Source organism: Stieleria sedimenti (assembly GCF_025060895.1).
In the GTDB taxonomy this organism is placed as follows: Bacteria; Planctomycetota; Planctomycetia; order Pirellulales; family Pirellulaceae; genus Stieleria; species Stieleria sedimenti.
The window spans coordinates 1-42124 of record NZ_JANZKV010000187.1 but is presented as its reverse complement, the minus strand read 5'-3'; the positions used below and the strand labels follow the sequence as shown (position 1 = coordinate 42124).

General features: G+C 59.3%; 34 protein-coding genes. 13 read left to right on the top strand and 21 right to left on the bottom strand.

Annotated elements, in window-relative coordinates; genetic code table 11:
* Positions 1 to 146: 146 nt before the first annotated feature.
* Positions 147 to 2792, bottom strand: coding sequence for a VWA domain-containing protein (locus NZK35_RS23725; RefSeq protein WP_259635008.1), 2646 nt, complete (start codon positions 2790 to 2792; stop codon positions 147 to 149).
* A gap of 75 nt (positions 2793 to 2867) precedes the next feature.
* Entirely contained in the window at positions 2868 to 3476 is a 609-nt protein-coding gene (locus tag NZK35_RS23720) for an RNA polymerase sigma factor (protein WP_259635007.1), read from the bottom strand.
* Positions 3477 to 3731: 255 nt separating this feature from the next.
* Between NZK35_RS23720 and NZK35_RS23715 the strand changes: the two genes are divergently transcribed.
* Positions 3732 to 4892 (top strand): DegT/DnrJ/EryC1/StrS family aminotransferase, encoded by a 1161-nt coding sequence (locus tag NZK35_RS23715; protein WP_259635006.1) that lies wholly within the window; start codon positions 3732 to 3734, stop codon positions 4890 to 4892.
* Positions 4893 to 5185: 293 nt separating this feature from the next.
* Here NZK35_RS23715 and cdd read toward each other — a convergent pair whose 3' ends face one another.
* Positions 5186 to 5599, bottom strand: coding sequence for a cytidine deaminase (cdd, locus tag NZK35_RS23710; RefSeq protein WP_259635005.1), 414 nt, complete (start codon positions 5597 to 5599; stop codon positions 5186 to 5188).
* Positions 5600 to 5625: 26 nt separating this feature from the next.
* Positions 5626 to 6933 carry a thymidine phosphorylase gene (locus NZK35_RS23705; protein WP_259635004.1) on the bottom strand — a complete coding sequence of 436 codons (1308 nt, stop codon included), beginning with the start codon at positions 6931 to 6933 and terminating at the stop codon, positions 5626 to 5628.
* A gap of 73 nt (positions 6934 to 7006) precedes the next feature.
* Here NZK35_RS23705 and NZK35_RS23700 point away from each other — a divergent pair, with 73 nt between their 5' ends.
* A complete protein-coding gene (locus NZK35_RS23700; RefSeq protein WP_259635003.1) occupies positions 7007 to 8299 on the top strand; it encodes a S1C family serine protease in 1293 nt (430 codons plus the stop codon).
* Between the two features lie 164 nt (positions 8300 to 8463).
* Positions 8464 to 10539, top strand: coding sequence for a carboxy terminal-processing peptidase (locus NZK35_RS23695; protein ID WP_259635002.1), 2076 nt, complete (start codon positions 8464 to 8466; stop codon positions 10537 to 10539).
* Between the two features lie 701 nt (positions 10540 to 11240).
* Here NZK35_RS23695 and NZK35_RS23690 read toward each other — a convergent pair.
* Positions 11241 to 12155 (bottom strand): N-acetylglucosamine-6-phosphate deacetylase, encoded by a 915-nt coding sequence (locus NZK35_RS23690; RefSeq protein ID WP_259635001.1) that lies wholly within the window; start codon positions 12153 to 12155, stop codon positions 11241 to 11243.
* Positions 12152 to 12916, bottom strand: coding sequence for a glucosamine-6-phosphate deaminase (locus NZK35_RS23685; RefSeq protein ID WP_323379659.1), 765 nt, complete (start codon positions 12914 to 12916; stop codon positions 12152 to 12154). The genes NZK35_RS23690 and NZK35_RS23685 overlap by 4 nt, the downstream gene beginning before the upstream one ends.
* A gap of 162 nt (positions 12917 to 13078) precedes the next feature.
* Here NZK35_RS23685 and NZK35_RS23680 point away from each other — a divergent pair, with 162 nt between their 5' ends.
* Positions 13079 to 14248, top strand: a complete 1170-nt coding sequence (locus NZK35_RS23680; protein ID WP_259635000.1) for a hypothetical protein — start codon at positions 13079 to 13081, stop codon at positions 14246 to 14248.
* A gap of 58 nt (positions 14249 to 14306) precedes the next feature.
* On the opposite strand, the gene NZK35_RS23675 is transcribed toward NZK35_RS23680, so the two are convergent.
* Positions 14307 to 15320 carry an NAD-dependent epimerase/dehydratase family protein gene (locus tag NZK35_RS23675; protein ID WP_259634999.1) on the bottom strand — a complete coding sequence of 338 codons (1014 nt, stop codon included), beginning with the start codon at positions 15318 to 15320 and terminating at the stop codon, positions 14307 to 14309.
* 151 nt (positions 15321 to 15471) lie between these two features.
* Between NZK35_RS23675 and NZK35_RS23670 the strand changes: the two genes are divergently transcribed.
* Positions 15472 to 15720: a hypothetical protein gene (locus tag NZK35_RS23670; RefSeq protein ID WP_259634998.1), complete on the top strand. Its 249-nt coding sequence runs from the start codon at positions 15472 to 15474 to the stop codon at positions 15718 to 15720.
* A gap of 254 nt (positions 15721 to 15974) precedes the next feature.
* Here the strand turns inward: NZK35_RS23670 and NZK35_RS23665 are convergent, their stop codons facing one another.
* A complete protein-coding gene (locus tag NZK35_RS23665; protein WP_259634997.1) occupies positions 15975 to 17270 on the bottom strand; it encodes a coiled-coil domain-containing protein in 1296 nt (431 codons plus the stop codon).
* Positions 17271 to 17457: 187 nt separating this feature from the next.
* Between NZK35_RS23665 and NZK35_RS23660 the strand changes: the two genes are divergently transcribed.
* The 6 genes from NZK35_RS23660 to NZK35_RS23635 all read left to right on the top strand — a co-directional run bounded on the left by NZK35_RS23660 (position 17458) and on the right by NZK35_RS23635 (position 26058).
* Positions 17458 to 17715 (top strand): hypothetical protein, encoded by a 258-nt coding sequence (locus tag NZK35_RS23660; protein WP_259634996.1) that lies wholly within the window; start codon positions 17458 to 17460, stop codon positions 17713 to 17715.
* A gap of 289 nt (positions 17716 to 18004) precedes the next feature.
* Positions 18005 to 18817 carry a PP2C family protein-serine/threonine phosphatase gene (locus NZK35_RS23655; RefSeq protein ID WP_259634995.1) on the top strand — a complete coding sequence of 271 codons (813 nt, stop codon included), beginning with the start codon at positions 18005 to 18007 and terminating at the stop codon, positions 18815 to 18817.
* A 61-nt stretch (positions 18818 to 18878) separates the two neighbouring features.
* Positions 18879 to 20093 (top strand): Rid family hydrolase, encoded by a 1215-nt coding sequence (locus NZK35_RS23650; RefSeq protein WP_259634994.1) that lies wholly within the window; start codon positions 18879 to 18881, stop codon positions 20091 to 20093.
* 111 nt (positions 20094 to 20204) lie between these two features.
* Positions 20205 to 22019, top strand: coding sequence for a DUF1553 domain-containing protein (locus tag NZK35_RS23645; RefSeq protein WP_259634993.1), 1815 nt, complete (start codon positions 20205 to 20207; stop codon positions 22017 to 22019).
* 134 nt (positions 22020 to 22153) lie between these two features.
* Positions 22154 to 23563, top strand: a complete 1410-nt coding sequence (locus tag NZK35_RS23640) for a DUF1501 domain-containing protein (RefSeq protein ID WP_259634992.1) — start codon at positions 22154 to 22156, stop codon at positions 23561 to 23563.
* Positions 23564 to 23757: 194 nt separating this feature from the next.
* Complete coding sequence (locus tag NZK35_RS23635; RefSeq protein ID WP_259634991.1) at positions 23758 to 26058, top strand: peptidase; 2301 nt, start codon at positions 23758 to 23760, stop codon at positions 26056 to 26058.
* Here NZK35_RS23635 and NZK35_RS23630 read toward each other — a convergent pair.
* The 13 genes from NZK35_RS23630 to NZK35_RS23570 all read right to left on the bottom strand — a co-directional run bounded on the left by NZK35_RS23630 (position 25949) and on the right by NZK35_RS23570 (position 39179).
* The gene (locus NZK35_RS23630; protein WP_259634990.1) at positions 25949 to 26920 is read right to left on the bottom strand and encodes an ankyrin repeat domain-containing protein; all 972 of its coding nucleotides are present in this window, start codon (positions 26918 to 26920) and stop codon (positions 25949 to 25951) included. The genes NZK35_RS23635 and NZK35_RS23630 overlap by 110 nt on opposite strands.
* A 49-nt stretch (positions 26921 to 26969) precedes the next feature.
* Positions 26970 to 27365 (bottom strand): hypothetical protein, encoded by a 396-nt coding sequence (locus tag NZK35_RS23625; RefSeq protein ID WP_259634989.1) that lies wholly within the window; start codon positions 27363 to 27365, stop codon positions 26970 to 26972.
* Positions 27366 to 27444: 79 nt separating this feature from the next.
* Positions 27445 to 27810, bottom strand: coding sequence for a response regulator transcription factor (locus NZK35_RS23620; RefSeq protein ID WP_259634988.1), 366 nt, complete (start codon positions 27808 to 27810; stop codon positions 27445 to 27447).
* A 1-nt stretch (position 27811) separates the two neighbouring features.
* Entirely contained in the window at positions 27812 to 30151 is a 2340-nt protein-coding gene (locus NZK35_RS23615; RefSeq protein WP_259634987.1) for a PAS domain S-box protein, read from the bottom strand.
* Positions 30148 to 31143, bottom strand: a complete 996-nt coding sequence (locus NZK35_RS23610; protein ID WP_259634986.1) for an ABC transporter substrate-binding protein — start codon at positions 31141 to 31143, stop codon at positions 30148 to 30150. The genes NZK35_RS23615 and NZK35_RS23610 overlap by 4 nt, the downstream gene beginning before the upstream one ends.
* A 202-nt stretch (positions 31144 to 31345) precedes the next feature.
* Entirely contained in the window at positions 31346 to 32458 is a 1113-nt protein-coding gene (locus NZK35_RS23605; RefSeq protein ID WP_259634985.1) for a cytochrome-c peroxidase, read from the bottom strand.
* A 93-nt stretch (positions 32459 to 32551) separates the two neighbouring features.
* The gene (locus NZK35_RS23600) at positions 32552 to 33328 is read right to left on the bottom strand and encodes a protein-L-isoaspartate(D-aspartate) O-methyltransferase (protein WP_259634984.1); all 777 of its coding nucleotides are present in this window, start codon (positions 33326 to 33328) and stop codon (positions 32552 to 32554) included.
* 3 nt (positions 33329 to 33331) lie between these two features.
* On the bottom strand, positions 33332 to 33589 hold the full coding sequence (locus NZK35_RS23595; protein WP_259634983.1) for a hypothetical protein: 258 nt from the start codon (positions 33587 to 33589) through the stop codon (positions 33332 to 33334).
* Positions 33590 to 33736: 147 nt separating this feature from the next.
* Positions 33737 to 34174, bottom strand: coding sequence for a Dps family protein (locus NZK35_RS23590; protein WP_259634982.1), 438 nt, complete (start codon positions 34172 to 34174; stop codon positions 33737 to 33739).
* A gap of 183 nt (positions 34175 to 34357) precedes the next feature.
* The gene (locus tag NZK35_RS23585) at positions 34358 to 35185 is read right to left on the bottom strand and encodes a nitrilase-related carbon-nitrogen hydrolase (RefSeq protein ID WP_259634981.1); all 828 of its coding nucleotides are present in this window, start codon (positions 35183 to 35185) and stop codon (positions 34358 to 34360) included.
* Positions 35182 to 36348 carry a pyridoxal phosphate-dependent aminotransferase gene (locus NZK35_RS23580; RefSeq protein WP_259634980.1) on the bottom strand — a complete coding sequence of 389 codons (1167 nt, stop codon included), beginning with the start codon at positions 36346 to 36348 and terminating at the stop codon, positions 35182 to 35184. Before NZK35_RS23580 ends, NZK35_RS23585 begins: the two co-directional genes overlap by 4 nt.
* Positions 36349 to 36371: 23 nt before the next feature.
* Positions 36372 to 38168 (bottom strand): translation elongation factor 4, encoded by a 1797-nt coding sequence (gene lepA / locus NZK35_RS23575; protein WP_259634979.1) that lies wholly within the window; start codon positions 38166 to 38168, stop codon positions 36372 to 36374.
* Positions 38169 to 38543: 375 nt separating this feature from the next.
* Positions 38544 to 39179 carry a class I SAM-dependent methyltransferase gene (locus NZK35_RS23570; protein ID WP_259634978.1) on the bottom strand — a complete coding sequence of 212 codons (636 nt, stop codon included), beginning with the start codon at positions 39177 to 39179 and terminating at the stop codon, positions 38544 to 38546.
* A 412-nt stretch (positions 39180 to 39591) separates the two neighbouring features.
* On the opposite strand from NZK35_RS23570, the gene NZK35_RS23565 reads away from it, so the two are divergent.
* Together NZK35_RS23565 and NZK35_RS23560 are read left to right on the top strand one after the other, a co-directional pair.
* Complete coding sequence (locus NZK35_RS23565; protein ID WP_259634977.1) at positions 39592 to 40911, top strand: sugar transferase; 1320 nt, start codon at positions 39592 to 39594, stop codon at positions 40909 to 40911.
* A 47-nt stretch (positions 40912 to 40958) separates the two neighbouring features.
* Entirely contained in the window at positions 40959 to 41948 is a 990-nt protein-coding gene (locus NZK35_RS23560; protein ID WP_259634976.1) for a polysaccharide deacetylase family protein, read from the top strand.
* Positions 41949 to 42124 lie beyond the last annotated feature (176 nt).

The window sequence follows — 42124 nt, the reverse complement described above, 5'->3', positions numbered from 1 at the left end:
GTATTGGGCTAAAGCCGCCCACGGTCGCTGCGTCGCAGCGACCGGGAATCGCCTCAAGGCGAAACACCAACGGTTGCTGAATCCCTGGTTACTGACGCCGAAACGAGTTGGCAGTCGGCTCAAATCTCAAGTCTGAAATCTCACCGCTACTCACTCTTGAGACGCAGGGCCGCGGTCACCAATTGGACGAACTCGCTTCGCAGTTGAAACTCATCGGGGCCGACGTTGGCCTGTGCGACTTCGAGGACGTTGCGGAGTGTCCAATCGCCGGCGAACTCACTGTGTCGAAGCTGCATGCCGAAGGCGGCCACTGAGGCGGCGAATCGGAAATCCGAATCCGCCTTGGCAAAGGCTTGTTCGTTGTCTTTGACGCTCCGTTCGATCAACGTGCTGGTGTCGCCGTCGGGTTGTTTGTAACGCAGCTTGACCGTCATGGCCTCGTTCGACGAAGCGGCTTCGGTCAATTCGGGCGAACTCTGATACTTCAGCGGATCGACTTGTGGCGCGGCGTCCTCTTGTTCGCCAGCCAGCACCAATTCGTACAACGCCGTGACTTGGTGACCGGCTCCGATTTCACCGGCGTCTTTGCTGTCGTCATTAAACTCTTCTTTCGCCAACACGCGATTTTCGTAGCCGATCAATCGGTACTTGGAAACGACGCGACGATTGAACTCGATTTGGATTTTGACGTCTTTGGCAATCGTCACCAGCGTCGCATCGGTTTGACGGACCAGCACCTTGTGGGCTTCGTTGACGGTGTCGATGAAGGCATAGTTTCCGTTTCCTTCGCCGCTGATTTGTTCCATCATGGCGTCGTTGTGGTTACCCATTCCGAATCCCAAGGCCGTCAAGAAGATTCCTCCGGACGCTTCTTCTTTGATCAGCCGCACCAACTGGTCGGTTCCGCTCAGGCCGACATTGAAGTCGCCGTCGGTGCACAGGATCACGCGATTGACGCCGTCCTTGATGAAGTGATCACGCGCGGTCGCATAGGCCAATTGGATACCGGCACCACCGTTGGTGCTGCCACCGGCGGAGAGTTGCGAAAGCGCCTTGATGATTTTCTTTCGTTTCCCGGCGGGCGTGCTGTCGAGCACCATGCCGGCCGAACCGGCGTAGACAACGATCGCCACCCGGTCTTCTTTGCCGAGTTGCTTGGTCAGCATTTTCATGCCCTCGAGGACCAGCGGCAATTTATTCGGCTGATTCATTGATCCGCTGGTGTCCAACAGGAACACCAGATTGCACGGTGGGCGTGAATCAGGCGTCAGGCGTTTGCCCTGGATCGCGATCCGCGCCAAGCGATGATCGTTGTTCCAAGGACAACTGGCGATCGTCACGTCGGTCGCGAAGGGATGCTCCGAATCAGGCTTGGGCGATTCGTATTGGTAGTCAAAGTAATTGACCAGTTCTTCGATCCGAACGGCGTCCGGTCGCGGCAGTCGGCCTTCGACCAGCGTGCGTCGCAGCTTGCTGTAGCTGGCGGTGTCGACGTCGATCGAAAATGTACTCAGCGGATGCTCGCGGACTTGCTTGAATTCATTTTCGACGATCGGATCAAAGCGATCTCCGTCGGTGTGGGGCAATGCGGCGTCGCGTTTGGCCAATGACAGAGCGTCGAGTTTCGCTTCAGGCTGTTTGACGGCAAAATCTCCAACGATTCGGCGGTCATGGACGGCTTCCGCTTCCTTTTCAACGAGCCATAGCACGCCTCCTTGGGCCGACGTTGCGACACGTTGAGCTCGTCCTCCGTCAATCGACTTCGACAGGATCGGAGCCGCGAACGACGGAGCCATCGGGGCAGCGGTCGGAGCAGGAATGCCCGAGGGATGCGTCGGATCGCCCGGTGCCGACATCCCGAACGGATGCGGCTCACCGGCGGGTGCGGGTTGATTAGCGGGTGCGGGTTGATCGGCGGAGGCGGGTGCAGCAGCCAAGGCGGGTGTCGGGGCTGGTTCGGGTGTCGGGGCTGGTTCAGCGGCGCGAGCGGGCGCACTCCTGAGAGATCGTCTCGACATGGCGTCGAGGGACTTGCCCCGTTCCGCGTTCGCTCCCTCGGCCGGCAGAAGACTCAAATCCGCAACAGGCTTCGTCTCCGCTTGGGGGTCTGCAGGGACGATCGCCGATTGCTCAAGCGATTTCACCTCGGCAGCGTTTACCTCGGCAGTGTTCGCGTCGGCGCCAGATGGTTCCGCTTGGAGCTGCAGGCTCACCGACTCGCGGATCATCGATTCTCGGATCATCGACTCGCCGACAGCGGACTGCTCCAAGCGTTCGCCTTCTCCCACCGTAGCGATCGCAGCCGACTCGTCCAGCACTTCGTCGTACGCCGCATCCAACTCGGGCTCGGGACCGGGACCGGGCGCGCTGAGTTGGTGCTGCGCGACATGTGATTGTTTCAGCAATGGGACGATACCGATCAGCAGCAACACCGATGCGGCGGCGGCCAACAGCAGAGCGACCCATCGTTTGGTCGATCTTGAGGTTTCCATCAGACTCGGCTCGATCCTTGTCTCGGCGTCGCGACGGCTTGCCGACGCCGCCAAGATCTGTTCGCGTCGCTCACCGTCGAGTGTCTTGGGTGGTTCCTCGGCGAACAACGTCTGCAACCGTTCGGTGACTCGGCCGGCTTGATCGACGGCCGCGCGGAGCGGGTCGTTTGCGGCCATCGATTGTTCGAATGCTGCGGCGTCCTGTGGGGAGAGTTCTCCCATCACGTAGGCCGTGATTCGGGCGTCATCCCAAACCGACGTGTCGTCGGTTGCATTCTGGGGGCGATTGGAATCAGACATGGTATTTGCCTCTCGGCGTATGGGCTGGAATGGATCGGCTGAAATAAATCGGCAGCGAATGAATGGGAGACCGATTCAGGTGGTGGCGACGGCATCTTTGAGGGCGCGGACGGCGGCGTGCAGGTGAAAGCCGACGTTGCTGACGGTCAGCCCGGTGACCTCGGCGATTTCGCGGTAGCTCAATCCGGCTTGCATCCGCAAACGAAGCACTTCCTGCTGCCGACCGGACAATCGTTCGACCAGCACCGCCAATCGGTTTTCCGTCGCGTGGGTCTGTTCGGCGGCCAGGGCCGCGGTCGCGGCGTCGGGGTGGGGGTCCTGCACCGTGATCTCGGCGGCATCGATCGGGTGCGCATGTCGGGTACGTTGCATGTCAATCACTCGGCTGCGGCAAACGGCAAATAGCCAGGGCTGGACTCGGGAGACGATCTTTCCGCGCTCCTCGCGACAGAGCCGTAAAAAGGTTTCTTGCACCGCGTCCTGGGCGGCCTGCCAATCGCCGTTGAGCATCCGGCGGGCATATGCAAGCAATTGCCCCTCGTAGCGACTGATCAGCTGCGACAATTCATCCGGGGACCAGGCTTGCCGCTGCTGGGGCGGCAAATCCGCGGTCGGATCGGCGCCGGCGTTCGGCCCGGACTCGGGTTCGTCGGCCAACATTTCGGCTGCGGAGTGGTCTGGCATGGTGTTCAGGGTCGAATCGTGGACGCGGTACAGACGACAACACGAACGGGCGTCGACCTTGTTAGGGAAACGGTTCGATTTTCCTGCCGTTTTTGTGAAGCTGTTTTCTATTGACCTGATCGATTGTCCGCGGTTATCACCCAACGCGGAGTTCCCCGCTCAAAAATCATCGCGATCGGTGTGGTCCGACCGGCAAACGGGACTCTCCGCCACTCGCGAATTCCGCATAACAATACGAACAAGGAAGGTTCGATCATGGCTGGCCCAAACACCACTGTCCCGTTGCTGGACGTGAACCGCGACAACAAGCCCCATCGCGACGAATTCGTCGAAGCCCTCGCCGCGGTCGTCGACAGCGGTCGATTTCTGTTCGGCCCCGACGTCGCAGAACTGGAAAACGAGATCGCCCAGTACAGCCAAGTCGAACATGCCGTCGGATGTGCCTCCGGCAGCGACGCGCTGTTGCTTTCGTTGATGGCGTTGGACATCAAAGCCGGCGATGAAGTCATTGTGCCCAGTTTCACCTTTTTTGCGTCGGTCAGCTGCATCACGCGGTTGGGCGCGACACCGGTGTTCGTCGACATCTGTCCGGATACGTTCAACATCGACCCGCAGTGCGTTGCCGAGGCGATCACGGGAAACACCAAGGCGATCATCCCGGTGCACCTGTTCGGCCAGTGTGCCCAAATCGATCGGATCTGCCAGATCGCCAACGACCACGACATCCCCGTCGTTGAAGACGCCGCACAAGCGATCGGCGCGGCGTACCACTCACGCCCCGCGGGCAGTTGGGGACTGGTGGGATGCTTTAGTTTTTACCCGACCAAAAATCTTGGCGCGATGGGTGACGCAGGCATGCTGACCAGCGGCGATGCGGTGATGGCCGATCGCTTGCGTTTGTTGGCCGGCCACGGCATGCGTCCCCGTTACTACCATCAAGCGGTCGGGATCAACAGCCGGATCGATACGTTTCAGGCCGCCGTGTTGCGGGTCAAATTACGACACCTCGGGGATGCCATCACGTCGCGCAGCAAGATCGCGTCAGGTTACATGGATCTGTTGACGAACCGCGGTCTTGTCGGTCCCGATCAAATCGTCTTGCCGACGGTCGATCCCCATGCGTTCCACGTCTGGAATCAATTCGGAATCCGCGTCGGCGGTGGACGGCGTGATGCCTTGCGTGCCTACTTGGCCGAGCGCGGCGTGGGCAGCGAAATCTATTACCCGGTTCCGATGCACAAGCAGCAGTGCTTTGAGTACTTGAACGTGGACGGCAGCACGCTGCCGGAAACCGAGCGTGCCAGCGCGGAAATTTTGAACCTGCCGATCTTCCCGTCGTTGACCGAAGCCGAACAGCAGCAAGTCGTCGACTGTATCGGCGGATACTACCAGGCCGGCGCCAAAGCGGCCGCGTAGCGGTTGATGTCGAACGAGAAGGCCGTTGGCGGTGCAGGTGCTAGCGGAACGGCGCAAGCCGTCCGGTCGCGTTTCAAAAAACACCGTGAAGGACCGGAGGGCTCGCGCCCTACCGCTAACATCTAGCTGCCGGATTTAGCGGAACGGCGCGAGCCGTCCGGTGAAGCTGGAATACACCGTCAAGGACCGGAGGGCTCGCGCCCTACCGCTAATAAGCAGCACCGCGTTGGGTGCCAAAGTCGGCGAATCGCCACCTCCGGCGACTCGCTTGCCTCTCTCCGGGATACCGGCCGCTACGTCACCGGCAAGTTCGACGCGTCAAACGCGTCGGGCAACAACTGTGAAAGCCGACGAATCTGCCGCGCCCCGGTTAGCACATCGGTCATGATGACTTGCATGTCGCTGGCGAATTCGGAGAGGAATTGTCGGCAGGCCCCGCACGGGCTGACACCACCCACGCTGGCGATTGCGATCGCTTGAAACGCGCGGTGACCTTGGGACACCGCCGTTGCCGTCGCCACCCGCTCGGCACAGATCGATAACGAATAGCTGGCGTTTTCGACGTTGCAACCGCTGACGACGGCTTCACCGGGAATCCAGAGCGCCGCCCCGACATAGAAGTGACTGTGGGGCGCGTACGCTTGATCCCGCGCCTCCACAGCCGCACGCACCAACTGGTCGATCTCTCGGGTTTTCAACTCAATCATTTGGGCAGTGCAACGCGTGGAAGAAGCTAGAAGAAAAGGGGGCGTGCTGAGACGGATTCGGCGGTGATCTCCACGGCTCGGCGGAGGCTTCTAAGATACTCGTTTTGCCGGCTGGTGTGGCAGTGTAAATCCAGAACAGGTTGACCGCGCTCGACGCGGTCTCCGATTCGCACGTGCATGCGGATCCCGACGGCCGGGTCGATGCGATCGCCCAGCTTGCGGCGTCCGCCGCCGAGTGAAACGATGGTCGATCCGATCTCGTGGCAATCGATGTAACGGACATAGCCGTCCTGCTCGGCCTGCAGGGGCCGGCCGGGGGCGATGTTCAAATCCCCCGCCAAGCGACCGCCCTGGGCGGCGACCATCGCCTCAAAGCGTTCCATCGCGGACCCGTCGTCCAGGGCCCGGTTGAGCCGCTGCGTCGCATCGTCGAGATCCGTGGCGACGCCGACGCTGGTCAGCAAGAGAGCGCACAGCCGGACGGTCAATTCGCGGACGCCTTGGAGCGCGGGGTCCGACGGTGGCCCGGCCAGAATTCCCACCGCTTCGTTGACTTCGATCGCGTTACCGATCGCCTTACCCAGCGGCTGGTCCATGTCCGAGATCAGCGCCTGTGTCGGCAGTCCCGCCGCTTGCCCGACCTGTTCGATCGAACAAGCCAGCGCGCGGGCGTTATCGAGCGACTTCATGAACGCCGCGCCGCCGACTTTGACATCCATCACCAAAGCGTCCAAGTTGGCGGCCAGCTTTTTGCTGAGAATGCTGGCGGTGATCAACGGAATCGATTCGACGGTCCCGGTCACATCACGCAGAGCGTACAGTCGGCGGTCGGCCGGTGCGATGCGTTCGCTGGCACTGATGATGAACGCACCGACCTGGCGGAGCACCGCACCGGAGGCTTGTTCGGACAAATCGGTGCGGAAACCGGGAATCGCTTCCAACTTGTCGAGCGTGCCGCCGGTCAGTCCCAGTCCGCGTCCGCTGACCATCGGCACGTGGACGCCACAGGCGGCCAACAACGGGGCCAGGATCAGGGAGACCTTATCCCCCAGTCCCCCCGTGCTGTGTTTGTCCACCCGCGGCGTCTGGCCCGACACCTCACGTGGCAGCAGGTCGCCGCTTTCCAGCATCGCCCGGGTCAAGGTCGCCGTCTCACGCTCGGTCATCCCGTTCAAGCAGACCGCCATGGTGAACGCCGACATTTGATAGTCGGCGACACTGCCGTCGCAGAATCCATCGATCAGGAACCGGATCTCGTCATCTTGGAGCGCGTTTCCGTCGCGCTTCTTGGCAAGCAGGTTAGCCGTCAGCATGCGGATGACCGTGGTATGCAAGGTCGTTATAGTGGATTGCGTCAACAAAGATCGTGCCACGTGTTCCCCTTTCTGTCGACCTCCAGGAAAAGTGATGTTGTGCTCCCGTTCCTTGATTGCATTGGTTTTCTCCGTCATCACCACGATGATGGTCACCCAGTGTCTGGCGGCCCAAACGGAATCGAATATCACCGCCCCCGAAGGCGACCAAGCGGCTTCGGAAACGCCGGACCGGGAACCGCTCCAACCCGCAGCGTCGGTCGAGACCCCGAGTGGCGAGCCGCCGAAAACCGAGTCGGGTGGTGCCGAGTCGGGTGGTGCGGCCGAGGCCAGCCCCGAAGTGCTTGCGGCGCTCCAAGCGGGCCCCCGCGCGCTGTCCCTGGCGTTTCGCATGGCCGCCAAACGTGCGACGCCGTCGGTCGTCGTGTTGTATGCCTACGGCCAGAACGGGGATCCGGGTGAATCGAGTGAAACCGAAGCCCCGGAAGACGAATTGCCGCTGTTGGAACGCGCGGAGATCCCGACGCCGCCGCCGGCCGAAGAGAAGCTGACCGGGTTGGGATCCGGGGTGATTGTTTCGGCCGACGGGCTGATCATCACCAACAACCACGTGATCACCGGTGCGACGCGGGTCGTCGTGCAATTGCCCGATGAAACCCGCGTGGACGCGAAAGTGGTCCGCGGCGACCCGGACAGCGACGTGGCGATGGTCCGCGTGGAATTTCCCGAACCACTCGATCCGATCTCGGTCGGCGACAGCGACAAGCTGGAGATCGGCGATTGGGTGCTGGCGATCGGCAGCCCTTTCAAATTGGAAGCGACGGTCAGTGCGGGGATCATCAGCGGCAAAAACCGTCGTTTGGATCGGATACGACGCAGCAGCATGCTGCAGACCGATGCCGCGATCAATCCCGGAAATTCCGGCGGTGCGCTGATCGATCTGGATGGCAAAGTGGTCGGAATCAGCACCGCGATCGCCACGCGGAGCGGGTTTTACCAGGGCGTGGGGTTCGCGATCCCGATCAACCAGGCCCGCTGGATCGCCGACGAACTCGACCGCCACGGCAAAGTTCGCCGTGCCGCGATCGGTACCACCCTGGTGGAACTGAAGCCGCGAATCGCAAAACAATTTAATTTGGAGCCGTATTCTGGTATCCTGGTTTATCAGATCATCAACGGATCGGTCGCCGAACAGGCGGGCATCGAGCCCCAGGACGTGATCGTGGAATTCGCCGGCGAACAGGTGCGGGATTCCATTGGGCTTCAGGAGGCGATTGAACGCAAACCGATCGGTTCAAAACAGCCAATCGTCGTCCGGCGCAAGGGAAAACGCGTCGAATTGACCGTCGAACTGGCGACGGTCGACGATCCGACCGGTCAAGAATGAGAAACCAACATTGTCTGCGTTTCGCCTCTTTCCTACCATTCCACAACGGCCCAACTTGCGCGGGCCTATGATAGAGCGGGTTCCACCAGGAAATCTCGCCTCTTTCGACTCCCGAAACATCCCACCCGAATATCCGGACCAATCATATGGATCGCCGTTTCACAATGCGTACGATCGTCACCGCCGCGGTTCTCGTTTGTTTGGCACAGGCCGGTTCCTCGCAGAGGATCCTGGCCCAGCCTGCCGTCCCCGAGCTTCCGGGTGTCGAGAATGCCACTGCCACGGCGCCTCCCCAAGCGACGGCCCAGGATCGACGGATTGCGAAGCTGATTGCGTCCCTGATTCCCAAATTCCACATCTCGTCGGCTGAACTGGATGACACCATCAGCCAGCGGGCGCTTGATCTGTATCTCGATCGATTCGATCCACTGAAGCTGTACTTCTACCAGTCCGACATCGATGAGTTCGCCCGATTTCGCAACCAGATCGATGATATGGTCAAACAGGGTGACCTGAGCCTGGCCTACACGATCTTCAACCGATTCACACAACGCGTCGACGAACGCGTCGCGATGGCACTGGAAATGCTTGATTCGGAATTCGACTTCACCGAAGACGAGTACATCATCGTCGACGCCGACGCGGCCAGTTACGCCAAAACGCCCGAAGAAGCGAACCAGCGTTGGCGCCGGCAAATCAAGTACGCCCTGCTCGATCTGCGTGACGACGACACCGTCGGCGACGAGGCACGCGATCTACTCCGCCGCCGCTACCTGCGTTACGCCCGGCGATTCAAGTCCTACAGCAACGATGATCTGCTGGAAGCGTATTTGACGTCGGTCACCAGCGCCTTCGACCCCCACTCGACCTACATGTCGCCCTCGACGCTGGACGATTTCAACATCTCGATGGGATTGAAGCTGCAAGGGATCGGTGCCGCCCTGCGGGAAAAAGACGGCAACACCGTTGTCATGCAAATCATTCCCGGCGGTGCGGCCGATCAAGACGAACGGCTCCAGCCCGATGATGTGATCGTTTCGGTCGGCCAGGGCGATGAAGGCCCGATGGTGGACATCGTTGAAATGCCCCTAAAAGACGTCGTCAGCCTGATTCGCGGCAATGCCGGAACCGTCGTCCGCCTGGGCGTCAAAGTCGGCGGCAAGGGCAAGGTCGAAACCTATCAAATCACCCGCGCCAAAGTCGAACTGGAGGAGTCCGCCGCACGTGGCAAGATTCTCGATCACACGATGCCCGATGGCAGCGTTCGCAAGATCGGCTTCATCAACCTGCCCAGCTTCTACATGGACATGCAAGCGGCACGCGAGAACCGAACCGATTTCCGCAGCAGCACACGCGACGTCCGAAACATCCTGATGGAATTCAAAAGCAAGGGTGTCGAAGGCGTCGTGATCGACCTGAGCCGCAACGGTGGCGGGTCGTTGACCGAAGCGATCAATCTGACCGGACTGTTCATCAACCGTGGACCTGTCGTCCAGGTCAAAGATTCACGCGGACAAATCCAACAGTACAACGACGAAGAAGTCGGCACGGTTTGGAGCGGACCGTTGGTCGTGCTGACCAGCAAGTTCAGCGCCAGCGCCAGCGAGATCTTCGCCGGTGCGATCAAGGATTACAATCGAGGCATCATCGTCGGTGACCCCGCCACTCATGGCAAAGGGACGGTACAAACGCTGATGGACCTCGGCGAACGTCTGTTCCTGACCCAACGCCAAAACTACGGGGCGTTGAAAGTCACCCTGCAACAGTTCTATCTGCCCGACGGAGAAAGCACGCAACGCGGCGGCGTCGCGGCCGATATCGTATTGCCCAGTTTGACACAGAAAATGGATGTTGCCGAAGGCGACCTCAAGTACGCTCTCAAAGAAGACCGCATCAACGGTGCGCGTCACGATATCTATAACCTGGTTCCGAACGACCTGCTCACCGAACTGCGACAAAACTCCGAGCAACGCGTCAAAGCCGACAAGGAATTCGTCGATCTGATGCGACGCATCGAACTGTTCGTCAAGCAGAAGGAAGAGCAAACCGTTCCGCTGGAAGAAACCGCGTTCATGCAGCGACGCGATGAGCTCGACGCCCAGAAGGAAGAGGAAAAGGAAGAAATCGAACAGGAGACAGACAAACAGGTCTTCCGAGATACCTTCTACAACCGCGAAGTGATCAACATCGCCGGTGACTACATCGAAGGCCTCCGCCGAGAAAAGCTGGTCCGCAACTGAGAGCGGTCTAAGCTGCCATGCCAGCATGCTGCGTGAGCAAGTGGCGTGTGATCGCTGTGCCTCGTTCCAAGGCTCCGCCGTGGAACGCGTTGGTTGTGTGGCTCTCGCCAAACGCGGTTTGCGGTTTGAAGGTGTTAGCGGAACGGCGCGAGCCGTCCGGTCGCGTTTCAAAGACACCGTGAAAGACCGAAGGGCTCGCGCCCTACCGCTAACAACACATTGCGGTTTGAAGGTGTTAGCGGAACGGCGCGAGCCGTCCGGTCGCGTTTCAAAGACACCGTGAAAGACCGGTGGGCTCGCGCCCTACCGCTAACAACGCATTGCGGTTTGAAGGTGTTAGCGGAACGGCGCGAGCCGTCCGGTCGCGCTTCAAAAACACCGTGAAAGACCGGAGGGCTCGCGCCCTACCGCTAACAACGCATTGCGGTTTAAAGGTGTTAGCGGAACGGCGCGAGCCGTCCGGTCGCGTTTCAAAGACACCGTGAAAGACCGGAGGGCTCGCACCCTACCGCTAACAAGGCATTGCGGTTTAAAGGTGTTAGCGGAACGGCGCGAGCCGTCCGGTCGCGCTTCAAAAACACCGTGAAAGACCGAAGGGCTCGCGCCCTACCGCTAACAAATCGTTCACGGCGTAGGGCGGAGCCTGGGAACAAGCGGGAGATCAACACGGGCCGCTCGCTAACGCTTCCCGCTGGCATCGATCACGCCCCCTCCAACACCTGCATTGGATTGATCCGAGTCCAGCGATCGATCCGTTCGGCATCGATTCCCAAACGGCTGGCGAGCATCTCGGCCATCTGCGGCATCGTGGTCGCGCAGCCGGCAAAATGCTGATGGCCTTCGGCCCAAGCGGCCAAGTGCTGGTCGACTTCGACCATCTGTCCGGCCAGTCGATAGAAACCCGGTCCCAGTCCGGCGGCGCCGATCGCGTCAGTCACGATCACGATGTTCTGTTCCGGAACACACTTCAAATAGTTCCCCAGCGCGAACCAGGGCACGTGATGTCCATCGGCGATGAAGGAGATTTTGAGGTGGTCGGAGAGCGATAACACGCGTTGGACAATGTTGTCGTGGCGATGCATCTGCCCCGGGCATCCATTGCCGAGGTGCGTGAACATTGACAATCCGGCGTCGATCGCCTGGCGCAACTGAGCGATCGACGCGTCACAGTGCCCGGCGGCAACGACGATCGACCGATCGCACAGCCAGCGGGTGACCTCGACGCTGCCGTGCATTTCCGGGGCCAGCGTGAGCAACCGCACGCGACCGCGGCCCGCCTCGACCAACTGCTCGGCCAATTCGATCGATGGTTCGCGCACACAGTCCGCCGGATGGGCACCCACAAATCCCGGTTCGGGGCTGAGGAAGGGGCCTTCGACGTGGATGCCCGCGACGATCTCGGCGATTTCGGCATGTGTCTCGGCGGCATCGGCCAGGCGTCGGATACGACGGACCATGGCGTCGATCTTGTCGGTGATGATCGTTGGCAGAAACGAGGTGAGGCCGTCGCTGCGCATCTGCCGGCAAGCCGATAGGATGGCCTCGTCGGTCAAGTCATCGCTGTTGAAGTCGACGCCGTAATAGCCGTTGACCTGCAAATCAACAAAACCGCTCATTCGACTCGCTCCAGCGTTGCTTTGACGTCCTCGGGGATCTTGCTCGCCGCGGCGTCGTCGATGATCAACGTCGTCCCCGAATGGTTTCTCAAAATACTGGCGGGGACATCGGGAGTGATCGGACCGCACAACGTGTCGCGGACCGCAGCAGCCTTGCGTTCATCGGGCACGCTGCAGTAGATCTTATTGGTTTTCAAAATCTGTCGGATCGACATGCTGATCGCGTGGGTGGGGACCTCGTCCAAGGAACCGAACCAGCCCTCGCCGACCTGCTGCATGCGACACTCATGATCCAATTCGACGATCAAGTAAGGCGAATCGGTTTCAAAGTCCGCCGGTGGATCGTTGAACGCCAAGTGGCCGTTCTCACCGATTCCGACCAGGGCCACGTCGACAGTGACGGAGGAGACTTTGGTGGCCGCCCGACGGACCGTCTCGGTCGCATCGGTGTCGCCGGCCAAGTAATGGAACGACGCCAGCGGAACCTTGTCGACAAAACGTTCTTTCAAGTAACCGCAAAACGATGCCGGGTGGTCGCGGCCGATGCCGATGTATTCGTCCAAGTGGAATCCGTGCACGCGACTCCAATCGACGTCGTCTTGCGCGACCAGATGCGCCAGAACCTCAAACTGTGACGCACCGGTGGCCACAATCAGATAGGCCGCTCCATTTTTTTCGATGGCATCTCGAAGGTCTTGGGCGGCGTGTTCGGCAGTGTACCGTCCCATCTCGGACGGCGTTTTGGTGACGATTGTCTTCACAGTGAATCCCGATTGGCTCCATTGGGTGTCTCGAATTGACCTGATCTAGCGATCGATCGCTGCTGGTCAGTAGGATCGCGCCGTTGCGGCAAGATCTCGGCGGATCGGGCCGTGCGGCGACGACCGCTGCAGATCTTAACACGTTTTCGTCCCCCACCCAGCATGCCCAGACCTTTGGTGAACCTGCGTCATTTCGGTCTCGCGTTCGAACGGTCCTTCAAACAGCACCGTTGGCTGTGGCGCTATGCCCATTGCAAACGTGTGTTCGACAGTTGGAGCGAGCGGGCGGGCGGTGACGCGATTGCGACATCGCAGCCTGATGCATCGCGGCGCTGTCTGCTGGACTTACGACGGATCGCCAGCGACGGCGAGCAAGGCCGGCGATTTCACGCCTTGGTGATGCTGTTGCGGCGGGGCGGTTATGAATTGTCGATGGTCCCCCGTCTGGCCTTTTTGCAAACCGGCCATCGTGCATTCAAAGCGAACGCGCTGTCGGAAACCCGCCCGTTCTTCGCAGACCAGGTGCCAGCAGATTCTTGTCCCTTTGATCTCTGTTTGTCCGACGGCACCACGGCGCATCGCCACGCGCGACGAACGCTGCCGGTCCTGACCGGCACTCAAAAGCCGCTGCAGCCGGGCGACCTGGCGATGCCCTACAGTTTTTTTCCCGCCGTCTGGGATCATGGCGAAGATCAACGCTTTGAAGAATACCGTGGTCGTCCCCGGGTCTGGCGGTTTTTTTTCGGGGGGCACTGTTCCGAAGCGTCTTATCGCCGGATCAAGAAGTACACGCGGATCCAGCCCGTTGAACGGCACCGCGTGGTCCGCGAAGTCAACCAGTACTTCGCCGACTCCACACTCTGGATCGACTGTGATGAACAACTGGAATCGGCGCAACGACAACGCCATGAATCGTTCGTCATGATCGATAACGCGACCTATCGTCCCGATGCCAGTCGGTGGCTGGGATTGCTCGCACAGTCCGACTTTTTTCTGGCCGCCCCCGGTTGCGATTACCCGCTTTCGCACAATGCGATCGAAGCCATCGCCGTCGGCACGATCCCGGTGCTGGAGTACGGTTCGCTGTTCACGCCACCGCTGAGCGATGGTGAGAATTGCATCGCCTACCAAGGCATCGACGGTTTGCGTCGCGCCGCGGCACGAATCGAAACCATGGATGAACATCAAATCGTCAAACTACGCCGCGGTGTGATCGACTACTACGAATCACACCTCAGCCCGGCGGCGTTTTGTCGAGACCTGGAAAACCGAGCGACGAAGCGGCTGCACCTGTTCCCCTACCTCACGCCCGCGGCAAGACGCACGGCTTAAATGCTTCACAGCGTAGCCCTACCGGGGGAATGCATTTCCAAGCGCAATCCAACGGCACCTACCGCGATGACTCGCCCGTCACGTCGTCGGCCGTCAACCAACCTCGCTGGACTTGATCGCCAAACACCTCCAATGATCGTCGGATCGCCAGTTGCAGGTCGGTTTGTGGAACGTCCGGAAAGGCTTCGAGATACGGTTCATACTCCAGATCGCAGATGAACGGGACGGTTTGGTCGCCGATCGAAATCTGGAATCGGTCTGCGATGCCGAGCTCGGTGGTCGCGTGACGAAGCACGTCGACAAAGGTCGCCGTGTCGACGGTTTGACTGGGTAAGGTAAACGCGCCATATCCATCGAATGGCCCGAGGACGGCGTTGCCGAACGCCGCGCCGACATCGGGTGCGAACAGGTAATCTTGTCGCGAACGGAATGGAATCTTGTAGGGCAAACCGAGCGCGACACACTTCATTGCGGTCGTCGGTGTGGACGTCAGTCCGGCGTCACGTCCGGGGCCGAACAGGACGCCGGGGCGAAGACTGATGGTGGGGGTTCCGGTTTCGCCACAGAAGAGTCGCGCCAAGTTTTCACCGGCAAGCTTCCAAACGCCGTAGACATTGACCGGTTCGGGCACCGCCAGCATCGGAACGCGGTCTTGTGGGTAGGCGGCGCGGGGTCCATAGACGGCGATGGAGCTGGCATAGACGAATCGTTCCAACGGTCGAGCGCAGTCCTTGATCGCTTCGATCAGGTGTTGCGTGCCGGCCAGGTTGATCTGCAACCCCAAATCACGATGGGCATTGCAGTCGGGGGTTTGCAGTGCCGCCAAGTGCACCACGTGCGTGACTTCGTTTGCGCGCAGCATCTCCGCCATTCGCTTCGGATCGCTGACATCCGCCTGGACGAAAATCATCCGATCGCGATCGACATCGTGGAACACGCGTTCGCTCCGCGCGGAACTGACGCTGCGGCTGCACACGATCAGTTCGGCATCGCAGTGGGCGATCAACCACTTGGCCGTTTCCGCGCCGATGCATCCGTATCCGCCGGTAATCAGAACGGTCTGTCGCGTCATGGTATCGCTCTCGTCCTCGGCCCAGGGTTCGGAGGTTTTAGTTTAGCCTGTCGCATCGGCTCGATGTTCTCGCTTGGGAGGCGTGTCTGTGTTGCAAACGTACGCGATGCAGCAAACACGCTTCACCATCTTCGTACGGGAGTCGAATGCAATGTTGGTACAACGTTTTTTTTGGGTCGGTTTGATGCTGTGCACCGGCACGGTCGGTTGGTCACAGGATTTCGCAACAATCTATTTCGGTGATCCAGACATCGAAGAGATCGTGATCGACCGCCTCGATGCCGGGGATGACCCGATCAAGAAAGGATACGACCGCTTGGACATGATCGCCGAGCCGCTGTTTCCGTCGATCGGTTTGTTTCGCAGCGTCACGACGACGTATCGGACGCTTTCGCGCTGAGACACGCCGTGGCGAACATGCGGGCTGATCGATCGGGATCAGCCGTCTGTCGCGAGGCCGACGGGTACTCCATCGCTTGGGACGTCAATTTTATTACTGCCGGTACTCTAATAAATACACTGGCTCCCTTCTCCCCCACAAATCGACAAGCAAGCTTGTTAACGATTTGTGGGGGAGAAGGGTGCCATATCCGTCAGGAATTAAATCGACTGCCCTCCGGATACCCAACACCCGCAAGAACCCTCCGGAGGTCACTAGCGTCCGGCTCGCAGTTCGCTCGTCATGCGTTGGAACTCTTTCCGAATCGCTTCGTTGTTGAATTCGCGGAGCGAGGGGACTTTGAGTTTCATCAGTGTTTCAAAATCACGGCGTCCGGTGTTCATCAGCGCCGCGACGTCGCTGGATAGTTTGACCGTGTCATAGGTGTTCATGGCGGTGGCCAATTTCTTTTGGGCCAGCTTGTTTTCCTTTTCGATCAGCGCCGCGTTGCGTTTGAGGTATTCGACGTACAAGCCGGCGGTCTGGCGCGTCAATTCGTTGGAGGCGATGTTTGACTCGAGGACGTCGCGGTCGCCGCCGCTGACCTTGATCAGCGTTTGCGCCTGTTTGATGTTCTGTTCCGCCTGGGCGGCAAACTCCTTGAGTTTCGGGATGTGTTTTTCGTGGACGTCGCGGACGAACGTCTTTTGAATTCGATCCATCACATGGATCATGACGACGTAAATCCCATAGTAACGCTTCGACACATCCAACGCCTCGCCGCTTTCTTCGGTCAGTTCCTGCAGCTGCGCCGTGACGTGTTTGATGTTGTCAAAAACGACCGCCATCGTGACGATGTCATCGCCCGAGACCGAGGACAGCAACGACTCGACACCCTCTTGATCGACTTCGACTCCGATCTTCGAGAGTTCCTCGGCGAATGTCTTTTTCAGTTTGACCAGGATTGCTTTTTGACGTTCGATCTCCTTCTCCTCCGAGGCGATGCTCTCATCGAGGGCTTCTTTGGAAAGCTCAAACGGGTTGACCTTGTCGAGCTGACTTTGATCCTTCGCCCAGGACGCGGAGACCCGCTGGCGGCGATAGTCGGCGATGTTGGTCTGGGACTGCGCGATGGCCTCGTTGGCCTCGCGAATCCGGCGGCGATAGTCACTGACCTCTGAAATGCTCAGCGCCACGATTGCCTGATCGAGCAGCTCGTTGATCTGCGCGGAGTTGGATTGTTTGTCCAGCTTGAAGGGGATCACCGAACTGTCAGGCAGCTCGGCATGTCGATCGACCAACTGACGTGTCTCTTCCAAGGTCGGCAAGACACGTTCAAAGAGATCGCCCAGGCGTTGACGCAGCCGGCCGTCGCCGATCGTTTCCGAGACGATGTCGATGGCGGAGTCCCCGTCGGCGGAGTTCACGTCGGCGGCGTTCACGTCAGCGGTCTCGACTTGGCCGGCGGTGGACGCGTCGGATCCGAACGTGCCGCTGAATGGATTTTTTTCGCAGCCACAGCATCCGATCAGAATTGCGGCAAGCGTCAAACAGGGGGGGAAGCTTCGCATGGGTATCCTTCAGGAGAGGTGGGTCACGCCACGAGTCATCTTAACGCCCGGATCTGCCCAGACAAAACCAAGGCCGGGTTTGGACTGAAAATCGGGCGCAGGCCGTCATTGTTTTGGATCATCACCGACCCCGGACGATACAATGATGGTTCGCCCGACGCCTGTCGAATCTTTGCCGATTGGATCGATGAATCAGCCAAACTGCGAGAAAAAACAGCAACATGTTCGGATGCTCCGGCAGCTGCAACGGAAAACGCCGTTTGCCACGATCGCGGTCCAATTGGTCGGTGGCGAAACGATCGTCATCGCCGACCCCTGGCAGTTTGTCGTTGACGCGGACCGCCTCTATGCGATCGTGCCCCCGTCCAAGCACGTCCGGTCGATCCCGCTGAGCGAGATTCATCGGATCGGACGGCGACGGCACGTTGCCGCGTTGCTCGATTGAATCGATGCCGATCACCGAGCGGACGGGAGGCTGGACGCGCGCCGATCCGCACCTTTGCTGTGCCGATAACGCACGGGCGTGCGCGTGCCATCGCAGCGGAGGGATGTCGGTTTCGCCTGCGGCTTGCCGGCAGCCGCATCGCGATTCGGACAAAATGTCACAGGCCGCCTCTGACAGGCCGTGAAACTCGGCCGATTTCACGCTCGCATCATTTACTTTGACACAATCGATTCCGCTGGCACTATTAGTGCACCATCGAGTGTACTTTCCCGTCTGAAGGACCCCTGCGATGCCCACTTCCATTTTTCAGCGAATTCTCGCTTCGAAATCTTCGGAACAGTACTCCGGTGCTGACGAGTACAGCTTCGAGCTGGCGATCCGTTCGGCGGGCGCGTCGGTTTGCGGCGGGCGCGACTACAACGAAGACCGATTTTACCGATCGGATCGGAGCCAGTTCTACCTGGTCGCCGATGGCATGGGCGGCCACCTGGGTGGTGCGATGGCGAGTCAGATTGCGATGGAAACCATTCCGATGGTTTGGCAGAGCAGGACCTGTCAAAACGCACTGTCCTACTCGGGGATCCGGTCCGCCTATCGGGACGCCATTTCGTGTGCGACGCGGGAAATGTCGACCGCGGTGAGTGATCACCCGGAATACGACCGAATGGGCTGCACGCTGGCGGTCGCGTTCGTTTATTGCGGCCGGATGTATTACGGCCACGTCGGTGATTGTCGCGTCTATCTCCTTCATCACAACAGACTGACACGGCTGACGAAAGATGAAACGCTGGTCCAAGGCTTGATCGATGCGGGCTCTCTCGACGCAAATCAGGCTCGGGTTCACCGCTGGCGTCACATCGTCACCAACAGTGTCAGCGCGCAGGGGTTGCAGCAACCCGCCCGTTTGCGTTCGGCGCAGATCAGCTTGGGCGACCGCGTCATGCTGACATCCGACGGGCTGACCGACGAGCTGACCGATGACGAAATCGCACAAATCATGGCCCGTTGTTTTGACCCGCAAGAATGCGTCGATCAGTTGATCAGCGCGGCGTTAGAGCGCAGAGCTCGCGACAACGTCTCCTGTGTAGTCTTTCAAACCTGACGAGGATGCACGAACCCGGCGACCCCGTCGCGTCACCATTTCCAATGGCAACGAAACCAACATGTTAATGAGCCAACCGCAACACCGTCTCATCCAACTCGATGACGTCACACGCATTGCCTTGATGGTCACGCCGCCCAACGTCGGTGATCCGATCGACCAGGCTCGGCAGGCGGTTTCGACGATTCGGGAGATTCTGAGCCGACAATCGGTTCCGATGGCGTTGACGAAGCAAACCGTCTTTGTCCGATCGGTCGACGACGTCGCGACGTTTCAAGAGCTGTTCAAAGCGACCTACCGAGACCGGGTTCCGGCGACCAGTTTCGTGATTCAACCACCCTGTGGCGGTCAGGCGTTAGCGATCGAAGCCTGGGCCCTTGGCGGCGAAGGGGTCGAGGTGGATTTCCCGTTACCCGATCTGGTCACGGTGTCCTACGATGGACTCCGCTGGATCTACGTCGCGGGGATCACGTCTCCACCGCAGGCCGCCAGTGCGTACGAGGAATCCGAAGACTCGTTTCGTCGACTGGCCGAACGTTTGCAGCATGTCGATGCCAGCTTCAACGACGTTTGTCGGATCTGGTTGTACCAAGGCAGCATCACCGAACTCGAATCCCGTCCGTCGGGTGAGCCGATTGAACGGTATCGAGAACTCAACCGGGCTCGCGCCGAGTTCTTTCAACGGCTCGAATCGGTCGGCCAGATCAACACGTCACGCGACGGCCACTCGTTTTACCCGGCCAGCACGGGAATCGGAATGGCCGGCCCCGGTCTGACGGTCAGTTGCCTCGGACTGCAGACCGATCGAGCAGACGTTTCGTTGCATCCCCTGGAAAACCCGCGACAGACATCGGCCTTCGACTATGCGAGAAAGTTCTCCCCCCGAAGTCCGCTCTTCTCGCGCGCCATGGCCGTCAAAATCGGAGACCACGTGACCACCTGGATCTCCGGGACCGCCAGTATCCTGGATTCAGAAAGCGTTCACCTGGGCGACGTCGAAAAGCAGACCGAACAGACGATCGACAACATCGAAAACTTGATCAGCGGAGCGAACTTTGAACGTCATGGACTGCCGGAGCTGGCCGCCGAGTTGACGGATCTGGCCAAAGTCCGTGTGTATGTCAAACGTTCGGAGGACTATGAGACGTGTCGGTCGATTTGCGAAGCCCGGTTTGGATCCGTGCCGGCGGTCTACGCCGTGGCGGATGTGTGTCGGCCCGAACTGCTTGTCGAGATCGAAGGCGTCGCCTTTTCAGATGTTTCCCCCTCGTCCTAAATTGATTTCAACAGGCATGTGATGTCGAGTCGTCCCTTCGCCCCCCAGGACTTTGGCGTCCTTCGAGTACGGAACAACCGTTTTCGAAGACACCGAGAACCCTGGAGCCCGATGTGGATCCTGGCCTGTGCGGTGTCGCTTTCGATCACCTTGCTGTGCGGTTTGGTCTGGTGGTTGACCATTCCCGATGTTGCCGAAGATCCAGCCCGGATCGCGACTCAACGGCCCGCCGGTCCGGGGCGTCCAGCCGCCGCGTTGCCGGGGCAACCCACACCCGATCCAACCCCACGCCAGCAGACGTCGCCCAACACGACGGGGCGGTTGCTCGCCGGTGTCGGCTCGAGATCCTTACAGCCTCGCCCGCTCGCCAACGCGGCGACGATGGTCACCGCTTCCGGGCTCGGCCGATCCGCTCCAGGCGACGTGCCCGATGTCCGCGAAATCTACGAAAGCTCCGATCCGATTCACGGCCACAATGCCGTCGACGACGATGTCTTTCGACAATTGATCGCGCTGAACATCAAACCCGCCAAACTCAGCTCGGACGAAGTCTTCCTGCGCCGACTTTATGTGGACGTCCTCGGAACCCTGCCCACGGTCGACGAGGCCAAGTCGTTCCTGGACAACCATCAGGAGAACAAACGACAAACGCTGATCGATGAATTGCTTCAGCGACCTGAATTCGCCGATTACTGGGCGATGAAATGGTGCGACGTCTTGCGGGTCAAGGCGGAATTTCCGATCAATCTGTGGCCCGGAGCGGCGCAGGCCTATCACCGTTGGATCCATTCGGCGATCAAGAACAACCTGCCCTATGACCGATTCGCACACGAGCTATTGACTGCGTCGGGAAGTAACTTTCGAACGCCACAGGTCAATTTTTATCGGGCGCTTCAGAGCAAGGAACCCGAGGCGATTTCGCACGTCGTCGCGTTGACGTTCCTCGGCGAACGCACCGACGGTTGGCCCGAAACGCGTCGCGTCGGCGTGGCGCAATTCTTCAGCAAGGTCGGGTACAAACCGACCGGCGAATGGAAAGAAGAGATCGTGTTCTTTGATCGACGCCGCAACGGAGCCGATCCCAATCGAGCCGTCGACGCAGTCTACCCCAGCGGTGTGTCGGTCCGCATTCCGCCGGATCAGGATCCACGCCAGGTGTTTGCCGATTGGCTGACCGACCGCCGCAACCCCTGGTTCGCCCGCGCGGTCACCAATCGCATCTGGCACTGGTTGCTCGGCCGCGGCATCGTCGACCCGCCCGATGACGTGCGGCATGACAACCCGCCCGTCAACCTGCCACTGCTCAACACGCTCGCTCGTGAACTGGTCGCATCGGACTATGACATGAAGCAGGTTTATCGCTTGATCCTCAACTCCAGTGCCTACCAACTCTCTTGCATTGCCGAATCGGATGATGATCGTGCGGCCGCGCACTTCGCCTATTACCCGACCCAACGACTCGACGCCGAGGTCCTGATTGACGCGATTTGCCAAATCACCGGCACGACCGAAACCTACATGAGCATCATTCCGGAACCCTTTACGTTCCTGCCCGAGGGTCACCGGGCAATTGTTCTACCCGATGGCAGCATCACCAGCAGCTTTCTGGAAATGTTCGGCCGCCCCGCGCGTGACACCGGCCTGTTGTCCGAACGCAACAACCGCCTGACGGCGTCGCAGGCGCTGCATCTGCTCAATTCCAATCACATCCGCAACAAGATCGAGCGTGGACCCGGAATCCAATCGTTGGTTCAACAGGGCCGCGATTCTTGGGACACCGCCGAGAGGATTTATTTGGCCATCCTGTCTCGAAGACCGACCGAAAATGAACTCAATACGGCTGCGGCGCTCTGTGACGATCCGCGTGGAGCCCGCGAGTTGGCTTGGGTCCTGATCAATAGTGATGAGTTTTTGTTCCGACATTGAAAGTGGGGTCAGCATCCGGCTTGCCGGGAGACTTGCATCGCAAGCTGGAAGCTTACGCCACGTTCGCAAGCTCGAAGCTTACGCCACGTTCGCAAGCTGGAAGCTTACGCCACTTGTAACCCTTGAGAATGACGATGAGACCGAGACGACGAAACGATCGCGGACGACTGAGCCGCCGACAGGTCGTGCACGGTGGCGCGATCAATGCCGCCGGTTTGATGATGGCGTCTCAATTGATCTCCGCACACCGATCCGCCGCAGACACGGTTGCGGCGGGGGCAACGCCCACGTCGGCCGACGTGGACTCGGCCGCTCGGCTGGAATCGGCCAAGGCCAAGGCGGTGATCCAAATCTGGTTGGCAGGCGGGCCGCCGCACACCGATACGTTTGATCCGAAGCCGGAATCGGGAAGCGACTACACCGGTCCGCTCGGCGGCACCAGTGCGACCAACGTCGCCGGCATCCACATCGGGGAACTGTTGACCGAACTCAGCAAGGTGGCGGACAAATACGCGTTGATTCGCAGCATGACCCACGGCGTCAATGGACACGAAACCGCATCCTACTTGACTCAAACCGGTCGAATGCCGGGGCGGCTGGTCTATCCCGCCGCGGGCGCCGTCGTCACCGCTTTCAAAGGATTTCCCGAACTCAAACCGGGTGAGAAAGAAAATTTGATCCCGCCGTATATCGTCCTGACCAGCCCGCAAGGTCGGTTCTCCGAAGCCGGGTTCATGGGGATCAAATACAAACCGTTTGCCACCGGTGGCGACCCGAACGCGGCGCGGTTCGCCGTCGAAGGCATCATCTCGCCCCATCTGTCCAAAGAGCAACAGCTGGAACGACGGCGATTGCTTGGCGAAATGAACTCGCTCGGCAGCGCGATCCCCGGCCGCCCCAGTTTGTCGATGGCGGCCCAAGCCCGGCAACACGCCTACGACTTGATCGTCGGCGATGCCGGAAATGTTTTTGATTTGAACACCGAACCGGATGAAATGCGGACGCGCTACGGCCGCACCAAGTTCGGCCAATCGTGTCTGGCGGCGCGGCGATTGATCGAAAACGGTTGCAAATTTGTGACGATCAATCACGGCGGTTGGGACACCCACAAAGATCATTTCCCGTCGATGCGTCGCAAGTTGCCTGAACTCGATCGCGGTTTGGGGACGCTGATCGCCGACCTGGACGACCGTGGAATGCTGGACAGCACGATCGTGTGGTGCATCGGCGAATTCGGACGCACGCCAAAGGTCGCTTCCGAATCACCCTGGAATGGTGGTCGCCATCACTTCGGCTCGGTGTTTTCATCGCTGGTCGCCGGGGGCGGATTTCAAGGCGGCCATGTCGTCGGGACCTCCGATGCACGGGGCGAAACGGTCCGGGATCGCCCGGTCTATCCCGGCGATCTGATCGGAACGATGTATGAATTACTGGGCATCGACCCCGAGGCCAGTTTGCCGCATCCGATGGGCGAATTCGTCCGGGCCACGCCCGGAGCGGACGAGGGCATGAAAAGCGGCGGACGACTCAAAGAAATCACCTGACAACCAAGTGGCGTAAGCTTCCAGCTTGCGATCCGTGGCGTAAGCTTCCAGCTTGCGATCCGTGGCGTAAGCTTCCAGCTTGCGATCCGTGGCGTAAGCTTCCAGCTTGCGATCCGTGGCGTAAGCTTCCAGCTTGCGATTCAACTGCAACGGCAAGCAGGATGCTTACCCCACCTGATGATCGAGACGCAACGATGAATCAACACCAACTTCCACGGTCTGCGTGTTACGCGGTGCTGTTCTTGTTCGCGGTGGCGTCTGCTCCGGCACCGGCGCAAAACCGCAGCAGAGCCCCACATCTGGCGTACGTTTTTCCGGCCGGATGCGAACGGGGCATGTCCTGTGAAGTCGTCGTCGGCGGACAATACTTGAAGGATGCCAGCGAAGTCTACGTTTCCGGCGAGGGCGTCAATGTGGAAATTCTTCGCTGGTACCGGCCGCTGACCGCGGGCGAGTACAACAACCTGAGCATGAAGTTTCGCGAGACGCGCGAACGCCTGATGGGTCAGGCGGTTTTGCGGGGCAGCAACAACAATCCGACCGACGAAGAGATCGCCGAGGCCGCAGGGATCACCGAAGAACAACTTCGCGAGATGGAGATCTATCGCAGGCGTGAACGCGATCCGAAACGTCAACCCAATGACCAACTGGAAGAAGAAGTCACGTTGCGGATCACCGCCTCGCTGGAAGCCGCGGTGGGAAAGCGGGAGTTGCGATTCCTGAGCGACAATGCGATCTCCAACCCGATCTGGTTCCATGTGGATCGCTGGATTGAGACGCGTGAGTCGGAGCCGAATGATCTGGTTGCCACGGAGGTGACGGGGCGTTTTCCGCTGGTGATCAACGGCCAGATCATGCCGGGGGACGTCGATCGATTTCGCATGGAAGCCGAGCAAGGGATGAAGCTGGTGGTCCACGTCGCCGCACGTGATGTGATCCCCTACCTCGCCGATGCCGTCCCCGGATGGTTTCAAGCAGTCGTACGGATGACGGACGAAGCCGGTGACGAAGTGAGTTTCGCCGATTCGTTTTATTACCGCCAAGACCCGTTGCTCTATTTTGAGGTTCCCCGAGACGGCCGTTACACGCTTGAAATCCGCGACGCGCTCTTTCGTGGCCGCGAGGACTTTGTGTACCGAATCACGGTGGGAGAGATACCGTTTGTCACCAGCGTTTTTCCGCTGGGCGCACGCGTGGAATCGGAATCAACAATCCAATTGCGAGGCTGGAACCTGACCCGAACGGAGCAGAAGATCCGAACCATGTCGCGCCAGCAGTATCGTCCCCGACGCTGGTACTCCTCCATCCAAGGCGATCACGCAGTGCGATTTCCGCTGCAAATTGACCATTGGCCGGAAGTGATGGAAGAAGCGACCAATAACGATCGAGAGACGGCACAGGAAATCACCACACGCATGACGGTCAACGGCCGCATCGATGAACCGGGTGACGTGGACGTTTATCGGATCAACGCCACCGGTCGGATCATCGCCGAAATCCACGCGCGCCGTCTGGGTTCGCCGCTCGATTCGATGTTGACGTTGACCGACGCCCAAGGAAACGAAGTCGCTTTCAATGATGACTACAACGACCTGTCGCAAGCGATGCTGACCCATCACGCCGATTCGCACCTGGAGGCTTCGGTCGGCTCGCGATCGGATTACTACCTGACCGTCACCGATGCGCAAGGCAACGGTGGTCCTGATTTCGGGTATCGACTTCATCTCCGACCACCGCAAGCCGACTATGAGCTCCGCGTGGTGCCCTCAAGCATCATCGCCCGCGCCGGACAGGTCGTGCCGATCAGCGTGTTCGCGCTGCGCAAAGACGGCTTCGACCAGGACATCGAACTGTCACTCGTTGATCCGCCGCCCGGATTCCGTCTCGATGGCGGCATGATCCCGGGCACATCCGATCAAATTCGGATGACGCTGACCGTTCCCCAGACGCCGAGTGAGACAGCGATCGCCCTGCAGATGGAAGGCACCGCACCGAGGCGATTGCGGAGCCGATCGAAAATCGTGCGCCCGGCGATTCCCGCGGAAAATATGATGCAAGCGTTCATCTGGTACCACTTGGTTCCGGTGGAAAACTGGAACGTGATGGTGAGCGGACGACCGGGGGCCGGCATGCCGCTGAAGATCGCGGTGCCCGAGGACGGGATCGAGCTGCCGCGTGACGGAGCGTTCTTGCTACGGGCCATGATCAATGCCCAACGGACGCCGGTCGATCAAATGCACGTCGAACTGTACGAAGCCCCAGAGGGAATCACCGCTTCGATCGTTCCGGATGCCGTCGGGGGCGCCGCGATCAAGTTTGAAGTGTCTGCCGAAAAGATCCAGCCGGGTGAGCGGGGGAATCTGTTGCTGAGTGTCTACAAGGAATTCACCCCCGAACCGACCGAAGACGACCCCGCCCCCAAACCCTGGCGTACCGACTATGGATTCCTGCCCGCGATGCCCTTTGAAGTGACGTCGCAACGGGGAAGTCGGTGACGCGAAAGACGGCAGAATGATACGGGGCAGAATGATGAAGGCGGAGAGCTGAGAGGCAAAACGATGGACGCAAGACGATCCGTGAAGGGCGGCAACGCCATCGCCGAATCGGTATGGAACACGGAAAACAACGGCGTCCAACCGTCGCCAGCATCGGAAAGATTCTCGGTCGCTCGGGCTCGATCGGCCAGGAGGGGGAACTGTGGGCGGCGTTCTTTTCGTGGATGGCTAAATGTAGCGGTGTGTCACCAAGACGGTTGGTTTGCCCGACGCGAGGAGCCAGCGGGTCTGCACCGAAAGCCAACAACAACTGAACGCAACGAGCGGCGGAGTAGTTGACGGCTTCGTGCAGCGCCGTCAATCCGTGCACACTGACCGCATTGACGTCCATCAAGGATTCACCCGCAGCATCTTTGAATCCCTCAGTCAAAAATAACTCCAACACTTCCCAGTGATCGTTGAACACGGCAGCGAACAGCGGAGTGTATCCCGGATTAAAGAACTCGATGTCCGAATCGTATTCATAGGATGAATATCGCAAGGGTTGCCAAAGCCGGTCGGCTGGAAAGTTGAGCATCAGGTAACGGCAATAGTCCACGTCACCGACAAGTGCCGCGTGATACAACGGGTGACCGTACTCATGGAATTGGCTGTAACCGCGACTGACATCGAACTGTTCGGGATACGCTTTTTCGATCCCCAAATCAAACAAGAGATCCGTCAATTCAGGGCTTCGATGTTCGACCATCACCAATCGAAGCAACGCCTCGTCTTTCGCCGGATCTTTCTCGAGCGTGGCACCGTTTTCGATCACATCGTGGCACAACTCGACGTTGCCGCTGCGAATGGCTGCCCGCAACATTGCATCGTTGTACGTCACCGGCGTTTGCGCATCGATCTGTTGTAGCAGATCATGATTTCCGTTTTCGATACTCTTCCAGCCACTGCTGATGTCGATTCTGCAACGTCCCCAAAATTTCTTGCTGACCGCTGCGGCGGGCGAGGTCGAGCAACAGCAGCCGCTCGACGTCGCCATGATCGTCTCGCTCAATGGCCTGGCGTAATTCCCGGGACCGCCGATCCTGGTCGAGCGGCAGGTGGTAGTCGGGGAACAGCGTTTTCAGTTCCCGCGTCTGCTGTTGCGAAAGTCCCCGCTCGAAATCGGTCAGGCGGCGACCGACCGGGCGAGCGTTCCACTCGGGCTGAACCGCTCTGTCGGGCCGATCGAAACGATTCCAGACGTCCACGGCAGCGAGCGTGACGATCACGACGGCGCAAGACAGAGCGAACGCTCGTTTCAAATTCATGGGAAATCGCACCGCGACGGACAGGAACCGGAAACCTGACAGGGCACATCGGTGATGGTTGCGATTGTATGAATCCAGATCATCCCAACGCCCTCTGGACGACGTCGACCAAATCGTGCGGCTGGACGGGTTTGTGAAGCACCTCGGTCACGCCAAGCTCGGTTGCGGTTCTGACGACCTGTTTGTCGGCGTTCCCGCTGATCACGATCACGGACAAATCAAGCTGGTTCCTTCTCAGCTGTCGCAAAAGATCCAGTCCGCCGATGCCCTGCAGTTGCACATCCAACAGCAGGCAACCGGGCTGCAATTCGTTGTAGTCGGCCAAGAAGTCTTCGGCGGAGTCGAAGGGTTTGACCGTCATCCCGAACGCGGTCAGCAAGGCACAAACCGAGCTGAGTGCCGACGGGTCATCATCGATGACGAAAACGGTGGGTGGGACGGCCATTTCAGCAAATCTCGTGAAGTGCGGGAAATCTGATACAGAACTCGGCCCCGGCCCCGTCCGCGTCCGATCGGATCTCCAAGTGGCCTTCATGCGCCGCGACGATCGTCTGGCTGATCGCCAACCCCATTCCCAATCCGTGTTCTTTTGTGGTGTAAAACGGTTCTTTGAGTTGATCCACCATGTCGGAGGAGATGCCGGGGCCGGAGTCTTTCACCGACACCGATGCGTCACCATCGAGCGTCGCACTACGGATCTGAACGTTGTTCTTGCCATTGACTTGACCGTCCATCGCTTCGAACGCGTTGCGGATCAGATTCACGAGCACTTGTTGAATCTGGATTGCGTCGCCCATCACCGGTGGAAGGGCAGCGTCGAGTTCCAGCGACACGGTGGCACCGAGACGCTTGGCTTCAAACGAGAGGAGTTTGGTGGTGTCGCGAATCAATTCGTTGAGATCGATCGGGCAGTAGTCCGATTCCGTGTTGGCAACAAAGCCTCGCACCCGTTTGATGATCTCTCCGGCACGGACGGCCTGTTCGGCGATCTGCCCCATGACGGATTGAACCTTCTCCTCCCAGCCGGGCTCACGTCTTCGCGAGAGGTGTTCGCAAGCGGCCGCGTAATTGGCGATCGCGTACAGGGGTTGATTGATTTCATGTGCGATTCCGGCCACCATTTCTCCCATGGTGGACAGTCGTGACACGTGTGCCAATTGCGTCTCGTTATTTCGAAGGCGTTCTTCGGCGCGGCGTCGTTCACTGACATCTTTGACGACGGTGCTCACGCCCCGCACCCGACCGGTATCATCTTTGAGCGGGTGGTAGCTGGCGAGAAAGAAAGACGACTGGCCGTGGCCGTCGACCGGGGGCCGTTCGACTTCAATGCTGCGTTTGGCCTGGCCGGTCTCGATCACTTCACGATACAGCGGTTCGATGCTGTCGGCGATGTCAGGCAAGACCTCACGTAGTGGCCGGCCGAGATGGGCTTCCACCGGCAACCCATTGATCCTGGCCAGTTCATCGTTGATCCGACGATACCGCAACTCCGTATCCATCATGCATAATCCGATCGGCGTGGTTCGATACAGATGTTCCAGCTCGGACAGTTTCTCCCGCACAAGCTTTTCGCTTTCGCTCAGTTTTGCTTCGATCTCCTTCTGCTCGGTGATATCGTTGCAGCAACCGATGATGCCGATCGGTCGACCGTCATCGGCGTTCATCAGCGACAGACGAAGCGAGACCAGGACCGCGCTGGCATCTTTGCGGCGCAATCGCATTTGCAGGTCGTCAGCTGAGCGTTCCGCTCTCGGCAGCATGACCTGTTCTTTCCAGGCGACCACGTTGTCGGGAAAGTACAGGAAATCGACGGAGCGGCCGATGGCTTCCTCGACCGAATATCCGAACAAGCGAGTCGCGGCACTGTTCCAGGTCTCGACATTGCCGTTCAGATCGGTTGAGATCACCGCATCATGGACATGTGCGAGAATCATCGCCTGTAAGCCCAGTGTTTGCTCGGCGATGTCGCGATCGACGACCATGCGATCGAGCGAACGGGCAAGCGCGGCGACTTCATCGCCACCGGAAATGCCGGTCCGCACCGTCAGGTTTCCCGCGCCGACCATGCGCGTCATTTCTTCCAATCGTTCCAAACGCTTGGCGATTCGAAAGTGAAAGAACAGGCCCAGCCCGATGGCGATCAGGCAACTCATCACCAGGGTTCCGACTGCCTGACGCGACACCGCGGTGGTCGCCCGTTGAATGGTCGGTCTGATGTCACGAAGCACGACGAACAGCCCCAAATGATCGGGGCGGATCCGATCCGTTTTGGCGCCCAGCACGACCGGGTGGATGCCGACGATGGTGTGCCCGTCGCCGAACGGAAGGGTACTGCTGATCTGCGACATACGGACACGTGCGAGGGCACCTGCATCCAGAATCGGTGACTCTCGATAGGGTTGCGATACGGACTCAGCAAACCGATGACCGACGTCGGCGCGTCGCATGGAGACGATGACGTCATTTTCTTCATCGATCAACACGGCAAACTTGACTTCGGGATCCGCACCCAGCGACGCGAGCGAATACTGCATCGTGGACAGCTCATTGCGCCGCGCAGCCCGCTCCAATGACCCCGCCAGTTGCGACATCGTCCGCCTCAAAACGATCACCGCCTCGCGATTGGTGCTGTTGACGATCTGCGAACGGTTGGAGAATAGGGACCAACCGGTATGCGCCAACACCATCACCATCAGACTCAGCGGCAACAGAATCCGCAACGGATATTGAATCGTTGAATCGACCTGCGATTGGAGTGGGCGTGTCGGAGTCGATCGATCGTTCATCGCGCCGACACCTCCATCAACGGCTCGGCCGAAATGCAATCGGAAAGAACCACCCCCTTTCCCAGCAACGCGTTGTCGACCATCACCGTGGATAAGCGACTCGCGTTTTCTTCCAACGGAGAGGGTTGCCCGCCGAGCAGCAACAGGTTTTCCTGCAAGTTCGGCGCATGCAACCCCCTTTGGCTCTGCTTGATCTGCTCAGTTGTCAGCTTGATCCTGTGTGACACGCGGCGAAGTGCTTCGTCGGGGTTTTGTTCGAGGTACTCGAGTGCCTTGAACCACCCTCGCAGGACCGTGATGAGGTGCGACTGATGTCGTTCCAGTGCGTCGGCACGGATGACCAGGACGTCGACGATTTCATTCGGCATTTCGGTACTGTCGAACAACTGGATCGCTCCCGCCGCCAGCAGCCGACTGCGGATGGGGTCAAACGTCACGACCGCGTCGATCTGTTGCGATAGAAAGGCGCGTTCGTGTTCGTCCGCTTCCACCGACACCATGGTCACATCCTGGACGGAGAGGTCAACCTTTTGCAGGGCCCGCATCAGCACAAATGCGCCCAACGCGGCGTTTTCCACCCCGACCTTGCGACCACGCAGATCGGCCAAATCCTGCATTTCGGGACGGGCAAGAATGGCGTCGCCGCCTTGTGAGATGTCCATCACCAGCACCACCCGCAGGTCCAGGCCGCGCTCTCTCAACAGCAAGACTTCATCGATCGTCAATGCGGCAGCCTGGATCGTATTGTCACGAAATTGGCGAATCACTTGACTCGAAGACGCGCACTCGACCAGGCGAACGGAATTTTCATCAAAATGACCGAGACCACGAGCCAGAAAAAGCGGTTCGTAACCCAACCACAAATTCGTGCCCAACAACAAGGGAGTTTCCGTTTCTCGTCTCCCGCTCCAATTCTCCAGCGTTTCGATTGCTAAGACGGCGAAAACACCCGCGGCCACGACCAAAGCAATCGATAGACGCTTCCTTGGCATCGATGGTGTCCTCCGGCACGGGTAGGTGTGCCACTTCGTTGTTGATCAAAACCACCACCACAAGTTTATCCGAATTTCCCGATCCCGTCTCAGAACATTTCATCAACCTCGCGACGTGATTCCGAATGAGACTGTCGATTGAATGGATGCTCCGATCCTCAACGCGATCCTGTTCGCCGCCAGCGCGTCAGCGAGCGCCGTGCTACTGGGGAAATGCCGCCGGCTCGGTGTCCTGATAGCCTTCGCCGTCGAGCGATTCCATGAACTTGACCAATTGGTTGACTTGCGCATCGGAAAAATCCAGTTGCTCGGCAAACCGTCGATCGATTTTGCGATCCAGGTAGGGATTGGGGGTTCCGCCCTTGCTGTAGAACCTGACGACCTCCTCAAGCGTTTTCATGGAGCCGTCGTGCATGTAGGGTGCGCGTTTGCTGACATCTCGGAGCGAAGGTGTTTTGAAGGCTCCTTTGTCTTGTTCCTCTTTCGTCACCGCGAATCGACCTTCATCGGCAAAGGTCTGTTTTTTTTCGTCCCAGCCGACGCCCAAATTGTGGAAGTCGCTGTCGGTCAGGTTGGGCCCCTTGTGGCAGTTGTTGCAAAACCCGTTGCCGAAAAACAGCGTGCGGCCCTTTTTGGCGTCTTCAGACAGTGCCGACTTGTCACCGGCGACGTAGCGATCCCAGGCGGAATTGCCGCTCATTCGAGTCCGCTCGTAGTCCGCAATCGCCTTGGTGATTCTTTCGATCGTTACCTCCGGGGTGCCGAACGATTCTTCAAAGTATTTCGCATAGCCCGGGATCGCCGCGATCTTGGCGACAACGACGCTGTGATCTTTCTGCCCCATTTCGATCGGGTTGGTCATCGGACCGCCGGCCTGTTCATCCAGTGATGCCGCCCGTCCGTCCCAAAAGAAATGGGGAAGCGTGGCCCATGCCTGGTTGGTGAACGAAGGTGCCTTGCGTCCACCCTTCTGGCCGCCGATTCCCGTCGAAACCGGAGTCGTTTCAGAGAACGCGTTTTCCGGTTTGTGGCACGTCGCGCACGCCACCGTGTTGTCGGCAGAAAGTCGTCTATCAAAAAACAGCCAACGCCCGAGTCGAACGGTCTGTGGAGTCGGTGGGTCCTCCAAGTCCAACAGGGTCGCGGGAGGATTCTTTTCACCGCCGATTCCCAAAGGAGGATCAGGAATGGGTAACAGGGGATTGGCGGCTTCCAAATCAACCGCTTCGACGGCATGCCCGTCCAAACAAGCCACCAAACCTCCAACCAAAAGAACAATGGCCAACCCGACGTTTTTCAATCCCAGCGGTTTCATCGCAGTGCTCCTCGCGGCAAGTGGTGAATCCTCGGCAGTATACCCCAACCACTCGACTGAAATCGATCACGCCGCCCGCCGGCAGACGTCAATTTAATTTTCCGCTTCGCCCGTCATCGGAACAAACATCACGGGGGCCACCTTGCGCCGAACAACCTCTCCATCGCTGTGCTTTTCAATCAGCATCAGCGATTGAAGCCGGTCGCCGACCGGGATCACCATCTTGCCGCCGGGGGCGAGCTGGTCGATCAGAGCAGGTGGAACGTGATCGGGGGCGGCGGCGACAACAATCGCGTCGAACGGAGCTCCACTCTGTAAACCGGCATAGCCATCACCGTGGTGGACACGGATGTTCTTGTAGCCGAGCGATTTCAATCGCTCGGCCGCATCTTTGGCCAACGACTCCACGATCTCGATGCTGTCGACGTGCTGGACCAGTTCCGCCAACACGGCCGCTTGATAGCCCGACCCGGTCCCGACATCCAACACTCGATCGTCCGCTTGCGGATCCACCAATTCGGTCATCAAGCCGACGATGTAGGGCTGGGAAATGGTTTGTTCGTTGCCGATCGGCAGAGGCGAATCATCGTAGGCCCGGTCTCGCAATCGCGTCGGTACAAATTGATGACGCGGGACGCGCCGAATCGCATCGAGCACACGTTCATTGTTGATACCGCGGGCGGCAAGCTGCCGAGCGACCATTTGGCCACGCAACAACGCATCGGAATCGTCCTGGTTCTCTCGATCGGTGTTGGTGGAGTCGCTTGGCACTGTCGTTCCCGATGGTCCGTCACAAGAGGTTGCAACACTCAGTAAGATCAACCCGATGACCGAAAGAGTTGCCAGGCCAAGCGGAGTCGTCGATGTCATCTGTCAATCCGAACAAGATTTACAATACCAGCAGACGCGCTGGCGAGTGAATGCGTCGCCCGTGACGCCCTCGAATGCGATCTGCGCAAACCATGACACAAAGCAGACTAACACAGCATTGGCAGCAGTGGCAACAATCGGGATCGAGGTCGGAATTCGAAATCCGCGATCGACCGGTTCTCTGTGTTTCACCACCGCCAGGGCGATACCGAAGGCCAGCCGGTTCGCCGACCCCGCCTTCCCGGCGATCTTGCCGACCAATGCATCGATCCCCGCCCCGAGGATGCACCGACGCCATCAAGTATGACAGCCGCTAAACCCAACGATCGTTTCAGCTCGCGTTGGGGCGATCGTTGATGGCCCAAGTTGAACACGCTTGAAACGCCCCGCCGCGAAAGGCCACTCGGGTTACCCGAGGTAACTCTTCAGCATCCAGACGGTTTTTTCGTGGACTTGCATCCGAGCGATCATCAAGTCTTCGGATTCGGAATCGTTTGCTTCGCCGGCGATGTCACGGGCCTTCTTCAGATCGCCGAGCAGTTTTTCGTTGGACTCGACAAGATGCTTGACCATCTGTTCGGCCGATGCGTCTTCGTCGATCTCTGCGATGCCCGCCATGTTCGCCAGATTGGCCAATCCACCGGGAGCCAACGCACCCTTGGCGCGAATCCGCTCGGCGATTTCGTCCACCGCGGCAAACAGTTCGGTGTATTGAAGCTCGAACGCGTTGTGCAGCGAAAAGAAACCGGGGCCGCGAACGTTCCAGTGACAAATGTGCGTTTGACCAATCAACGCGTACGAATCGGCAACGACCTGACGCAATGCATCAACAACAGAAGAACTCATTTTGGGTTTCCTTCACGAAAAACTGATAATCAACGCTGCATTATAGTGCCCTGCCAAGGCACGCGGCGAACACACATCGCGCAACGCAATTCGGACGCATCGATGCGTGGCGGTCTCGCAGCGACGACCGGTCGACGCTCCAATGACAGGCTGGAAGCCTATCCCACTCGCTAGATCCGACACTTATTTTCCGCTCGGCGTCGATTGGTCGAGAACGGACGAATCGTCGACACCCGTGATGTCTTGCAAGGCGGGAAATTTTGAGCGCCACCGCCGTGCCGCTTCGAGATCGATTTCGGTGATGATGACTTGCTCTTGGTCAGAGGCTTCAAAGAGCGGGTTTCCCATGTGATCGAAGGCACAGCTTCGGCCGTCGAACTTCAGCTTCGGTTCTTCGCCACAGCGATTCACTCCCACGACGGGCGCCAAATTTTCGATCGCTCGGGCTTGCAGAAGTCGCACCCAGTGTTCGCTGCGGACGGCGGGCCAGCAGGCGATCACGGTGATCAGTTCTGCGCCGCGGAGGATCGCCGGCCGAAAGATTTCGGGAAAGCGGAGGTCGTAGCAGATGAAGGGAGTGATCTTGACGCCCTGCCATTGAAACACGACCGGAGACGTGCCGGCGGTGTAATGGTTGGCTTCACCGGTAAACGAAAACGGATGCATTTTTTGATAGCGTGCCAACTGTGTCCCGTCGGGGGCGAAGACCACGCATTGATTGCTTGAGCGACCTTCTCTGACGGGGCTCGCAACGCCGCCCATCATGGCGACATCGTACTGTCGCGCCAGATCTCGCAGCAACGCTTCGCCTTCGCGGGCTTCGCTTTGTGCGGTCACCTGCACGTTCATGCTGAATCCCGTTTCAAACATCTCCGGGACGATCACCAGCGCGCCCGGCTGGATCTTGGCGGCTGAGAGCAAGTCGCGAAGACGCTGGTGATTGGCGGCTTTGTCTTCCCAAGCCATGTTCAATTGGACGGCGGCAATCTGCATCGTTGGTAACCGGTTCATGAAAGAAGTGTGGCGAGGCCGTCGCGGAGACGCCCCACGCCTTCGCTGACGGATGCCGGATCGAGCGCCCCATACGAAAGACGCAGGGTGCAGCTTTTCGACTCACCAAATGCGCTGCCCGGCAAGACGGCGACTCCGAATTGTCGAATCAGTGTTTCCACCAATGCCATGTCGGACTGATCGGTCTGTAATTGGAACAAGACATAAAACGCGCCTTGAGGAACCGCGAACTGAACTCGGTCCCCGAGCTCGGACAACGTTTGCAGCGTCGCATCGCGGACGGCGGTCAATCCGGTGATTTGCGTTCGGCACCACTGCGATCCGACGTGCAGCGCCGCGGCTGCGGCGACCTGGCAGATGACCGGGGGACAGATCAAATTGGTGTCTTGGATCTTTTTGATTCCCACCAGCAGATGATTCGGGACGACCGAGTAGCCGATCCGCCAGCCCGCCATCCCATAGGCCTTGGAAAGTGAGAACAGCGAAATTGTGTGTTCGCTCGCGCCGATGGCGGATCCGGGCGAATAGTGTCGCACACCGTCGTGCGTGAAGTACTCGTAGGCCTCGTCTGAAAGATGGTACAGCCCGCGGGCGGCACACATCAGGTTGATCTCCGCGAGATCGTCTTTTGAATAAACCGCTCCCGTCGGATTGTTGGGTGAAACAGTGACGACGGCTTTGGTGCGTGGTGTGATCGCCTGGGCGATCGCATCGAGGTCGGGTTGGTTTTCGCGATCGGTCGGAACGACGACGGGGCGGCAACCGGCGATCTCGATTGCCATGTGATGATTGAAGTAATACGGGCCCAACAAGATGATCTCGTCACCGATCTCGGCGATCGCCAGGATGGCATGGAGGAAACCCATGTTGGAACCGGCCGTGCAGACGACGGACGATTGATCGGCGATCGGATCGATTTCGTTTTCGGCGATCAGTTTCTTTTCGATCGCTTCGATCAGCGGGTCATTTCCGGCGACCGGTCCATAACGATCCAAACCGCGACCGGGATGGGCGGATTCGGCAACCGCCCGAAACACTTCCTGCGGCGGCGCGTAGTGCACCACGCCCTGGCCCAGCGAAATGGTTCCGGGATGTTCGCTCGTCCATCGTCCCACGATCGGAATGACGGGGTCTTGTACTTGTTGAATTCGATTGGCGATCACTGCAGCTCGAGTCCTGAGTCCGGTCAATCCTTATCCGCTCGAAGCACCGAGACGAAGGCTTTTTGGGGGATGTTGACGCTGCCGAATTGCTTCATTTTCGCCTTACCCTTCTTTTGTTTTTCGAGCAATTTCTTTTTTCGAGTCACGTCGCCGCCGTACAGTTTTGCGGTCACGTCTTTTCGATACGGCTGAATCGTCGCTCGGGCGATGATCGTACCGCCGATCGCGCCTTGGATGGGGATTTTGAATTGGTGGCGTGGGATCGCTTCGGCAAGCTGCTCGCAATAATGCAGGGCACGTGCCCGCGCCTTGTCTCGGTGAACCAGGTAGGCCAACGCGTCGATCGGTTCTTTGTTGACCAGGATATCGACTTTCACAACGTCGGTCTTTCGATACTCGATCTGCTCGTAGTCAAACGATCCGTAGCCCCGTGTGATCATCTTGAGTTTGCCGTAGAAATCGAACAGGACCTCACCGAGCGGCATCTCGCTGGACACTTCGATTCGACCCGCCGACAGATAGTTCATCGTCTGGCTTTCCGAGCGATGTTCTCGGCACAACTCCATCACCGGTCCGACGAACTCTTCCGGCGTCAGGATCGAAGCCTTGATGTAGGGTTCGGTTGCCGAGTCGATATTGGTCGGGTCGGGCCAATAGGAAGGGTTGTCGACGTCGATGGTCGATCCGTCCTTGAGCTTTAGGTTGTATTTGACCGAAGGCGCCGAGATGACCAAGCCGATGTCAAACTCGCGCTGCAATCGCTCTTGGATCACATCCAAGTGAAGCAACCCGAGAAAGCCACAGCGGAACCCAAACCCGAGTGCAGCCGAGGAGTCTTTCTCGAAGGTCAGCGCCGCATCGTTGATCGCCAGTTTGTCGAGCGCCTTGGTTAAATCCTGGTACTCATCGGTGCTCATCGGGTAGACCGACGAAAAGACGACGGGTTTGGCCGGTTGATAGCCCGGGATGGGGTCGGTCGCGGGACGATCGAGCAGGGTGATGGTGTCGCCGATCTCGATGTCCTGAACACTCTTCACGCCGGCGACGATGTAGCCGACTTCGCCGGCGGAAAGTTGTTTGCGGGGATTCAGTTTGAATTGGTTGTATCCCAGTTCGTCGACCTTGTAGTCACGACCGCCGTGCATGAAGTGAATCGTCTGCCCCGATTTCAACGTCCCGTCCATCACGCGGCACTGCAAGATGACTCCGCGGTACTTGTCAAAATGGGCGTCAAAGACCAACGCTTTGAGCGGCGCGTCGGGATCACCTTTGGGCGGCGGCAAATGCTCGACGATGCCCGCCAGGACGTCGCCGATGCCTTGGCCGGTCTTGGCCGACACCGGGATCGCCGCAAACGGATCGAGCCCCAAGTCGGCGTCGATCTCCTCACGGACGCGGTCGACATCCGCCGCCGGCAGATCGATCTTGTTGATCACCGGCAGCAGTTCCAGATCGTATTCCATCGCCAGATAGAGGTTGGCCACCGTTTGCGCTTCGACACCCTGCGACGCATCGACGACCATCAACGCCCCCTCGCAGGCCATCAACGATCGCCGGACTTCATGTGAAAAATCCACGTGGCCGGGAGTGTCGATCAGGTTCAATTGATACTCCTGACCGTCCGGCGCGATGTAGGCAAGCGTGATCGTGTTGCTCTTGATCGTGATGCCACGCTCCCGCTCGATATCCATCGAGTCGAGCATCTGGTCGTGGAACTCACGCTGGGTGACGCCGCCGCAAGCCTGGATCAAGCGGTCGGCCAAGGTCGACTTTCCATGATCGATGTGGGCGATGATGCAGAAGTTCCGAATTTGTTTCATGCGCCGGGGTCTTGCGACAAAGAAGCGAGAGTAACGTTCACGCTTTAGATCCTAGTGGATCGGGGCGACAACCAACAGGGATTCGATGCCTGCTTTGCCACCGAAGGGCTTGTGCTCGACCGCCAATCGAAAACACCCCGTTGGGTGTCTCTGTCGGTGGCATTGGGCTCGCGGCCTGTCGATTTAATCCGATCACACATTTGATCCGAACACACATTTAATCCGATCACACATGGGATCAGCCGTTTCGCGCTCACGTACGGGCCTGGAGCACGAAGAAAACACACCAGGGCCCGTAGCTCGCGCCAAACGGCTGATTCAATCGACCGACCGCTGGCGAGTTCCGCTACCCCCGATAGCGTTGCCGACCACGCGTCACTTCGTCTTGATCCAATCGAGTGTCCAGTGTCGATCGCTGGTCATGCGGACCGCTTCGGAGGGCACACCGAAACCGGCCAGAATGTCCGCCGCCTCGTCAGCGGTCAACGCCGCGTGCAGGGATTGTCGCAGCAATTGCCGACCGTAGTCCGATTCCCCGGCGGCGTGCAGATCGACCAGCCCCTCGACATCGGCTTCGCTGGCCGGCCGGGCAAGATCACGTAGAAACAAGCGTCCACCCGGCGCCAGGATTCGGATCGCCTGGGCAATCACGCGTTCCGGCTCGGCGACGTGGTGCAGCATCGTGTTGGAAATCACGGTGTCGGCGGAATCGTCTTGGAACCCGTCGAGCACCTTGCAATCGGCGTGCTCCAAGAACACGCGTCCGGTGACCGAACCGAGCTCGATCTCGATGCGGGCGGCCTCCAACATTTCGACCGAACAATCGACCCCCAGGACCTCAATCTCACTGAGACGCTGGCACAGCAAAACGGGGATGGCCGCCGTCCCGCAGCCCAGATCCACGACTTTAGGGCCGACCGTGCCCCCGGCGATCAAGTCGTCGACAAAGGCGCCGTTGACACCCTCGTGATCCATTTGCTGGTACTCCTGGACCTCCGATTCATTATCCATGGGCTCCGGTTCGAGGGTTCGAAGCAGGGGCGACCGGCCGGGCTGCTGGGGTGTGTTCAACGTGATACTCGCGAGAATAAACTGCATTTTGAGGGTAAAGCTACGTGACTTTACGCGTTGCATAAGGTTACAGAAATTGCCCTGCCGTAAAAATCCGCTTAACAGTCACCATTTTCGCTGGTTCATGGACTACAACGATCGTTGTTGGAAAACCGCCTGGACCGATTTCACGGGATAACTAGCCTAGGGTGGCGACGGGGGTGTGCTTGGTGCGCCTCGCTCGATCAACTGAAGCAACCACGAGTCAATAACCTGAACCAAAGCGCCACGGGATGGGCGCCGCCGACAACACGTTTTCCACAACATCGCCGTTTATGGATGAGGGCGATGTGACACGAGCTTGGACTTTGCCGTGCTAGCCACGCTGATCAATCGTTTGCAGTCTCGAAACTCCGTCCTTCGGGATGGTGATTCGCTGCTGCTGACACGAACGGAATTCAATCGGGAAGTATCGCGCGAACGCATCCGAGCGACGCGACGGTCGATTCCGTTTTGCATTGTCACGATCGACGTGGCGGGCGGGCGGCAGCTGCAATCGCGTCGGCGGGCATTGATTCGCATCTTGCACCGAAACGTTCGCCTGACCGACCAGAAAGCCGAGCTGGGAAATGATCGCTTCGCCGTCTTGCTGGTCGATACCCCCGAAATGGGCGGACGATCCGTTTTGGATCGACTCGCCGGCTTGTGCGAAACGCGGAAGATCAATGCGACGCTTTCAGTAAGCGTGCATGACCCCGAAGGCTTTGACCCCGATCGCGATGTCGCTCTGCCCACCGGCGCCGGCAAACGACGCCGCGAGGATGCCACGGAATCGAACTGGCTGCGTGTCGATCGAAGCTCGAGCGACACGCTCGGCCTGGCCGTCCAGCAGCGTCCCGCCATTTGCCAACAGACGGCACGCTCCCCTGAGATCACGTCTCGCGATGAGGACGCGACCGCAATAGCGACCGGGACGGCAACGGCGACCGGGACGGCAACGGCGACCGGGACGGCAACGGCGACCGGGACGGCACGCAGTTCGAAGCACAGCGCCTTTAAGACCCGCGAAGCTCTCCTCAGCGATCGACCGCTGGCGAGGCGTTTGACCAAGCGCGCGATTGATCTTGCCGGGGCTTCGATCGGTCTGGTCCTGGTCAGCCCGGTGTTGGTCGTGGCGGCCGTGGCGGTCAAGCTGACCAGCCCCGGACCGGCATTTTTCAAGCAGACCCGCGAGGGGATGGGGGGAAAGCCGTTCACGATCTACAAAATGCGAACGATGGAGGTGGACGCCGAAAGCAAACAATCGGCGCTTCGTCAGAAAAGCCACCGCGACGGCCCGGCGTTCAAGATCAAGCACGATCCCCGCGTCACGCCGATCGGGCACCTGTTGAGAAAGACGTGCATCGACGAGCTGCCCCAGTTCATCAACGTGCTGCGTGGCGACATGTCGCTCGTCGGGCCGCGGCCGCTGCCCTGGCATGAAAGTCGCGCCTGCAATCACTGGCAACGCCGCCGTTTGGACGTGCCGCCGGGCATGACGTGTTATTGGCAAGTCGACAAGGCCGCGGCGGAAACGTTCGATGACTGGATGCGGATGGACTTGCAGTACGTCGACCGCAACGATCTGTGGAGCGATCTGTGGCTGATCGCTCGCACCGCGTTGGTGCCATTGACCGGACGCGGGGGGGAGTAGCTCCATCGGTACCGCGGCGCGATGAGGCGTCCGAGCGGAAAACACGCATGAACGCATCTGCTAGAAAAGACGCACGCCCCCCGGCCAGCCTGTCGGTCGACTTCGACAACAAGTGGGCCTACCTCCGCGCCGCCGGCCGCCAAGACTGGGAATCGACATCCAGCTACCTGCCGATTGCCGCCGAGCGGATGGTGGACCTTCTCGGTGAACTCGATTTACCGTTGACCGTGTTTGTCGTCGGCCGCGACCTCCGCTGTGCGCGGGACACCGCGGCGGTCGATTCGTTCAAGACGTTGAAATCGGTCGAGTTCGCAAATCACTCGATGAATCATCTGCCGTGGATGCACACCATGGATCGCGAAGAAATCTTCGCGGAAATCGCTGGGACACACCAGGCCATCGCGTCCTCGCTGGGTGTTCAGCCACGGGGGTTTCGTGGACCGGGGTTCTCGTGTCCCGATGATGTCCTGCAAGTTTTGGCGAAGCTGGATTACGCCTATGACGCTTCCGTTTTCCCGACATCCGTCGCGCCGATCGCCCGGGCGGTCTTTCTGGCACGAACCAAGCTCAAGGGCGAGCAAAAAGAAAAAGCCAAGCAGCTCTATGGCGGATTCGCCGCGATGCGGAATCCGAATCGCCCTTTCTGTCGCACGGTCGATGCGAGTCAGTTGTGGGAGATTCCGGTGACCGTGATGCCGTTGACCCGCACGCCGATTCACTTCAGCTACTTCCTGTTCTTGGCCGGTGTTTCGAAACTGGCGGCCAAATCCTACCTCCGCAATGCGTTGCGGTTGTGCCGATGGACGGGCACCACGCCTTCGTTGTTGCTGCATCCCCCCGATGTTCTGGGGTGTGAAGATGATCCCGACATGGCCTACTTCCCCGGCATGAAAATGCCTCGGGCGGAAAAGCTCGAACTGGTTCGCTGGGCACTGCAACGTTACGGCCGAACCTTCAACGTGCAAACCATGATCCAGCAAGTGCGATCGCTCGACGCCCAGGCGGTAGCGTGTCGGACACGAATGGCACAAGCGTAAGTGTTGGTATTGGGCTTTAGCCGCCCACGGTCGCTGCGTCGCAGCGACCGTGGATCGCCTAAAGGCCAATACCGCTAAGTTAACATGAATGAGGGGGCCCGGACGCTGGCGCGAACCGGCTGATGTCAAACGAATATCAGCCGTTTGGCGCGAGCCTACGGGCCCTCATCTGAAGA

Excerpts from the sequence above, each read along its gene's own strand:
- NZK35_RS23725 (WP_259635008.1), bottom strand. The coding sequence starts at position 2,792 with ATGTCTGATTCCAATCGCCCCCAGAATGCAACCGACGACACGTCGGTT.
- NZK35_RS23720 (WP_259635007.1), bottom strand. The coding sequence starts at position 3,476 with ATGCCAGACCACTCCGCAGCCGAAATGTTGGCCGACGAACCCGAGTCC.
- NZK35_RS23715 (WP_259635006.1), top strand. The coding sequence starts at position 3,732 with ATGGCTGGCCCAAACACCACTGTCCCGTTGCTGGACGTGAACCGCGAC.
- cdd (WP_259635005.1), bottom strand. The coding sequence starts at position 5,599 with ATGATTGAGTTGAAAACCCGAGAGATCGACCAGTTGGTGCGTGCGGCT.
- NZK35_RS23700 (WP_259635003.1), top strand. The coding sequence starts at position 7,007 with ATGTTGTGCTCCCGTTCCTTGATTGCATTGGTTTTCTCCGTCATCACC.
- NZK35_RS23695 (WP_259635002.1), top strand. The coding sequence starts at position 8,464 with ATGCGTACGATCGTCACCGCCGCGGTTCTCGTTTGTTTGGCACAGGCC.
- NZK35_RS23690 (WP_259635001.1), bottom strand. The coding sequence starts at position 12,155 with ATGAGCGGTTTTGTTGATTTGCAGGTCAACGGCTATTACGGCGTCGAC.
- NZK35_RS23680 (WP_259635000.1), top strand. The coding sequence starts at position 13,079 with ATGCCCAGACCTTTGGTGAACCTGCGTCATTTCGGTCTCGCGTTCGAA.
- NZK35_RS23675 (WP_259634999.1), bottom strand. The coding sequence starts at position 15,320 with ATGACGCGACAGACCGTTCTGATTACCGGCGGATACGGATGCATCGGC.
- NZK35_RS23670 (WP_259634998.1), top strand. The coding sequence starts at position 15,472 with ATGTTGGTACAACGTTTTTTTTGGGTCGGTTTGATGCTGTGCACCGGC.
- NZK35_RS23665 (WP_259634997.1), bottom strand. The coding sequence starts at position 17,270 with ATGCGAAGCTTCCCCCCCTGTTTGACGCTTGCCGCAATTCTGATCGGA.
- NZK35_RS23660 (WP_259634996.1), top strand. The coding sequence starts at position 17,458 with ATGAATCAGCCAAACTGCGAGAAAAAACAGCAACATGTTCGGATGCTC.
- NZK35_RS23655 (WP_259634995.1), top strand. The coding sequence starts at position 18,005 with ATGCCCACTTCCATTTTTCAGCGAATTCTCGCTTCGAAATCTTCGGAA.
- NZK35_RS23650 (WP_259634994.1), top strand. The coding sequence starts at position 18,879 with ATGTTAATGAGCCAACCGCAACACCGTCTCATCCAACTCGATGACGTC.
- NZK35_RS23645 (WP_259634993.1), top strand. The coding sequence starts at position 20,205 with ATGTGGATCCTGGCCTGTGCGGTGTCGCTTTCGATCACCTTGCTGTGC.
- NZK35_RS23640 (WP_259634992.1), top strand. The coding sequence starts at position 22,154 with ATGAGACCGAGACGACGAAACGATCGCGGACGACTGAGCCGCCGACAG.
- NZK35_RS23635 (WP_259634991.1), top strand. The coding sequence starts at position 23,758 with ATGAATCAACACCAACTTCCACGGTCTGCGTGTTACGCGGTGCTGTTC.
- NZK35_RS23630 (WP_259634990.1), bottom strand. The coding sequence starts at position 26,920 with ATGTTGCGGGCAGCCATTCGCAGCGGCAACGTCGAGTTGTGCCACGAT.
- NZK35_RS23625 (WP_259634989.1), bottom strand. The coding sequence starts at position 27,365 with ATGAATTTGAAACGAGCGTTCGCTCTGTCTTGCGCCGTCGTGATCGTC.
- NZK35_RS23620 (WP_259634988.1), bottom strand. The coding sequence starts at position 27,810 with ATGGCCGTCCCACCCACCGTTTTCGTCATCGATGATGACCCGTCGGCA.
- NZK35_RS23615 (WP_259634987.1), bottom strand. The coding sequence starts at position 30,151 with ATGAACGATCGATCGACTCCGACACGCCCACTCCAATCGCAGGTCGAT.
- NZK35_RS23610 (WP_259634986.1), bottom strand. The coding sequence starts at position 31,143 with ATGCCAAGGAAGCGTCTATCGATTGCTTTGGTCGTGGCCGCGGGTGTT.
- NZK35_RS23605 (WP_259634985.1), bottom strand. The coding sequence starts at position 32,458 with ATGAAACCGCTGGGATTGAAAAACGTCGGGTTGGCCATTGTTCTTTTG.
- NZK35_RS23600 (WP_259634984.1), bottom strand. The coding sequence starts at position 33,328 with ATGACATCGACGACTCCGCTTGGCCTGGCAACTCTTTCGGTCATCGGG.
- NZK35_RS23590 (WP_259634982.1), bottom strand. The coding sequence starts at position 34,174 with ATGAGTTCTTCTGTTGTTGATGCATTGCGTCAGGTCGTTGCCGATTCG.
- NZK35_RS23585 (WP_259634981.1), bottom strand. The coding sequence starts at position 35,185 with ATGAACCGGTTACCAACGATGCAGATTGCCGCCGTCCAATTGAACATG.
- lepA (WP_259634979.1), bottom strand. The coding sequence starts at position 38,168 with ATGAAACAAATTCGGAACTTCTGCATCATCGCCCACATCGATCATGGA.
- NZK35_RS23570 (WP_259634978.1), bottom strand. The coding sequence starts at position 39,179 with ATGGATAATGAATCGGAGGTCCAGGAGTACCAGCAAATGGATCACGAG.
- NZK35_RS23560 (WP_259634976.1), top strand. The coding sequence starts at position 40,959 with ATGAACGCATCTGCTAGAAAAGACGCACGCCCCCCGGCCAGCCTGTCG.